Source organism: Halocatena salina, assembly GCF_023115355.1.
Taxonomy (GTDB): domain Archaea; phylum Halobacteriota; class Halobacteria; order Halobacteriales; family Haloarculaceae; genus Halocatena; species Halocatena salina.
Genome location: NZ_CP096019.1, coordinates 633962 through 690471, shown reverse-complemented (window position 1 = coordinate 690471; position 56510 = coordinate 633962). Strand labels below are relative to the sequence as shown.

The 56510-nt window shown below is 59.0% G+C and carries 58 protein-coding genes and 1 pseudogene (2 of these 59 running past the window's edge); 18 read left to right on the top strand and 41 right to left on the bottom strand.

The genetic code is table 11. The features are described from left to right. Together MW046_RS03465 and MW046_RS03460 are read right to left on the bottom strand one after the other, a co-directional pair. Window positions 1-52, bottom strand: partial view of a 50S ribosomal protein L40e gene (locus MW046_RS03465; protein WP_124955733.1) — the start only. It extends 98 nt beyond the left edge of the window; 52 of the gene's 150 nt are visible here — the first part of the coding sequence; the start codon lies at window positions 50-52; its stop codon lies beyond the left edge, outside the window. A 125-nt stretch (window positions 53-177) separates the two neighbouring features. After that, entirely contained in the window at window positions 178-1302 is a 1125-nt protein-coding gene (locus MW046_RS03460; RefSeq protein ID WP_247994178.1) for a pre-peptidase C-terminal domain-containing protein, read from the bottom strand. A 275-nt stretch (window positions 1303-1577) separates the two neighbouring features. On the opposite strand from MW046_RS03460, the gene uvrB reads away from it, so the two are divergent. Next, a complete protein-coding gene (gene uvrB, locus MW046_RS03455) occupies window positions 1578-3665 on the top strand; it encodes an excinuclease ABC subunit UvrB (RefSeq protein WP_247994177.1) in 2088 nt (695 codons plus the stop codon). A 15-nt stretch (window positions 3666-3680) separates the two neighbouring features. Here the strand turns inward: uvrB and MW046_RS03450 are convergent, their stop codons facing one another. Continuing rightward, window positions 3681-4514: a class I SAM-dependent methyltransferase gene (locus MW046_RS03450; RefSeq protein WP_247994176.1), complete on the bottom strand. Its 834-nt coding sequence runs from the start codon at window positions 4512-4514 to the stop codon at window positions 3681-3683. 156 nt (window positions 4515-4670) lie between these two features. Here MW046_RS03450 and MW046_RS03445 point away from each other — a divergent pair, with 156 nt between their 5' ends. Both MW046_RS03445 and MW046_RS03440 read left to right on the top strand, forming a co-directional pair. Continuing rightward, the gene (locus MW046_RS03445) at window positions 4671-5072 is read left to right on the top strand and encodes a FaeA/PapI family transcriptional regulator (RefSeq protein WP_247994175.1); all 402 of its coding nucleotides are present in this window, start codon (window positions 4671-4673) and stop codon (window positions 5070-5072) included. Beyond that, entirely contained in the window at window positions 5069-5509 is a 441-nt protein-coding gene (locus MW046_RS03440) for a type II toxin-antitoxin system VapC family toxin (protein WP_247994174.1), read from the top strand. The genes MW046_RS03445 and MW046_RS03440 overlap by 4 nt, the downstream gene beginning before the upstream one ends. A gap of 55 nt (window positions 5510-5564) precedes the next feature. Here the strand turns inward: MW046_RS03440 and MW046_RS03435 are convergent, their stop codons facing one another. Together MW046_RS03435 and MW046_RS03430 are read right to left on the bottom strand one after the other, a co-directional pair. Then, window positions 5565-6650 carry an SPFH domain-containing protein gene (locus MW046_RS03435; protein ID WP_247994173.1) on the bottom strand — a complete coding sequence of 362 codons (1086 nt, stop codon included), beginning with the start codon at window positions 6648-6650 and terminating at the stop codon, window positions 5565-5567. 58 nt (window positions 6651-6708) lie between these two features. Beyond that, window positions 6709-8463, bottom strand: coding sequence for an excinuclease ABC subunit C (locus MW046_RS03430; RefSeq protein WP_247994172.1), 1755 nt, complete (start codon window positions 8461-8463; stop codon window positions 6709-6711). 94 nt (window positions 8464-8557) lie between these two features. Between MW046_RS03430 and MW046_RS03425 the strand changes: the two genes are divergently transcribed. Beyond that, window positions 8558-8821 carry a DUF7967 family protein gene (locus MW046_RS03425; RefSeq protein ID WP_247994171.1) on the top strand — a complete coding sequence of 88 codons (264 nt, stop codon included), beginning with the start codon at window positions 8558-8560 and terminating at the stop codon, window positions 8819-8821. Between the two features lie 39 nt (window positions 8822-8860). Continuing rightward, entirely contained in the window at window positions 8861-9868 is a 1008-nt protein-coding gene (locus MW046_RS03420) for an AIR synthase family protein (RefSeq protein ID WP_247994170.1), read from the top strand. A gap of 240 nt (window positions 9869-10108) precedes the next feature. On the opposite strand, the gene MW046_RS03415 is transcribed toward MW046_RS03420, so the two are convergent. The 3 genes from MW046_RS03415 to ligA all read right to left on the bottom strand — a co-directional run bounded on the left by MW046_RS03415 (window position 10109) and on the right by ligA (window position 14629). Then, window positions 10109-10345 (bottom strand): hypothetical protein, encoded by a 237-nt coding sequence (locus tag MW046_RS03415; RefSeq protein WP_247994169.1) that lies wholly within the window; start codon window positions 10343-10345, stop codon window positions 10109-10111. 303 nt (window positions 10346-10648) lie between these two features. Next, entirely contained in the window at window positions 10649-12382 is a 1734-nt protein-coding gene (locus tag MW046_RS03410; protein ID WP_247994168.1) for an MBL fold metallo-hydrolase, read from the bottom strand. Between the two features lie 126 nt (window positions 12383-12508). Continuing rightward, window positions 12509-14629, bottom strand: coding sequence for an NAD-dependent DNA ligase LigA (gene ligA, locus MW046_RS03405; RefSeq protein ID WP_247994167.1), 2121 nt, complete (start codon window positions 14627-14629; stop codon window positions 12509-12511). 133 nt (window positions 14630-14762) lie between these two features. On the opposite strand from ligA, the gene MW046_RS03400 reads away from it, so the two are divergent. From MW046_RS03400 to MW046_RS03390, 3 genes are all read left to right on the top strand, one after another. Continuing rightward, entirely contained in the window at window positions 14763-14999 is a 237-nt protein-coding gene (locus tag MW046_RS03400) for a transcriptional regulator (RefSeq protein WP_247994166.1), read from the top strand. A gap of 244 nt (window positions 15000-15243) precedes the next feature. Continuing rightward, window positions 15244-16200, top strand: a complete 957-nt coding sequence (locus tag MW046_RS03395) for a FlaD/FlaE family flagellar protein (protein ID WP_247994165.1) — start codon at window positions 15244-15246, stop codon at window positions 16198-16200. A gap of 648 nt (window positions 16201-16848) precedes the next feature. Beyond that, on the top strand, window positions 16849-17919 hold the full coding sequence (locus MW046_RS03390) for an actin-like salactin (protein ID WP_247994164.1): 1071 nt from the start codon (window positions 16849-16851) through the stop codon (window positions 17917-17919). Between the two features lie 32 nt (window positions 17920-17951). Here the strand turns inward: MW046_RS03390 and MW046_RS03385 are convergent, their stop codons facing one another. The 7 genes from MW046_RS03385 to MW046_RS03355 all read right to left on the bottom strand — a co-directional run bounded on the left by MW046_RS03385 (window position 17952) and on the right by MW046_RS03355 (window position 22861). Beyond that, window positions 17952-18965, bottom strand: a complete 1014-nt coding sequence (locus tag MW046_RS03385; protein ID WP_247994800.1) for a deoxyhypusine synthase — start codon at window positions 18963-18965, stop codon at window positions 17952-17954. Window positions 18966-19043: 78 nt separating this feature from the next. After that, entirely contained in the window at window positions 19044-19802 is a 759-nt protein-coding gene (locus MW046_RS03380) for a Nif3-like dinuclear metal center hexameric protein (protein WP_247994163.1), read from the bottom strand. 59 nt (window positions 19803-19861) lie between these two features. Continuing rightward, the gene (locus MW046_RS03375) at window positions 19862-20011 is read right to left on the bottom strand and encodes a PIN domain-containing protein (RefSeq protein WP_247994162.1); all 150 of its coding nucleotides are present in this window, start codon (window positions 20009-20011) and stop codon (window positions 19862-19864) included. 9 nt (window positions 20012-20020) lie between these two features. Continuing rightward, window positions 20021-20257, bottom strand: coding sequence for a PIN domain-containing protein (locus MW046_RS03370; RefSeq protein ID WP_247994161.1), 237 nt, complete (start codon window positions 20255-20257; stop codon window positions 20021-20023). A 255-nt stretch (window positions 20258-20512) separates the two neighbouring features. After that, complete coding sequence (gene speB / locus MW046_RS03365; protein ID WP_247994160.1) at window positions 20513-21334, bottom strand: agmatinase; 822 nt, start codon at window positions 21332-21334, stop codon at window positions 20513-20515. A gap of 25 nt (window positions 21335-21359) precedes the next feature. Next, complete coding sequence (locus MW046_RS03360; RefSeq protein ID WP_247994159.1) at window positions 21360-21734, bottom strand: translation initiation factor IF-5A; 375 nt, start codon at window positions 21732-21734, stop codon at window positions 21360-21362. Between the two features lie 59 nt (window positions 21735-21793). Next, entirely contained in the window at window positions 21794-22861 is a 1068-nt protein-coding gene (locus MW046_RS03355) for an aminotransferase class I/II-fold pyridoxal phosphate-dependent enzyme (protein ID WP_247994158.1), read from the bottom strand. Window positions 22862-22979: 118 nt separating this feature from the next. On the opposite strand from MW046_RS03355, the gene MW046_RS03350 reads away from it, so the two are divergent. Continuing rightward, window positions 22980-24155 carry an endonuclease/exonuclease/phosphatase family protein gene (locus tag MW046_RS03350; RefSeq protein ID WP_247994157.1) on the top strand — a complete coding sequence of 392 codons (1176 nt, stop codon included), beginning with the start codon at window positions 22980-22982 and terminating at the stop codon, window positions 24153-24155. Between the two features lie 82 nt (window positions 24156-24237). Here the strand turns inward: MW046_RS03350 and MW046_RS03345 are convergent, their stop codons facing one another. After that, complete coding sequence (locus MW046_RS03345) at window positions 24238-25905, bottom strand: ABC1 kinase family protein (RefSeq protein WP_247994156.1); 1668 nt, start codon at window positions 25903-25905, stop codon at window positions 24238-24240. A gap of 12 nt (window positions 25906-25917) precedes the next feature. Further along, complete coding sequence (locus MW046_RS03340; RefSeq protein WP_247994155.1) at window positions 25918-26280, bottom strand: Hsp20/alpha crystallin family protein; 363 nt, start codon at window positions 26278-26280, stop codon at window positions 25918-25920. 130 nt (window positions 26281-26410) lie between these two features. Here MW046_RS03340 and MW046_RS03335 point away from each other — a divergent pair, with 130 nt between their 5' ends. Together MW046_RS03335 and MW046_RS03330 are read left to right on the top strand one after the other, a co-directional pair. Continuing rightward, window positions 26411-27619: a molybdopterin molybdotransferase MoeA gene (locus MW046_RS03335; RefSeq protein ID WP_247994154.1), complete on the top strand. Its 1209-nt coding sequence runs from the start codon at window positions 26411-26413 to the stop codon at window positions 27617-27619. Next, window positions 27616-29664: a molybdopterin biosynthesis protein gene (locus tag MW046_RS03330; protein ID WP_247994153.1), complete on the top strand. Its 2049-nt coding sequence runs from the start codon at window positions 27616-27618 to the stop codon at window positions 29662-29664. Before MW046_RS03335 ends, MW046_RS03330 begins: the two co-directional genes overlap by 4 nt. Window positions 29665-29701: 37 nt before the next feature. Here MW046_RS03330 and MW046_RS03325 read toward each other — a convergent pair whose 3' ends face one another. The 4 genes from MW046_RS03325 to paaK all read right to left on the bottom strand — a co-directional run bounded on the left by MW046_RS03325 (window position 29702) and on the right by paaK (window position 32486). After that, window positions 29702-30406, bottom strand: a complete 705-nt coding sequence (locus MW046_RS03325; RefSeq protein ID WP_247994152.1) for an HAD family hydrolase — start codon at window positions 30404-30406, stop codon at window positions 29702-29704. Between the two features lie 16 nt (window positions 30407-30422). Further along, on the bottom strand, window positions 30423-30824 hold the full coding sequence (gene lwrS / locus MW046_RS03320; RefSeq protein ID WP_247994151.1) for an LWR-salt protein: 402 nt from the start codon (window positions 30822-30824) through the stop codon (window positions 30423-30425). Further along, window positions 30821-31102 carry a 4a-hydroxytetrahydrobiopterin dehydratase gene (locus MW046_RS03315; RefSeq protein WP_247994150.1) on the bottom strand — a complete coding sequence of 94 codons (282 nt, stop codon included), beginning with the start codon at window positions 31100-31102 and terminating at the stop codon, window positions 30821-30823. Before MW046_RS03315 ends, lwrS begins: the two co-directional genes overlap by 4 nt. A 94-nt stretch (window positions 31103-31196) precedes the next feature. After that, window positions 31197-32486 (bottom strand): phenylacetate--CoA ligase PaaK, encoded by a 1290-nt coding sequence (paaK, locus tag MW046_RS03310; protein WP_247994149.1) that lies wholly within the window; start codon window positions 32484-32486, stop codon window positions 31197-31199. A gap of 226 nt (window positions 32487-32712) precedes the next feature. On the opposite strand from paaK, the gene MW046_RS03305 reads away from it, so the two are divergent. Then, the gene (locus MW046_RS03305; RefSeq protein ID WP_247994148.1) at window positions 32713-33960 is read left to right on the top strand and encodes a hypothetical protein; all 1248 of its coding nucleotides are present in this window, start codon (window positions 32713-32715) and stop codon (window positions 33958-33960) included. Between the two features lie 86 nt (window positions 33961-34046). Here MW046_RS03305 and MW046_RS03300 read toward each other — a convergent pair whose 3' ends face one another. Beyond that, window positions 34047-34226: a DUF7331 family protein gene (locus MW046_RS03300; protein WP_247994147.1), complete on the bottom strand. Its 180-nt coding sequence runs from the start codon at window positions 34224-34226 to the stop codon at window positions 34047-34049. Window positions 34227-34390: 164 nt separating this feature from the next. Beyond that, window positions 34391-34570, bottom strand: coding sequence for a hypothetical protein (locus MW046_RS03295; protein ID WP_247994146.1), 180 nt, complete (start codon window positions 34568-34570; stop codon window positions 34391-34393). 162 nt (window positions 34571-34732) lie between these two features. On the opposite strand from MW046_RS03295, the gene MW046_RS03290 reads away from it, so the two are divergent. Both MW046_RS03290 and MW046_RS03285 read left to right on the top strand, forming a co-directional pair. Then, the gene (locus MW046_RS03290) at window positions 34733-35863 is read left to right on the top strand and encodes a pyridoxal-phosphate-dependent aminotransferase family protein (RefSeq protein ID WP_247994145.1); all 1131 of its coding nucleotides are present in this window, start codon (window positions 34733-34735) and stop codon (window positions 35861-35863) included. A gap of 359 nt (window positions 35864-36222) precedes the next feature. Continuing rightward, window positions 36223-36483 (top strand): IclR family transcriptional regulator, encoded by a 261-nt coding sequence (locus tag MW046_RS03285; RefSeq protein ID WP_247994144.1) that lies wholly within the window; start codon window positions 36223-36225, stop codon window positions 36481-36483. Window positions 36484-36519: 36 nt separating this feature from the next. Here MW046_RS03285 and MW046_RS03280 read toward each other — a convergent pair whose 3' ends face one another. The 8 genes from MW046_RS03280 to MW046_RS03245 form a co-directional block, all read right to left on the bottom strand. After that, a complete protein-coding gene (locus tag MW046_RS03280) occupies window positions 36520-36795 on the bottom strand; it encodes a hypothetical protein (protein WP_247994143.1) in 276 nt (91 codons plus the stop codon). A gap of 76 nt (window positions 36796-36871) precedes the next feature. Next, window positions 36872-40039, bottom strand: a complete 3168-nt coding sequence (carB, locus tag MW046_RS03275) for a carbamoyl-phosphate synthase large subunit (protein WP_247994142.1) — start codon at window positions 40037-40039, stop codon at window positions 36872-36874. Between the two features lie 171 nt (window positions 40040-40210). Next, entirely contained in the window at window positions 40211-40432 is a 222-nt protein-coding gene (locus MW046_RS03270) for a hypothetical protein (protein ID WP_247994141.1), read from the bottom strand. Between the two features lie 81 nt (window positions 40433-40513). Next, window positions 40514-41044 carry a DUF5815 family protein gene (locus MW046_RS03265; RefSeq protein WP_247994140.1) on the bottom strand — a complete coding sequence of 177 codons (531 nt, stop codon included), beginning with the start codon at window positions 41042-41044 and terminating at the stop codon, window positions 40514-40516. 38 nt (window positions 41045-41082) lie between these two features. Next, window positions 41083-41286, bottom strand: coding sequence for a hypothetical protein (locus MW046_RS03260; RefSeq protein WP_247994139.1), 204 nt, complete (start codon window positions 41284-41286; stop codon window positions 41083-41085). Window positions 41287-41329: 43 nt separating this feature from the next. Continuing rightward, window positions 41330-42196 carry a DUF7847 domain-containing protein gene (locus MW046_RS03255; RefSeq protein WP_247994138.1) on the bottom strand — a complete coding sequence of 289 codons (867 nt, stop codon included), beginning with the start codon at window positions 42194-42196 and terminating at the stop codon, window positions 41330-41332. Window positions 42197-42240: 44 nt separating this feature from the next. Next, window positions 42241-42654, bottom strand: coding sequence for a DUF7124 domain-containing protein (locus MW046_RS03250; protein WP_247994137.1), 414 nt, complete (start codon window positions 42652-42654; stop codon window positions 42241-42243). Window positions 42655-42724: 70 nt separating this feature from the next. Beyond that, a complete protein-coding gene (locus MW046_RS03245; protein WP_247994136.1) occupies window positions 42725-43987 on the bottom strand; it encodes an NAD(P)/FAD-dependent oxidoreductase in 1263 nt (420 codons plus the stop codon). 220 nt (window positions 43988-44207) lie between these two features. Between MW046_RS03245 and MW046_RS03240 the strand changes: the two genes are divergently transcribed. Beyond that, a complete protein-coding gene (locus MW046_RS03240) occupies window positions 44208-44822 on the top strand; it encodes a DUF6149 family protein (RefSeq protein WP_247994135.1) in 615 nt (204 codons plus the stop codon). Window positions 44823-44937: 115 nt separating this feature from the next. Beyond that, complete coding sequence (locus MW046_RS03235; RefSeq protein ID WP_247994134.1) at window positions 44938-45471, top strand: GrpB family protein; 534 nt, start codon at window positions 44938-44940, stop codon at window positions 45469-45471. A 72-nt stretch (window positions 45472-45543) separates the two neighbouring features. On the opposite strand, the gene MW046_RS03230 is transcribed toward MW046_RS03235, so the two are convergent. Then, on the bottom strand, window positions 45544-46890 hold the full coding sequence (locus tag MW046_RS03230; RefSeq protein WP_247994133.1) for an NAD(P)/FAD-dependent oxidoreductase: 1347 nt from the start codon (window positions 46888-46890) through the stop codon (window positions 45544-45546). Next, a complete protein-coding gene (locus MW046_RS19400; protein ID WP_282190224.1) occupies window positions 46887-47009 on the bottom strand; it encodes a hypothetical protein in 123 nt (40 codons plus the stop codon). Before MW046_RS19400 ends, MW046_RS03230 begins: the two co-directional genes overlap by 4 nt. A gap of 216 nt (window positions 47010-47225) precedes the next feature. Between MW046_RS19400 and MW046_RS03225 the strand changes: the two genes are divergently transcribed. Beyond that, the gene (locus MW046_RS03225) at window positions 47226-48107 is read left to right on the top strand and encodes a homoserine kinase (protein WP_247994132.1); all 882 of its coding nucleotides are present in this window, start codon (window positions 47226-47228) and stop codon (window positions 48105-48107) included. Here MW046_RS03225 and MW046_RS03220 read toward each other — a convergent pair whose 3' ends face one another. Continuing rightward, entirely contained in the window at window positions 48108-49073 is a 966-nt protein-coding gene (locus MW046_RS03220; protein WP_247994131.1) for a hypothetical protein, read from the bottom strand. A gap of 118 nt (window positions 49074-49191) precedes the next feature. After that, window positions 49192-50100 carry a pyridoxal 5'-phosphate synthase lyase subunit PdxS gene (gene pdxS / locus MW046_RS03215; protein ID WP_247994130.1) on the bottom strand — a complete coding sequence of 303 codons (909 nt, stop codon included), beginning with the start codon at window positions 50098-50100 and terminating at the stop codon, window positions 49192-49194. A 158-nt stretch (window positions 50101-50258) separates the two neighbouring features. On the opposite strand from pdxS, the gene MW046_RS03210 reads away from it, so the two are divergent. Beyond that, window positions 50259-50966: a DUF1405 domain-containing protein gene (locus tag MW046_RS03210; RefSeq protein WP_247994129.1), complete on the top strand. Its 708-nt coding sequence runs from the start codon at window positions 50259-50261 to the stop codon at window positions 50964-50966. A 124-nt stretch (window positions 50967-51090) separates the two neighbouring features. Here MW046_RS03210 and MW046_RS03205 read toward each other — a convergent pair. The 6 genes and pseudogenes from MW046_RS03205 to glpA form a co-directional block, all read right to left on the bottom strand. Further along, window positions 51091-51610: pseudogene (locus MW046_RS03205) on the bottom strand (PIN domain-containing protein). Further along, window positions 51607-52194: a winged helix-turn-helix domain-containing protein gene (locus tag MW046_RS03200; RefSeq protein ID WP_247994128.1), complete on the bottom strand. Its 588-nt coding sequence runs from the start codon at window positions 52192-52194 to the stop codon at window positions 51607-51609. The pseudogene MW046_RS03205 and the gene MW046_RS03200 overlap by 4 nt, the downstream one beginning before the upstream one ends. Window positions 52195-52320: 126 nt before the next feature. Beyond that, the gene (locus MW046_RS03195; protein WP_247994127.1) at window positions 52321-53292 is read right to left on the bottom strand and encodes an HFX_2341 family transcriptional regulator; all 972 of its coding nucleotides are present in this window, start codon (window positions 53290-53292) and stop codon (window positions 52321-52323) included. A gap of 155 nt (window positions 53293-53447) precedes the next feature. Further along, on the bottom strand, window positions 53448-54764 hold the full coding sequence (locus MW046_RS03190; protein WP_247994126.1) for an anaerobic glycerol-3-phosphate dehydrogenase subunit C: 1317 nt from the start codon (window positions 54762-54764) through the stop codon (window positions 53448-53450). 2 nt (window positions 54765-54766) lie between these two features. Further along, window positions 54767-56014 (bottom strand): glycerol-3-phosphate dehydrogenase subunit GlpB, encoded by a 1248-nt coding sequence (gene glpB / locus MW046_RS03185; protein ID WP_247994125.1) that lies wholly within the window; start codon window positions 56012-56014, stop codon window positions 54767-54769. Further along, window positions 56004-56510, bottom strand: partial view of an anaerobic glycerol-3-phosphate dehydrogenase subunit GlpA gene (glpA, locus tag MW046_RS03180; protein ID WP_247994124.1) — the 3' portion only. 1188 nt of this gene lie beyond the right edge of the window; only the last 507 of its 1695 coding nucleotides appear in the window; its start codon lies off the right edge, out of view; its stop codon occupies window positions 56004-56006. The genes glpB and glpA overlap by 11 nt, the downstream gene beginning before the upstream one ends.

Sequence of the window (56510 nt, the reverse complement as noted above, 5' to 3'; positions counted from 1 at the left end):
TACAGATCTGCTTGTCGAGGAGTCGATCCTCGGCCTCGGGGAAACTAGCCATGTTCGTTCTGAATCGAGTCGGCTACTTAGGATTTCCGAGACCGACCGCATCCGTATCCTGATCGAAATCAGTTCGTGGGAGGGCCGAACAGTGCCAGCAAGGGATGTCGACGTGTCGTCTACTGCTTAGCACTCCGACCGGTCGGAGGCGTCTTCGGCATCGTCACTGACATTATCTACTGATCCGTCCGAATCGGACTGGTCGGTGTCGTCCGTATCCGTGGGTGATTCAGTAGCGGTATCGTCACCGGTACTATCACTATCGTCTACCGATTCGTCCGAATCGGACTGGTCGGTCTCATCAGGGGTCGATTCGGTCGAGTCGTCCGTGGAGTCGCCTTCATCAGCTGAGTCGTCCGAATCGGACTGTTCAGTCTCATCAGGGGTCGATTCGGTCGAGTCGTCGTCCTCTGGGGTCTCCGTCGGTCCGTCGTCGGTCTCCGAATCGTTTTCGTCGGTCGAGTCGTCTTCTGAGACGCTAACGGACAGATCGTATGGAGCCTCCTCATCGAACGATCCAATGCCTTCCTCCTCAGGGGAGATCCAAACGAAATACGTTCCACTCGTGTTCGCCGTGTGAGTGAACGAATCCGAGTAATCCCATTCCACGACGTGATCATTGACGAAACGGTCTGGAGACTCATCGCTTGCGTTCGGGTGAAGAAGCTGGGCGTTCACCAGAACGGAGTCACTGTGGTTGGCTGTCACGTTGATCGTCTCGCCTTTTTCGAGATCGATCGCGTACGTGTCCAGATCGGGACCACTCATCACCGCCGAGACTGTCTCGCCGGACTCGATCGACGTAGCCGTTGCTGGCCGTTCGTTCGGATCGTGTTCGTCGAGTCGCTGGGTCTCAACCGTGAGATCGTAATCGGTGATGTTCGTCCCCTTTGCCCGAACGTAGTACGTGCCCGACTGTTCGGCAATCGTCCCACCTGCCGCCTGCATGGGGGCACCAGCGGTTGGTCGATACGCTGGACCCATCCCGTCGTGCGGATAGTCGTTCACATTCTCGCCGGACGGTCCGAAGATGTCCAGTCGTGCAGACGTGTTTTGGTCGAGGGTCGTATCGTTTTCGCCGAGATCGAGGTGTACCCAAATCCGCTCACCAGCTTCTACGTCGAACGCATACCAGTCGGTGTCGTTCGATTCGAGTGCGCCGGTTTCGGTGCTGTTGGGAGCCATCTCCGTGGCGGTCTCACGGCTGTCGTCGTTGTCCCCCTCGTCGGCAGCCAACACACCTGTCGCCATCGCACCAGCTCCTACGATGGAGATGATCAACACTGCGATTACTACACCGGTCGTTACTCTTTTCCTAATCATCCTTTCATGATTCATCGAGCGCTACCGCCGACAGAGGGTCGACACTAGCGCTATCGAACCATATAGTAGTGTACGCATATTTATGATAAGTCTTGTGGCCAACAGACATGTCTATACGATAATAATAAGTTTTGTGGCCGTGGGAGCGAACGGGAACCGCCGGGATCGAGCGGCTGAAGTGCTCTCGGCTACAATCGTTCTCGATGAGCGATCCCAGCCCTAGCTCCGACTCCCGTTCGGATTCCGTCGCGGATTCCTCGCCGCTTTCTCCCGATCGACCGGATCTAAACCGGCGGTTTCGGGTCGATGCGCCGTTCGAGCCGGCAGGCGATCAGCCCTCAGCTATCGAACAGCTCGTGGAGGGGTATCAGAACGGTGCGACAGAGCAGACGTTGCTGGGTGTAACCGGATCTGGTAAGACCAACACAGTTGCATGGGCAATCGAGGAGGTCCAGAAGCCGACGCTGGTGATCGCACACAACAAGACGCTTGCGGCCCAGCTGTACGACGAATTTCGAACGCTGTTTCCAGACAACGCCGTCGAGTACTTCGTGTCGTATTATGATTACTACCAACCGGAAGCGTACGTAGAGCAAAGCGATACGTACATCGACAAGGACGCTTCGATCAACGATGAGATCGATCGGCTACGCCATTCTGCGACGCGCTCGTTGCTCACCAGAGACGACGTGATCGTGGTGGCGTCGGTGTCGGCCATCTACGGACTGGGTGATCCGGGGAACTACGAGGAAATGTCGCTCCGGCTCGAAACTGGTCAACGGATCGATCGCGACGAACTGCTGGGTGCGCTCGTAGATCTCAATTACGAGCGCAACGACGTTGAGTTCACACAGGGGACGTTCCGCGTGCGGGGCGACACCGTGGAGGTGTTCCCGATGTACGGCCGGTACGCCGTCAGGATCGAGTTCTGGGGCGAGGAGATCGACCGGATGCAGAAGATCGACGTGGTCGAGGGCCAATCGAAAGGCGAACAGCGGGCGGTGCTCGTTCACCCGGCGGAACACTACTCGATCCCCGAACAACGCGTCGAGCGAGCGATCGGAGAGATCGAGGAGCTCCTCGAGGAACGCATCTCGTATTTCGAACGGGAAGGTGATCTGGTCGCCGCCCAGCGCATCGAAGAACGCACCACGTTCGATCTCGAAATGCTCAGGGAAGCGGGGTACTGCTCGGGAATCGAGAACTACTCCGTGCATCTGAGTGACCGCGGGTCCGGCGATCCTCCGTACACCCTGCTCGATTATTTCCCGGATGACTTTCTCACCGTCGTCGATGAATCCCACCAGACGCTACCCCAGATCCGTGGCCAGTTGGCAGGCGATAAATCCCGGAAAGAGTCGCTCGTCAACAACGGGTTTCGGCTTCCGACGGCCTACGACAACCGCCCGCTGTCGTTCGAGGAGTTCGAAGCGCGCACGAGTGACACGCTGTACGTCAGCGCAACGCCCGGAGAGTACGAGCGCGACCACTCCGATCAGATCGTCGAGCAGATCGTCCGTCCTACCCATCTCGTGGATCCCGGCATCGAAATCGCATCGACAGAGGGCCAGATCGACGATCTCCTCAACCGCATCGACGACCGAATCGAGAACGACGAACGGGTGTTGGTGACGACGCTGACAAAGCGGATGGCTGAGGATCTCACCGAATATCTCGATGAGGCTGGCGTTGCGGTCGAGTACATGCACGACGAGACCGACACGCTCGAACGACACGAACTCGTCCGGGGGCTGCGCCTCGGTGAGTTCGACGTACTCGTCGGGATCAATCTGTTGCGGGAGGGACTCGACATTCCGGAGGTGTCGCTCGTGGCGATCCTCGACGCCGATCAGGAGGGCTTTCTGCGGTCGACGACCACGCTCGTCCAAACGATGGGCCGGGCGGCCCGCAACGTCAACGGCACCGTCGTGTTGTATGCCGACGAAACGACCGACGCGATGGAAGCGGCAATCGAGGAGACCAAGCGTCGGCGCGAGATCCAACAACAGTACAACGCAGACCACGGCTACACGCCCGAAACGATCCAAAAGGAGGTCGGGGAAACGACGCTGCCCGGCAGCGAAACCGACACGAGCAGCGTGGCGGGCGTCGAACCCGACTCGCCCGCCGAAGCCGAACAGTACATCGAGGATCTCGAACGACGGATGGACGAAGCCGCGAGTAACCTTGAGTTCGAACTGGCCGCGGACATTCGGGATCGAATTCGGGAGATCCAGGACGCCTACGAACTGGACGAAGAGGGAATCGCGCCAGAAACCGAGGAGTTCTGAGACGATCGGTGTTCTCTATATCGGCCGCCACCGCACTGCCGTCAAGGGGTGAAGCGGGTTCGCTCCGATCACATCGTATTCGACAGCCGTCACCGAAAGGTCTGGATGCTCGGACAACACAGACACGAGATCCGTGTTATAGTCGTTGGCCGTCGCGTACCGCTGACGGAGCAGTCCGAGGAGCGTATCGGGGTGGGGGCCGGTTTCTTCGAGGTGAACGCCGCCGATGATGTCGTCGGCCGCTGCGCGTGCTGCGAGTCGATCGATCACCGGTTCAACGTCGTCGATCGTCGTGAGTGCGCCTCGCGTAAACACGACAGTGGGACCCTCTTCCGGAAGAAGGTCCCACTCGCCGTAAAAATCGAACGGTTCTGTCGAGATCCGGTCCGTGTCGCTGTACAGTTCACGTGCCAGGGTAACGCCGTGCTGGCTCACCTCACCGCCGACCACGGTCACACCGGGGAATTCCTCGGCAATCACGCCGAACGTCGCCCCCCAGCCACAACCGAGATCAACGACGGTTTCACCACCGGTAAGTATCGGATAGAGAGCGTCTCGGACGGCGTCCCGTTCTCGTCCGAGCAGTTCTGTTGTGGTGGCGAGATAGAGACGTTCCTCGACCGAGATGACATCCGGATTCCCACGCCCTCGTGATTTGATTTCGTTCGAAAACGTTTTTCGTGAAACTGGCTGTTCGCGGTATTGTTCGAGCAGATAGGCGTAGATGTCGTCATACGTCGCAATCTCTGTGTACGCCCCGGGTGTGCTCGGTGGATCACGAGATGGATCCAGGAGGGAGATAGCCCACGCAGAGTGTCGCGGAAGGTCATCGAGCGCTACCGGCTCCATGGTCGGCCCTCTGTCGCTGCGTCGTTATCAGTCGGTTCAACACGCACTAGTGGTAGTTGCATCGCTCCCACCTTCCGCTAAGAAAACGACAGCATTCGGTATGGATCGAGCCCATAAGACAGTTTCAGTATAGCACTCCTCGGTGGAACGCCCTTCGTGGCTCACGGTATCGGGGATCCACATCCCCATCCCTATACTTCCAATAGGGTATTCCAATATGGCTACACCGAAACGGTCACGTCAGAGCGTGTCCTCGGCGTTTTCGAGCGGGTCGATGGACCAGCGATCACGTCGAGCGATGTCGCTACGATTCTGGGCTGCTCGACGGAGGCCGCGCGCCGAAAACTCAAACGTCTCCACGAAAACGGGATGATCCGCCGTCGGAAGACGGGACGAACGGTACTCTGGTGGCGGGTCGATGAGTCTGCGAACGATCTCGAAATCACTACTGTCAATCCAAACGATCCGTTTTTCAGCCGCGAGACGTATTCAAGCGACACACCGGCAGACATCTCCGAACGGATCGATGATGTGCTCTACGGAGATCCCCACGAATGAATGATATTTCTGCGGAGTCAGTCATCGTCGATACGGGTGGCTTTTACGCTGCGTTCGTCGAGACGGATTCCCACCATGAGGAGGCGAACGCTCTCTTTGAGGAAATCCGGTCGGATAGAACCTTCCACCGTGTGTTCACGAGTCGGTACATACTCTCAGAATTTGCGACTACCATGCTCTATTCGGTCGGTCACAGGAAAGTGGTCGACGCACTGACGATGATTCTCGAATCCGAGACGTTCAACCTGCTACCAGTGGGTCACACAGAGTTTATGACTGCGTGGGAATGGTTTCAGCGGTACGACGATCAGGACATCTCCTTTGTGGATCATTCAACCGCCGTTCTTGCCCGCAAATACGACGTGGAACACGTCTTCGGGTTCGACAACGACTTTGAGACGCTGGGGTTCACGCTCGTTCCCTTTGATCGGTACTGAGTGGGCTTTGAGCGTCAGTACGACGTCCGTTCAAAATGATGAACACCACGCGACATTACACCGGGTCTTCCTCACCTGAACCGATCGCTTCGATCGAATCGAGATCGAGCAGCTCGCGCGTTTCCGGATCGAGCAGCTGGCTTTCCAACCTTTGAACGTCAGTTCGAACGTCGCTGCCCGAGAGCTGCGTTCCGTAGCGACCGAGCAGCGACGTGAGTTCCTGAGGGAGGACGAACGCGTTCGAACCGTTCTGGCCGATCTCCCCAAGCGTTTCCAATCCTGTATCGATAATCGCGCGTTCGCCCATCGACTCGGCTGCTCTCGCACCGAGCACTGTCGACACGGCGTTGCCTTGGGCTTGGAGTATCCGGGCCAGTTTGTCACCCTCTGCGTGGATGACGTTCGCTCGTTTGTCTCCCTCTGCGCGCTCGATGGCGCTCACGCGCTCACCCTGTGCTTCGAGGATCATCGCCCGGCGGCGTCGTTCCGCAGATGATTGTTGTTCCATCGCGCTCACGACGTCCGGTGTGGGTTCCACCACCCGTACCTCGACGGCCTCGATCCGCACGCCCCACTCGTCGGTCGGCTCGTGGAGTTCGGACCCGATGCGTTCGTTGATATCCTCGCGCCGTGAGAGCGTCTCGTCGAGCTCCATATCCCCGAGCACCGCCCGAAGCGTCGTCTGTGCCAGCAGCGACGTGGCCCGGCGGTAATCGTCTACTTCGAGAAACGCCTTCTTCGCGTCCATCACCCGAATGTACACGACGGCGTCGGCCGTGACCGGCGAATTATCCCGCGTGATCGCCTCCTGTGGGGGAACGTCAAGCGTCTGTGTCCGGAGATCGAACCGATACGTTCGGGAAACGAACGGCGCGACGAAATGCAGCCCGGGACCGAGCAGCCCCCGATATTCGCCGAACACCGAAAGCGCTCGCTTCTCGTAGGCCCTGACGATCTCTACGGCACTCGCTACCCCCGCGATGACGACCCCAAGCACCACCAGCCCAACGGTAAACACGGGATCGATGGCCGACAGCGCGAACACGCCCGCGAGCACGAAGAGCGCGATGAAATACGCCGTAAACTGACGAAGCGTCCATCGTGCCGTCAGCTGCTCCAATCTGTACAACGGGCTGTCCATATGATAACATACCTCGAGAAAGGATTAAGCGTTTCGTGGATCGACTGATAGCAGTATCTTACAGCCGTTGATCGATCGTTTCCGCCGTTCGTTTTCCGACGCCGGGGACGCTTTCGAGTTCCGTGAGCGAGGCGGTCCGGACGCTGTCGATCGATCCGAACCGGCGAAGCAGGTTCGTTCGGGTTTTCGGTCCGACGCCGGGAACGTCGTCCAGAACGGTTTGGATATCGTCGCGCAGCGTTTGGTGGTACTGGACGGCAAAGCGATGGGCCTCATCACGAACGCGCTGGAGTAAGTGGAGCTGTGGCGCGTCACTGGCCCAGTCGAACGTCCGGTCGGGGGTGATGACCGTTTCCTCCGCTTTTGCGAGCGCGACACACGGGATCTCCAACTCCCATTCCGAGAGTGCGTGCTGGGCGGCATCAAGCTGTCCCGAGCCGCCGTCGATGAGCAACAGATCCGGATCGGGACGGTCATCTCGTTTTGTCCGGGCGCGCTCAGCCCGCCAGTCGATCAGTTCGCGCATGTTCGCGTAATCGTCGTTTCGGTCGGTGAGTTTTTTCCGGCGGTAAGCGGACGTTTCGGGTTGGCCATCGACGAACGTGACGTTGCTGCCGACGACGGCCCGTCCGTGGGCGTGGCTCACGTCGAATCCCTCGATACGATCGATCGAATCCAGATCGAGCGCCTGGGAGAGCAACGCCCCCTCGTCGGTGTGGTCGTCCCCTCGCCGGGCGTTTTTCAGTGCGAGCTCGACCAGCCTCGCTTCCCGGCCGGCTCCGGGGACCGTCACCGTGACACCTTCGGTCTCCAACCAGCTGGTAACGTCGTCGTCAGTCGGTCGCTCGGGCAGCAACAGCGTATCGGGTAGACGGCGCTCGGCGTAGTATTGGGGAATGAACGCGCTCAACACGGCTGCACTCTCGCTGGTGTGCTCGGTAGCAGATGAATCGACGCCAGCCCCGGAGAGACTGTGGCGCTCGCGGTCGACGAGCTTGCCGTTCTCGCTGTGGAGGCGAGCGACGGTCGCCATCGATCCCTGGATTGCGACGCCGAGTACGTCGATGGTCCGATCCTCGCGTGTGGTGACGGCCTCGCCGCCCTCGCCGTGAAACGCCTCGACAGCGTGGAGTCGGTCCCGGAGATTCGCGGCGCGCTCGAACTGCTGGGCGTTACTCGCGGTGTCCATGGCGCGTTCGAGCGGATCGGCGAGCACGCCCGTTTCTCCCTCAAAAAAGCGTTTGACTGACTCGACATCTTCTAAATACGCCGCTTGAGAGATCTCACCCGTACACGGGGCGGTACAGAGACCGATGTCGTGGTCGAGACAGGGCCGATCTCGATTTGCGTACTTGTGATCCGAACAGCCACGGACACCGTACAGCTCCCGAACAGCCTTCACCACAGTTTCGACCCGGCCTTTGTCGGTGTACGGTCCGTACACAGTCGCCGCCTCGTCCGGATCTCGGGTGATCTCGACGCGGGGAACGGAGTGATCGGTCAGCTGCACCAGCGGATACGACTTGTCGTCTTTCAACCGGACGTTGTACGCGGGTTGGTGGCGCTTGATGAGGTTCGCCTCCAGCAACAGCGCTTGGGTTTCGGTGTCCGTCACTGCAACAGACACGGTGTCGGCGCGCTCGATCATCCGACGGATCCGTGCGGATCGCGGATCGGCGTAGGATCGAACGCGGTCGCGCAACGCTACCGCTTTCCCCACGTACAACACTACCCTCTCTTCATCGAGGAACTGGTACACGCCCGGCTCGCAGGGTAGTTCACGAGCACGATCACGAACGGCCGTGCTATCCATCACTATCCCATACCGGTCGTGGAACTTTGAAGGTGACGAGTGGTAAATCGCGTCAGTTCGGTGGCTACAAATCATAGCGTCCGGAACAGCGTGTATGGCTGACGACGTTCGCCTGTGGATGGTCGAGCGATCGTACGACACGCGAAACCTCATCACTGTCGTGTACGCGACCACCGACGGCGACCGCTATCACCGAAAGGAACTCTCCGCGACCATGCTTTCTCGCACGGACGTGACGGCGGCGGTCGAACTTCCGCGTGAAAACCTCGAATCAGTCGACGACGAACAGCGTCGCCAGCGGTATGCCACGGAGGCAACGCGGATGGCCGAAACCCATGCACCCGATGAAGCGGTCTGAGATCGAACCGTACAGGACGAAGCCGAACCTACCGACCACATGCCCGATTACGGTAAGATCGACAGGGGGTTTTTCGAGACGTACATCCACCCGAATCTCGGTGCCGACCGTGAAGATGTCCGGCTCGGTCCGACCCCGGGCGTGGATTTCGGCGTCATCGACGTGAACGACACCGCGCTCGTCGTGGCAACTGATCCGATATCGATCCTCCCCGCTCTTGGTTTCGAGCGTGCGGCCCGGTTCGCCCTTGACATCGTGCTGGCCGACGTGGCCGTCAGTGGCTTTGCCCCCCGATTCCTTTCGATCTCGTTCACGCTCCCGCCCTCGATGACTGATGAGGAGTTCGGGATGCTCTGGAATGCTATCGACGACACCGCGACGAAGCTCGGTGTAAGCATCGTCACAGGTCACACCGCCCGGTATGATGGCTGTGGGTATCCATGGATCGGCAGTGCAACCGCCTTCGCGGTCGGGGATCACGATGACCTCATCAGACCGGACGGCACACAACCGGGCGATCGGGTGATCGTCACGACCGGACCAGCGGTCGAAGCCGTCGGACTGCTCACGACGCTGTTCGGAGATCGCATGTCGCTTCCCGAGGACACCATCACCACTGCCAAACGCCGGCTCTCCGAAACGAATACGGTCCGGGATGCGCTCACTGCTAGCGAGCTACCGGTGACGGCGATACACGACGTGACTGAAGGTGGACTTCAAGGAGCGTTGACCGAACTTGCGGCCAGCGCCGGGTTGCGATTGGAGATCGACAGCGCGACGGTGCCGACGAAACCTGCCGTCGATGACGTGTGTTCGTATCTGGATATCGAACCGTGGCACGCAACCAGCTCCGGAACACTCCTCATCACGGCACCGAAACAGCACGCCGACAGCGTCGTTACCGCGCTCCATGACCGGGGTACAGACGCCGCTGTCGTCGGAACAGCCCACACTGGCAGGGGTGTGTACGTCGATGGAACACGAGTCGAACACCCAGAGACAGATCCGTCGTGGGCGGTGTACGCCGAATACGCAACCAATACGTGATTATTATTCACTGTATAAATAATGTATATTATAATTATTGCAGTTAAATCTGTTATTTCGACACGATAAAATCGCCGTTTGAGGCTACTGGGAGTATTATACATCCACAGGACGAACGAAGAGTGTGGTTGGCATGGCACCACAGACCGGAACGAACGATGGCCGTGGTAGCCTTGTGACGTCGGTCGTGCGGAGAAACATCGGGACACACGAGTCGAACCAACCGACACGCGACACGTGTCACTGTCGGAGCCGGGCCTCCGGATTCCTGTTGCACGTCGGTCTCGCATACCCATCCGATTCGTGTGTCGGCGAGTGGGTCAGGATGAGGACGACGGCATCGAATCGTGGGTCGGTCAAATCGCCTGTCGGAACGCTCCGGCCATCACACCGGAGCGGGATACCACTAGCGTAGCTGTCATAAGTGTCAGAGGAAAGATAATACGAATACAATCGGCGGTAGCTTGGGTACGTCATCACGGAAGTCGCGGAGGTTTTTCCTCCGCACTTTTACGCTTTCTACGAATTCATACAGCGGGTGTTCTATATGGCAATATATTGTTACGAACTGGGTTTTCACGATCGGAAGCTCCGAAACCGCCGAAGATCCTATTGTAATAAGGAAAGAAACTCGTCGGATTCTCTACCGACATAGTTGTTCGACCGAGGGAGCGGGACGTTCAAAACGAGAGAACAAGTTGCGTTGTAGACAAGCAAATGTCCTACCTTGTGGTAGAAAGTCAAGGGAATCTCGCCGTAAACGGCGAGGGGGGATGTCACTCACGCCGCTTCAGTCGGGGCATCGGAGGGTTCGGAATCCGTTTCAGTGTCACTCCCATCGTCGGTGGGTTCGGTTCCGGCTTGCCGTTGGGATTCTTGGGGTGGGTTCAGCCCGTGGTCGTCATCGGCAGTGACGAGGAGGGATACTTCTTGACCGTGTTCGAACGACGCAGGAGGATTTCGGATACGGAACAGATACACGTCGTCGCCAGCATTTACCACACTCGCGCGGTGCGTTCGGCCGTCGATCATCGATTGGACCGTAGTGAGCCGTTCGTTGAGTGCAGCCAGAGAGGCACCGATCGAAGTGGTTCCGCCGTCAGTCGCGCTCGATTCGGCTGTCGTGTCGGAGGGTGCGGGTGGTGGCATCGGCGTAGCGGGTTGTTCCGTCGGTTCGGACTGTGGCACCGGATCCTGAATCTGTTCATGGACCGTCTCAGCGTTGATACCTTCCGCGGCGAGATCGGGTTCACTGTACTGGGGGAGCGGTATCGTCGGGCCGTGCTCGCTCAACAGGGGTTCCTCGTACCGATCACTCACCCGGTTTCGGATCCGGTGTTCGGTGTCGGGATCGACCTCCGCAGGAGCGACCCATCGAGCGCCGTCGAAGAGCGTGTACACCAGATCATCCTCGATGCACCAGACGAAACTGTCACAGGAAGGACCCCCACGGTCGGCCGCCGCGTTACGATCCGCAACCACCACCTGTACCGGGGTGAAGGCGTCGATGACTGTACTCAGTGTGTCGTGCGTGGGAAGGTTACGCCATGGAAGCGACTGTACCATACACCGTGACGCCGACATCGGCGTGGCTTCCCCGTGTGTGAGCCGAACCACTACTGCATCGGGATCGTCGGACAGTTCCTCGAACAGCCGCCCGGATAAGCCCTGAACGGGCGTGGTAGGCGTCGCAACCGCGATCGATCCAGACCCGAGCGCCTCCACCCGATCTTCGGGATGAATCGTGACGTTCGGTGCCGAATAGCCGAACTCCTCCCACAAAGTCGCGATCCGACCGAGGATGGTGACCGAACGCGACTGTTCGAGTCGGCCCAATAACCCGGCGACGTGAAGCCCCGTCGGCTCGTCGGCGGTGACGAGCACCGTCGAACCGGTGTTGGCGCGCTCACAGATGATCGAACACGCCTCAGTAAGTGCGGGTTGTACCGGCTGGTCTACGGCGTCCGTGACGATCATCGCGTCGATCTCCACGTCGAGATCGAGTGACACACCGGGATAGCCACCGGCCTGTCGAACGGTGTACTCATCAGCAACGAACAACGTCCGGTAGCGCTTCCCATCGACGATCTCGAACAGGAATCCCGCAGCACCGGGGGCGTGACCCACCGGGACCGGGTGCAGTTGTACCCCGTTTACGAACTGGTGCCACCCATCGACGACGACCATCTGTTCGAGGATGGTCTCGGGTTGATCGACAGTACGTGCGTGTGGTCCCGTGAGTGCTGTCGCTATGATCTGGGCCGTCTGATGAGTCGCATAGATCGGCACGTCATCACGCGCATTCTCACCGAGTGTACAGTAACACTCCGGATGGGCGTTGTTGATGATGATACCGGCGAGATGCTCTCCCCGCGACTCGTCGAGGAGATCGTCGATATCGACGCCACGTCCGGAGTTTACGAGCAAACACGCGATTCGATCTGAACAAACCCCTTCGAATCGTAATAAAAACGATTCACCCCCTGTATCGGGATTTGCACGCTGGTAGTGCATCCTCATATATGGGTGATACCGGCTAAAAATATATAACTATGATTCATGGATATTTTGAAAATCAGGATGTATTTGTGGAATGTATAGCAAATAAATTGAGATAGATGGTTATAATACTAATTTCATTCACTCGTATGGAATATCGTGGTCTGAGAGAAACGAGACGAACTCCGATTCGTCGAGCACGGTGGTGTCATGTTCCTCGGCGCTTTCGAGTTTGTTCGTTCCGGGATTGTCCCCGGCGACGAGGTAATCGGTCGTTCCGGAGACGCTCGTCGTGGCGTTGGCCCCATAGCGTTCGACGAGGTCCTGAGCCTCACTTCTCGTGAACTGATCCAGCGATCCGGTGAACACGATCGTCAGTCCGTCGAGCACCGTGTCGGTCGGCGCTTTGATCGGTCGTGGATCGACCCCGCGATCGCGGAGTTTTTCGAGGACGGCTACGTTCCGATCGTTGTCAAAGAATCCCCGGATCTCGGCGGCGACGGTCGGGCCAACGTCTGGCACTGACTGTAGTTCGGTCTCCGTTGCGTCTACGAGTTCGTCTAAGGAATCGAACTCCTGTGCGAGCGCGCGTGCCGTCGTCGCGCCGACCTCGGGGATCCCGAGTGCGGTGAGAAACTCGTCTAGGGGGGGTTCCTTGGAGGCTTCGAGTTCCTCGATGACGTTCTGGGCGCTTTTTTCGCCCCAGCCGTCGAGTCGAGCGAGATCCGACTGTCTGAGATCGTATAGATCCGGGATCGATTCGACGAGCCCCGTGTCGATGAGTTGATCGAGACGCTGCTCACCCACACCTTCGATGTCCAACCCGCCCCGACTCGCGTAATGTTCCACCGACCGTTTGCGCTGCATCGGACAGGTCAATCCGCCCGTACAAAAGGCGAGCGGTCCCTCCTGCTCGACGGGACTGTCACAGACGGGACAGGAGGTCGGAAACGTGAACGAGGTGTCGGTGTCGTGGTCGGTGACTTCGCTCACGTACGGAATGACGTCGCCCGCCCGCTCGATGCGAACCCGATCACCCACGTCGACGCCGAGTTCCTCGATCTGGTCGGGGTTGTGAAGGCTCGCTCGGGAAACCGTCACGCCTGCGACTTCGACAGGATCGAGAAGCGTAACAGGGGTGAGTCGACCGGTGCGGCCCACTTGGACGACGATGTCTCGAACTGTCGTTTCCTCGGTACGGACAGGAAGCTTGTAGGCGAAAGCCCACCGCGGTGCGCGTGCGGTCCGTCCGAGCCGATCACAGCGCTGTCGGTCGTTCACCGAGATCACGACGCCGTCGACTTCGTAGTCGAGAGCTTCCCGAACCGACACCAGTTCCTCACGGTAGTCGATAGCGGTCTCGATGTCATCGACTACCGCCGTCCTATCGTTCACTTTCAGCCCCCAGTCGGGCAGCGTTTCGTGGATCTCCCAGTTGGTATCGAACGAGCGTGAACTATCGAGCACGTCGAAGAAAAAGCAATCGAGCGGGCGCTCTGCGGTCACACTAGGATCGAGTTGGCGAAGCGTTCCTGCTGCGGCGTTTCGAGGGTTTGCAAACGGTTCATCGCCTCGTTCGATGCGCTCGCGATTGTGTGCTTGAAACGCGTCTCGGGGCATGAATACCTCGCCGCGGACGGCCAACTGCTCGGGAACGTCGCCTCGCAAGACGAGCGGTACTGAAGCGATGGTACGGACGTTTTCGGTCACGTCTTCACCGGTTTCGCCGTCGCCACGGGTCGCTGCTCGCGTGTACTGGCCGTCTTCGTACACGATCTCGATCGACAGTCCATCAAACTTCGGTTCACACACGTACTCGACGGGATCGTCGGCGTACGCGTCCAGAGATGCCTGCTCGGTCTCGGATGACAGTCCAAGATCGGCGTGAACCCGACGGTCGAACTCCCGAACGTCGTCGATATCGCCGCTCGAATCGATGGATAGCATCGGCTCTACGTGGTCGACCGTCCCCAGTTCGTCGAGCGGCGATCCACCGACGCGCTGAGTGGGGCTGTTCGTCGTATCCAGATCGAACGCTTCTTCTAAGGTCTGTAGCCGCGAGAACAACGCATCATAGGTCCGATCGGGGATCTCCGGGTCTGCGTCGACGTAGTACTGTCGGTCGTGGTACCTGATCGCCTCCCGGAGCTGTTCGGCTTGAGTGGTCGCTGTCGCTTCCGTGAGCGAATCGACCGGCTCAAACTCCGTCTCCGGATCACCGATGTAAGGGTTGTCCGGACGTTCGTGGTGCGTGTGGCTCATTGCTCGCTGTAGTAGGAGCCACGGCATAAAAGCAGGCAAAGGAGTGGTCCGTATCTCTCGGTGAGGCGGTCATCTCAATACACTATGGGTTCGTGTCGGTAACATTATAGTCGTTGGCGGCCGAAACGGGAGTATGGTTCACAGTTGCAGAAACTGTAAACGGACGTTCGCCACGAAACTCGAACTTGAACTCCACCGGGATACGTGTACTGACGCACAACTGTTCTGTGAGTGCTGTGGCGAACGCTTTCCGGAACGACGGGCAACGAAAGATGGATGGCACTACGAATGTCCAACTGAAGACTGTTCAGGTGCGGGAATCGACGACGATCTCCACCGTGTACGGGACGCGATCTCCGTTATGCAATAATCCATTCTCCTAACAAGTACACCCTCGGAACTCATAGGGTTCATCACCGCCGGGTGCCGAGTCCGGCTCAGTTCGTGGTCATCGTCATCGGGCATCTTGTCCGGGCAACCGCTCGTTCGTGCCACGCTCAGATATCCACTGGCCACCGATAAGTTGTTTGGACGTTGGTTCGCCTGTCGGATTCTATATCTCAACCGATGAGGAAAGATTGTTGTGCTGTTGTTACGCACATCAGTGAAAGGCGATGGTGGTGGATTCGAGCGATTTCGACGCGTCTGAAACCCACGATGGGAGCGTAGATGACGCGTTGGACGCTGAATCCCGAGAATACGGGTTCGTTTGGGCGACTGATGATCCCGAAACGTCCGATCGGAACACGGCCCCAGCCGACGACGCGGCGTCGGCTGATCCACTCGCCGAGGCAACCCCAGGTGACCAGTTCGAATGGGCTAGCCCCACCGAACGACGAACGGAGGGATCGCTCTACGACGATCATGACGCGTCTCGTAATTCGGAGTCGGAAAACTCTATGATCGGTGACAACGCTACCAAGGAAACTGTCCACGCCCAGTCTGTTGCTAGATTTACAGGAGATGAAGATTCCACATCAGAGCCGGAGAACGACGGCGGTACCACCGTCGTTTCGGAATCATCTAGACGCAGTGACGACACCGACTCTCCCGAAAACGTCGTTATCGACCCGATCGATTATCCAGTGGACGAGCTTCGCACGATCGCGGACTGTGTGGATACGAGTGTCGTCTCATCACGATCGGAGTCGGAAATATACGGGTTCGTGTGGTCCGAACCACCGGAACAACACCGAACCCACGTCGAGGATCCAACCGCAGAACAGCGTGATCGGTTGCTCACGATCGCAGGCATCGATCCCGAACAGATCGGAGAGAAACCGTATCTCACGACACTATCAACCGATGACGCCGAAACGTTCCTCACCGACTGGCTGGAGTTTCTCACGTGCGAAGCAGGTACGCAAGGAGCGATCGACGCGCTCGACCGCTACCGAGAGATCGGCTGGATGACTGAACCAGTAGCTGAACAGCTCAAAGAACGGCTTCGGTGGATCGATCACCGGGACGGAAACGGTTTCGAAACGCTTGATCGAGGCGATCATCTCCTCAACTTCGCCTACGTCGCCAAAATTGCCTCGCTCAGTACCGAAGGAATGGTTTTCTACTGAGATGCTCCGTAAAGTACCCCGGGGATACGCCCCGCGGCTTCCGTTTTGACCGCACGTCTAAAACGGAGCGTGCGGTCGCAGGCGAATGTAATTCCTCCCGTGCTTCCCGTGATGGGTTGCATGGAATTAACACTCGAACACCCGCGTTATGTCCGTGGAAGTCGGCGGCTTCGCCAGAACGAAGTTCTGGCTGATCAGCCGAGCGAATCTCGGCCACTCCACCACCGCCCGACAGTACCTGTCTCACCACGCCGAAGGCGTGGGTGTTGAGAGGCACCGCATTCCTCCGCAACTGCCGGCAGCTGTCGGATTAAGGCCTTTAACCCACGCAACGGTACCGAGTGACGGTGGCTCGTGTAATAGATGTGTCGGCATTCACCCTCGGGAGCAAGTCACGGGAAAGCAGAGATTTCCCGTATCCAGTACATCGCGGAGCGATGTGCGAGAGCCTGAGGCACTCTGTCTTGACTTCTGTAGAACGCCCACCGGAGGACGGCGTTTCAGTACAGTGAAAATTGACGCCAATACACCTCTCGCAAGACGTGTCCATCCCATATTCCTATATTATAGGTTATATTTACATACCAATGAAAAATTCAGGACCATACGGATGATGCTAAGTACCAGGAGCTAAAACAGGGTGGCAACATGCTCGATGAGGAAATGGATGACGAGGAAGAATTAGACGAAGAGAATCCGGCCCCTGTCGGAGTGAAATTGGGAAGTACCCGAACAGTCGTGGTACAGCCCCAAGGCAACGTCGTTCGTACCCACGAGACGCTCACGTGTTTGGCGACGTATCAGGACGTGCTGACGGGCAAGCGCCGTGCGGTTTACGGCGAGGAAGCGGCGAACGAATATCCCGAGCGGGTGCAGTTCATGCTTCGGTCGGGGCTGCCCGAGGACGACGAGCGGGCCGAAACGGCGGCGACGTTTTTCAATAAGTTTGCACGAGCCAACAACGTGCCTGAAGACAGCGTCGTGGTGTACGCCATTCCGACGATCGACAACGAGCGGGGTCTGTCGAACCTGGCGGAAGTGATCGAACAGAGCGGTATCGGGAGCCAACTCATCCGGAGCTATCCGGAGTCGCTGTGTGGATCAGTTCCAGCGCTTGGCGGGGGATTGGACGCGATCAACCGGATCTTCATCGCGATCAACATGGGGTCGACGAACCTCGAAGCGTGTGCGTACCGGCGGGGTGAGCAGCTGTCCGGGTTTTCGACGGGCTCGGTCACCGGCAACGAGGTCGACCGGTGGATCGCCAACAACGTCGAGGAAGAAACCCAAGGCCGGGTGAACATCGATCAGACCACGGCGAGGGAGTACAAAGAGGAATACGGCGATTTCAACGATTTCCAGCCGTTTACCGACATCATCCAGCAGCCCGGCGGGGGAACCCACGAGTTCACCATCGAGCGCAGCGTGGTTGACGCGCTCGATCGGTACGTCGACGAAGCCGTCGACGAGATCGCAAACGAGTTCCTCCCACAGCTGGCGAACAGATACATCAAAATCTACAAGCAGACGTTGGAGGAGCCGATCGTTCTCACCGGAGGCATGGCTTGTATCCCCGGTCTCGTTGAAGAGTTCGAGGATCGACTCAGCAAAGAACTCCAGCACGAAGTCGAGGTAACCGCGCCCGAGGAGCCGGTGACTGCTGCTGCACGCGGTGCCCAACGCATCGCTCAGCGGTTCGTGGAGGACGACGCCTACTGATCGCTACAGAAAGAGAGGTCGAGGCCCGGTAGTCATGCGATCCGATCAAGTGCACCGGCTACGACGAGAGGTAGCGTCACGGTAGCATCGGCATAGACGGAAACGTTTCGAGCGTTCTTTTCGAGTTTCCCCCATGAACGGGCCTCATCGAGCGATGCTCCGGATAGTCCCCCGGTTTGGGGTGGATCCATCGTCAGTTGGACCGCATAGTCGTACGCTTTCGGAGTAACGAGCATGGTCTGTAACACGAAGTTCTTCGGAACACCGCCTCCGACGACGAAGGCCCCAGTGCTGTCCGCCTCGTACGCGATGTCGTTTAGATCGGACATATCCGACAGCGCGTCGAGCGAGAACGGGTTAACCTGCGATCGCAGCCATGCTTGGAGTCCGAGTACGGAGTCTTGGATCGCGGGAACGTAGACGGGGACGTCGTTTTCGAAGGCGGTAGCGGCAATCCCCGGAGCTTCATCGACGTTCTCGCGTTCGTTGACGGCGGCGTTTGCCCGTCCGAGTTCTTCCGTGAACGCTCGAATGCTTACCGGCTCTTCGAACGTCGGAAACACTTCCTCGCGGAGGTGTGATTCGAACAGCGCGAAGTGTTCTTGGGGGAGATACACGTTGTAAATGCGGTCGACCTCCTCATCACGGAGCTGTTCGTCGTGTTCGCGTTCGGTGTGCTCCCCGTTGACCCGGCCGTGGTGGTGTTTGCCGCCGATAGCTTCGATCGCGTCGTGTGTGAGGTTCGCTCCGGTCGTGACGAGCACGTCGATGTATCCGTTTCGAATGAGATCCGCGACGATCGCGCGCATCCCGGTCGGAACCATCGCCCCCGCGAGTCCGAAGAACACGGTGGTGTCGCTCGCAAACATCTCCGCGACGGTGTCGGTCGCCTCGTGGATGTTGGCCGCGCCGACGCCTGCGTTGCCGTACTCTTCGATGAGTTCTCCGACTGTCATTCCTGCACTGACATCCGTGTGGCCGATCGGATCGTGTTGGAACTCCGTTCGGGGTTGCTCACCGTTGGCATCGGAATCAGCGTCGTCCATGTAACCACTGCGTGTGGCACGTGTTTCAACGACCCGATCCGCGCTGCTCATCGGAGATCGTCGTCCATCGTCAGCCGATTATAGTCCGGTCGGATGGTCGATAAACGACGTTTCGATCCTCCAGCGATCGAGCAGCGATCCGAGCGCGCGAACGCCGAACGTCTCGGTGGCGTAATGCCCGGCGAGGAAGACGGTGAGTGCACTCTCTTTGGCCTCGTGGTAGGCCTGTTGTTTGCCTTCGCCAGTGATGAGCGCATCCACGCCGACGTCGCTGGCTTCGTCGATCCAATCGACGCCGCTGCCGGTGACGATCGCCACGCGTTCGATCGGCTCCGGGCCGAAGGGAAGCGTCTGTACGCGCTCGTTTTCGAGCGTCGTGAGCCGATCGGTCACCTCCTCGGTGGTCATCGGTTCCGGAAGCCGACCGCGCTGGCCGATCCGTTCTGGACCCACCGATCCGAACGGCGCTCGGTCTCGAAGATCCAGCCGGTCGGCCACTCCAGCCGCGTTCCCCAGCTGTTGGTGGCCGTCGAGCGGAAGGTGGGCGGCGTACAGCGCAATGTCGTTTTCGATGAGAGGGGCGATCCGTTCGTACTTTCGGTCGGTCACTCGTTCGAAGCCACCCCACGACACCCCGTGATGAACGAGGAGGAGATCCGCGTCCAGCGCAGCGGCTTCCTCGACCGTTGCTACGGCGGCGTCGACCGCGAGCGCAACGTGGTCGATCTCGGCTCGTTGCGGTCCGACCTGCAGTCCGTTCGCACTCGCGTCGATATCGGCGAACGCGTCGATACGAAGATGCTCGTCGAGTCGATCGCACAACTCTCGCAGTTCCATACCCCAGATTGAGGAGAGCCTGCCAAAAACGTGGGGCAATGGGGACAACGGTGTCAAGCTCAGTACGACTCGACGCGCAACCCGTCGACGGTCTCGAAGTCGCTCTCGTCTGTCACGACTGGTTCATCGTACTTCAGCCCCGTTGCCGCGACAATGGCGTTCTCTGAATTAAGGTTCGGTTTCGTATTGCTCGCCCGGTGGGTCCCCATCAAGATTCCCTATCGCCGGGCAAGGGTCCCATCGAGTGGTGCGATCGGTTTGTTGGCAGTGAGTTTCTCATAAGCCCGCTGGTTGGGTATCGTATCCGTGCCTGCTCCAACTCCGAAATAGAGCTCCCAAATGACGATGGATGGGAGGCGGAGCGGCAGTCCCGTCGCTTCGAGTTCGGCTGGTTTGGCTTTCGCGCCGTCGTCGTTGTCCCGGAGAGCAATAAGATAATTCGTATCAAGTATCATTCGAGACCATCGTCTGCTCCAGTTCCTCTCGCCCGGCGGCATCGTCAACCCACTCCGTTTCAGTTGCGAAGTCGAGAAGCGTGTACCCGCCGATAAGACGGTCAACCGCCTCTCCCCTCCTTTCAGCGCCTTGATTCGGTCGTGAATCCGAGTAGGCACCCGAATATGCTTATCTGACGTCTCTGAACTCATTGTTAACGAGTGTAAACGCTGCAAAAGCTCACTACGAGCACAAAAGAAGACGTCAAAGGAAAGTCATGTGTCAGCGGCGTGTTGATAGACGAACGACCGGAGCAATTTCCCAGCGAGCGTTGCTGCCTGTCCGTCGTCGCGGTCGTTCACCTCTACCACGTCGAACCCCACACAAGCTGGTGCGAGCGTACGGACCACCGCCTGCATCTCCCGCGCACCGAGTCCGAACGGCTCCATCGTTCCGGTACCGGGCGCAACGCTCGGATCAGCGGCGTCGATGTCGACACTCAGATACACCGAGCCGTCGATCGCCAGTGATTGGTCCCGAACGGACGCCAGCCAGTCCGATAGCTCGTTGGGCTCGACTACGGTTACATCCTCGGCGCTTGCCCGCTCCCACTCGGTTTCGTCGCCGGTTCGCGCACCGAGGATGATCGCCTCATCGGCCGTTTCGAGCGCGTGGTGGGTGACGGTGGCGTGGCTCGACGGATTCCCGTCGTACTCCGCCCGGAGATCAAGATGTGCATCGAGCGCGACGAACACGTCCGGCTCACACGCCCGGACACCGGCGCGGCTGACGGTGTGTTCTCCCCCGATGAGGATCGGTAGCGCCCCTTCATTGCGGATGTCTGAAAGCTTCCCGCCGAGGAACGTGAGATACTCCTCGGCGTCGTCCCACGCGTGGAGGTCACCGTCGTCGTGAACACCGAGCTCGGAAAAGTGACCTCCGGTGTGGTGGTCGTAATCCTCGAACGACCGGGCGAACAGCCGCACTCGATCCGGCCCGAATCGAGTGCCGGGCTGGAACGTCGTCGACACGTCGAGCGGCGCACCGACGATCACGTACGCAGCTGCCTCTCGATCGGTTACTGCTCCGGGAAACATAGGTGGTGGATCAGAACGAGCGTGATCAGACGACTTTCCGTTGGCTCTCGTGTTCGAGATACTCGATCTCGTCGTCAGGAGATGGGTCCAGTCCGTCCGGGACTCGCATCGTAAACGTCTCGTAGCTTTCCAGATCCATTACCTGCATGTCGTCGCCGTCGAGGCTGATGACTTGGCCCTGTTTGCGGTCGATGATCGGCACCCACACCTTCGCGTCGACGGGCTGGGTGAAGTTGCGCTTCCGTTCGTCGAACACGCCTTTCCCCTCGACACGAGCTTTCGCGCTCCCGTGTTTGCCGGGTTTTGCCGTGCTGTAGGAGTTGATCACACAGGGTGTCTCGTCGATCATCACGTAGCTACCCTCTTGGAGATCACGAACTTCCGTCTGTTGTTTCGCCATACCGCGTGTATCAGGTGTGCTGGTATAAACGGTTTGGAAGCATTAGCACCGGTGGAGAGCTACTCGTGGCGTGAGAGGAACGAATCGAGCCGGGAAAGTCCTTCGTTCAACTCCTCGCGCGCCAGTCCGAACCCGATCCGAAAGCGGTCGGACACGCCGAACGCATCTCCCGGCGCGAGAACCACGCTCTCCTCTCGAAGGAACCGTTCACAGAACGATCGTCCGGTCGCAAAGCCGTCCGGAACGGTCACGAAGCCGTTGACACCGACGGGATCGTACCAGTCGAGACCGTGCGTTTCTAACACGCTGTGGGTCTCCGCTTTGTGTTCCCGAGCCAGCCCACGGTTCTCAGCAAGGATCTCGTTTTCCGCGTCGATCGCTTGTTTGGCGACGTGTTGGCCGAACGGTGACGGCGAGATCGTGGTGTAATCCTTCCAGTGATTGATCGTCGAGACGACCTCTGGCGGTCCCGCTAGCCACCCGAATCGAAGCCCAGCCAATCCGTACGCCTTCGTCAGACTGGTTGTCGAAATTCCGTACGGTCCCATGCTGGCCACGGGCGGGATCGGATCGTCGGCCAGCATCCGATACACCTCATCGCACAGCAGATACACGCCGCGGTCGGCGGCCAGTTCGTACACGGCGTTCATCGTCTCCTCGGAGTGGTATTTTCCAGTCGGGTTGTTGGGATTGTTCACGACGACGAGCGTCGTCTCCGGGCGCATGGCCTCCGCGATCGCGTCGGGATCGAGCGACCACTCGGGAGGAGTCAACTCCACGCGCGTGACGGTCCCAAGAGAATCGGGTACCGCGTGCAGGGACTGATAGGTCGGCGTGACGACGACCGCGTGGTCGCCCTCGTTCAACAGCGACAGAAACGCGAGGAAGTTCGCTTCCTGTGTGCCACAGGTGAACACCACTTCGTCCTGATCACGACCGTACCGGGCAGCGATCTCGGCCCGGAACGATGGATCGCCGTTGGTTGGGATCACGTATCCGAGTTTCCCGACATCGAGATCGAATCGGGACGCTGAAAGGCTCCGAATCCCGCTTTCGGCGAGCATGATGTCGGCCTCGTGCTCATGGGCTGCAAACCAGCGCTCCAACGTGAACGGCTCGATATCCATACCACCCGTTCACACCGAAGGCAAAAAATACCATTACTGTGCACTCCGTTCGTCTACCAAACACGATGGATATTCGAATCAAAAAGATAACTATTCGTGTTCTATGATCTGTTCGTGCATGGAACACACGTCACGACGCGGATTTCTGGCAGTGAGTGGGACAGCGGTCGCAGCGGTGTCCCTCGGTGGGATTGTAGGGGGGAGATCGGTTCCTCGGTCGGTCACGTTTGCGACGTACAACATCGAGGATCTCACGACTGAACAGGTACAGTCTCGGGGGGATCCCCAAGCAGCTGCTGCCGCGCGGGTGATTCAGGAGGTTCGTCCGGACGTGCTCGCGCTCAACGAACTCGTCAACAACCGACAGGCGAGTGTGGTCAAAGACGTGCCAGCCACGCCAACGAACGCCCGGGCGTTCGTCGAGAACTACCTGCGCGTTCCGCAGCGCGAGGACCTCACCGGCATCGAGTATCCGTTCGTTCACACGCCACCGAGCAACACGGGCGTCCACAGCGGGATGGATCTCGATAACGACGGGACGATCGACGACACCCCCGGCGATCAGGGATACGCCGACGATGCTTACGGCTTCGGCCAGTACCCCGGCCAGTACGCGCTGGCGATCGTAAGTCGGTACCCGATCGAGACCGACGCAGTCCGGTCGTTTCGACGGTTTCGATGGCAGGATATGCCCGACAGTGAAATCGTGCGCGATCCCGTCTCCGACATGTATCTTACCGATGAGGAGACGGATCGGTTTCGGCTCTCCTCGAAAACCCACGTTGACGTACCCGTTGCCTGTCTTGGCACCACCGTCCACGCGCTGTTGGCCCACCCGACGCCGCCCGTGTTCGATGGGCCGGAGAACTTCAACGGAAAGCGTTGTCACGATGAGATCCGGCTGTTGGCCGACTACGCCGCCGGTGTGAGTTACGTGTGCGATGACGACGGACGACGCGGCGGTCTCTACGACGACGCGTCGTACGTCCTGCTGGGCGATATGAACGCCAGCCCCGGAGACGACGAGACGCTCCGGGCTGTGGATACGTATTTCCTCGGTGGGGAATTCAACACCCGACGGTTCCCCACGAGTCCCGGTGGCGCACAGGCTAGTTCACCGTATTTAACGGCCGAGTTCGGACAGCAGGTCGATTACGTGCTCCCCTCACCGGATCTCTCGGTCCGTAACTCCGCGGTGGTGTGGCCCAGCGAGAACGCGAACCGGCGAGGGCTGAGACGGGACGTGGAGACGGCATCCGATCACAGGCTGGTTTGGGCCGATGTGGTGCCGTAAATTCAACACCAGATCCTCCATCGAATTCAGCAATTGCCTTGGGATCGGGTCATCCAGACGCCGACAGCGCAGTGGCATGTGCTCAGTCCTCGATTCGCTCGTCCTCTCGTTGACGCATGCTCTGGCGCGTGAACTGCGGTCGCGCGCGGATTCCCCGTCGTTTCCGGAACGAGTGATACAGCACCGCGGCAATGCCGAGCGAGAGCACTATCATGAAAAGCGCCCCGAGCAGTTCCGCAGCGATGTACAACGCTACGGTCGAAAGCACGCTGACCGATAGCCCCATCCCGAGCACGAGCCGTTTGGCAAGGGTGTCGAGCACGCCGTTAGGGTCGTTCAGTTCGGATTGGACGACGAGGTTATCGCGTTCGACGCGGTCCAACGCGCTTTCGAGTTTCGGTGGCACGCGCAGCGTCGATCGCGTCGCTCGTTCGAATTCGTCGAGCTGTTCGCGGACGAACTCGCGCGCAGTGGCTTCGAGGTAACCCTCTTCGCGTAGGAACTCCGTTGCGACCGCGATGAAATCGAACTCCGGATCGAGCGTGACACAGACGCCTTCGACGACGGTTGCCACCCGGAGCACGAGCGCGAGATCCGGCGGCAGGCGGAGCGGGAACTCGTAAACCGTGTCTTCGATCTGGTTGATTATCTGTTGGACGCGGTACTGTTCGATTTCCTCTCCCCGGGCATCGGCGATGGCGAGTTCCATTACGTCCGCCATCACCTCTCGATCAGCTTCGGGACTGAGCGTTCCCATCTCGATGAGCGCATCGAGTATGGCGTCCGTATCCCGGTTTGCGATGGCAATGTAGAAATCGACGATCCGATCTTGGACGAACGGATCGACTCGACCACTCATCCCGAAATCGTACAGTACAAGAGTTCCATCGGGTTTGACTGCCAGATTTCCAGGGTGGGGATCGGCGTGAAACACGCCGTGGACGATGATCATCTCGAAGTACGCTCGTTCGAGCGTTTCGGCGAGCTGGGTACGATCGACGTCGAGCGCGTCGACGTCATCGATTTCGGTTATCTTCGTTCCACTGACGTACTCCATCGTGAGCACCCGGCCGGTCGAGCGTTCATCAACGACGACTGGTACCTGGACATTCTCGTTGTCGAGATCACCTCGGATCTCACGGAGCATAGCCGCCTCCCGTTCGTAGTCCATCTCCTGTCGGATAACTCGGGCGAACTCATCAGCAAGCGTCTCAAGCGAGAACGCTTGTGCTTCATCGACGAACGGCACCAACAGGGGCACCGAGAATTTGATGACGCGCAAGTCGGTTCGGACGAGCGGCCCGATTCCCGGACGACGGACTTTCACCGCCACAGTCTCATCGTCGAATTCGGCAACATACACCTGTCCGAGGCTCGCACCGCTGATACTCTCGGTGTCGAAGTTGTCGTAGGCTTCCTCGATGGGACCGAGTTCGGATTCGATCACATCTCGCGCCTCGGGCCACGGCGCGGGCGGAACCCGGTCTTGGAGTTGAGTCAGCTCGTCGATGTACTCCGGTGGAAGGATATCGGGCCGCGTCGAAAGCAGTTGTCCCAGTTTGATGAACGTCGGCCCGAGCGTGAGAAAGGAGCTTCGAAGGGTGCGCGCGCGTTCGCGATGCTGTTCGCTCGACACCCGCCGCCCCTCTCCGAACAGGAGAAACCGGTGACGATCACGGGCGAACGCGAAGAAAAGCGGAAGGAACTGCCACGCGACGACGAAAAACCGCCGGTACGCGCGGAACATCACCGATCTGCCACCTCAGCCCTCCGTGATCGGGATCCGACGCCCGGTCGACTTGGGTAACCGGAGCTTGAGAACGCCCCGGTGGATGGTCGCCCCATCATCTACGTCCGCGTCGGTATCGACGTCCGGTGGGAGGGGTAACGTGACGTCGATAAACATCGACCGATCTTCTTTGAGATATCGGAACTCGGTCGGAGACTCCTTTTCACGGCGGGCTTCGATCCGGAGCTGGTGGTCGTTCACCCACACGTCTACTGTCTCCGGGGTTGCCCCCGGAAGATCGACGACGAGTACGTACTCGTCGTCGGACTCCCCCACATCGACGAACACCGAATCGGGCAACCCCAGCTCCCGAACCGCATTACGTAGGGCAGACATACCTGTATGTACGCTCGCATGGGCGAAAAAACCCCCGGAACACGTTCTATCGGGCAACGTCTCGTTCGGTGCTCTGGCGTTTCGGACCGTCCCCCGGGACGTTTTTGTTGCATCGCACGGACGGTCAGATATGACTGACGTGTGCGGGGGGTTCAGTTCGGTAGCTCGGGTGGACGCTGCACGATCGAAACTGCTCGAGGCCTCGAAGCCACTCACCGACACCGAGCGAGTATCCCTCTTGGAGGCGGGCGGACGGGTGCTCTCTGCGCCTGTTCGATCCAACCGTGACGTTCCCGCCTACCAACGGGTGGCGATGGATGGGTGGGCCGTTCGTGCTCGGGACACGTTCGGGGCAAGCGATCGCTCGCCGGTGACGCTCGGAGCAAGCGAGACGGTGGGTCCGGATAGCGTCGTTCCGGTCGATACCGGTCAGAAACTCCCATCGGGTGCCGACGCAGTGGTACAGGTCGAACAAACGGAACCCCACGATGACGAGGTGGAGATCTTCGAAGCTGTCGCAGGCGGTGAGAACGTCGCTCCGATCGGTGAAGATGTCGAGATGGGACAGCAACTGTTCGATTCCAGCCACCAGCTTCGGCCGTCGGATCTCGGGCTGCTCAAATCAACTGGCGTCTCGGACGTCCCGGTGTACGAACGCCCGACTGTCAGCGTGATTCCGACCGGAGAAGAACTGGTCCAATCCACACCAGAGCCGGGAGAAACCATCGAGACCAACGGCCAGACCGTCGCCCAGTACGTCGATCGGTGGGGTGGTACACCCATCTATCGGGACGTCGTTCCCGACGAGTTCGAGGCGTTGGGTGTCGCCATCGAACGTGATCTCACCGCTGACGTCGTCGTCACTACCGGTGGCACGAGCGTTGGCGAGCGTGATCTCGTTCCCTCAGTGGTCTCGGAACTCGGACGGGTGCTCGTTCACGGGGTGGCGCTTTCACCGGGACATCCGGTTGCTCTCGGCATCGTCGACGATACGCCGGTCGTCATGTTACCGGGTTATCCGGTTTCCTGTATCGTCACTGCCGTGCAGTTTCTCCGACCGTTGATCAAGCACGTGGGCCACTGTCAGTGTGACCCCCACCCCGCCACGGAGGCGCGGCTCTCGCGGAAGATCCACAGCGAGCCGGGCGTACGGACGTACGCCCGAGTGACGGTCGATCGATCCGGAGAACAACCCATCGCCACGACGGCCTACGTGAGCGGTGCAGGGGTCCTTTCAAGTGTCGCTTTCACCGATGGGTGGGTCGTCGTTCCCGAATCACGCGAAGGGATACCGGAAGACGAACTGGTTACGGTCGAAAACTGGGAGGCACACCGATGAGAAAGGAGTTCCGAAATCTGGCATCGCCCGAATCAGTTCACGAGGCCATCGAATCGCTCGATCTCACCGGCGATCCAGAGCGGGTACCGCTGCGGGCAGCCAGGGGTCGTGTACTGGCCGAACGACTCGACGCACCGATCGACGTTCCGGGGTTCGACCGGGCGAGCGTCGACGGCTATGCTGTGTGGGCACGGGATACGTTCGGTGCTACCGAGACTGATCCCGTCGAACTCGACCGGATCGGAACCGTCCACGCGGGAACGGAGCCGGACACGGAGGTCGAATCGGGTGCGTGCGTGGCGATCTCGACGGGAGCAGTTCTTCCAGCGGGTGCAGACGCCGTCGTGATGGTCGAGCGAACTGACGAACGCGACGGTCGGATCGAAATCCGAACGAGCGTCGCTCCCGGCGAGCGTGTGATGGCTGCCGGTGCAGACATCGCGGCTGGCGAACGGGCGCTCGGACCGGGGACGCGACTGACACCCCGAGAGATCGGTCTTCTTTCGGCGTTGGGTGTCAGTGAGGTGGCGGTCGTCGGTGCGCCTTGCGTGGGTATCATCTCCACTGGCGACGAACTCGTTCCACCGGGCGAGCAACTGAACAGCACCGCCGGACAGATCTACGACGTCAACAGCTACACGATCGCGGCTGGCGTCGAAGCCGCCGGTGGTACCGTCGAACGGTATCCCCACGTTGGTGACGACTACGGGGAGATGGAACGGGTGCTCCGGAAGGCTGCAAGCGAGTGTGATCTCGTGGTGTCGTCGGGATCAACGAGCGCTGGTGCTGTCGACGTCGTCTACCGCGTTCTCGAACAGCAAGGCGAACTTCTCGTTCACGGCGTGGCGGTCAAACCCGGAAAGCCGATGCTGGTCGGTGAACTCGAAGACGCCGCCTACGTCGGGCTGCCCGGCTATCCCGTCTCGGCGCTCACGATCTTCAACACGTTTCTCGCGCCAGCGATCCGGCGTGCAGCCGCCCAGCCGACTCCTCGAACCACGACAGTTACCGGCCGAATGGCACAGCGAGAACGGTACCGTGAGGGTCGGTTGCGTTTGCTTCCCGTCGGGCTGGTCGAAAGCGGCTCGAATGAAACGCTCGCTGTCGATACCACTGCAAGCAGCGACACCACTTGCTCGATCGATATCGACGGCGAGACACTGGTGTATCCCGTCGATAAAGGAAGTGGGGCGACGACGAGTCTCGTAGAAGCCGATGGTGTCGTGAAGATGCATCCAGACACCCACGAGATCGCCACGGGAGAGCGCGTCGAAGTGTCGCTGTTCTCTCCCGCCGTTCGTCCGCCGTCGGTGTTCGGTGTCGGTGAGGACGATCCTGCGTTTTCGGAACTGCTCGACCGTGTCGATCGTCCACGCTATCTCGGAATGGGAAGCCGAGCGGGTTGCAGACGGCTACGAAACGGGGTCGTCGACGTCGCACTCGTCACTTCTGGAACCGTTTCGACGACCCTCACGACCGACACCGCAGCCGAACTCGAAGACAGCCTCACCACCGCGCTCGGGTTCGAAACGACGGTACTGGGAGGTTGGACGCGCGAATGGGGACTGATCGTTCCAGCAGACAATCCCGAAGACGTGACCGGACTAGCTGATCTCGTCGATTTAGATCTCCGTTTTGTCAACCGAACCACTGATTCGGGACTGCGAGCGACACTTACCGACGCGATCGACAGGCTGGCAGCCGAGCGGTCGGAATCACCCCAAGCGTGCATCGACTCGATCGATGGATTCGAGTTCGCGGTTCGTGCCCACGAAAGTCCGATACGGTCGGTGCTTGATGGGACGGCCGACGCCGGACTCGGGCTTCGGTCGACCGCCAACCGACTCGATGTCGAGTTCGTTCCGGTGGGTACCGAACGCGTGTTCGTGCTGGCAAACCCGGATCGAACGGACAAAGACGGCGTGATCGCGCTCGATACCGCTCTGTCGGCGGCCGGTGTGGGTATCGACGCGGATTCGACGCCTGCATCGGCTGTCACTGACGTAGATAGCTTCACCGGTCGTCCGGGTTACGACCGATTGTAGTCCCTGCTATCCCCGCGACCGGGAACGGACGACACCATCAATCCGTCGCGGGACTACGGGAGGGTGTGATGATCTCGTCTAGCTGTGCCACCCGTTGGTCACCGAGGACACAGATACCGCGTCTGTCGTGACCGTGTCGTTCGACGTGAATACCGTCGAGACCGACGTTCCACGCTGCTCCGATGTCTTGTGGGCTGTCACCAGCGAGTACCCCCCGAGCGATGTCACCGTCGTTGCGGATGCCCATCCTTGCGAGCGTCTCGTACACCGGCGTCGGGTCCGGTTTCCAACCGGTATCGTCGGTACAACAGAACACGGCGTCGAACCAGTCCCGGATGTGGAGCTGATCGAGCACCGGATCGGTGAGATACCGCTGACAGTGTGTCACCACTCCGATCGGACAGTCGAGCGTCGAGAGGAGTCGTTCGGCGTCGTCGTACAGAAACGTAGCCGCCGCGCGAGCCTCGGCGTCCTCGACGTCGTGGAACACCGACCAGAAGCGGGCTGGGTCGATCCCTTTCTCTGCAAGGAGTGTGTTGCGGTGATCTCCGAACCCATACCAGAGCGCCGTCGTCTCCCACTCGGAAAACTCGTGGCCGAGTCGGTCTCCAACGGCCATTATTACCTCTCTCGTGTAGCTCGGTTCGACATCGACGAGGGTCCCGTCGAGATCGAACACCCAAAAATCATACGACTCAAGCGTCGAATCCATCGGAACACCGAATACGGTCCGAGAACGCATAATTTTTGTCCTGGCTTCAGCGTGGCTCTCGGACATGAATCGCGCTTCCGAGGTGGTTTTTCACCACTTCGTCAGCGCTCGTGGCGTTTCCAAACGGCGATGGCTGGCGTTCGAGCGCTTCCTCGATGGCGTCTTTCAGCGCATCGAGGTACGTCTCATTCGTTCGCAACTCGACGAACGCGACGTGTTCGACGGCGACCGGTCCCAATACGTTCTCTGCCAACTCCCGGAGCGGTAGCTGGTCGTTTACCGCACCACGCCAGAGATGATCCCGGAAAAACAACCATCCGTCCGCTTCCGGTCGAGCGGCGGGCCACGACACCAACGTCTCGAACGTCTCTGGGTCGACTCGCACGTCCGTGTCGGGTTGCAGCCGAAAGCGAACCCGAAGGATGTACGCCGCTGCTGGATCAGTCACGATTCACGAAGGGCTTCGAACTGCTCGGCGAGATCGATGTCCTGCTCGGTGATGCCGCCCGCGTCGTGGGTCGTCAGGCGCACCTCAACCTCCCGCCACCCGATCGTGATCTCGGGGTGGTGAAACGCCGACTGAGCGATCCCACCGATCCCTGCGGCAAAGCCCACCCCATCGAGGTAGCCATCGAACTCGTAGGTGCGAACGATTTCCTCGCCGTCGCGCTCCCAGTTGTCGGGCAACGATACCTCGATCTCCTCATCGGATAACGTCTCCGTCATACCTGATCGAACGGCCGGATCGCACATAACAGTCGGGGTAATGTTGAAAACCAAGGCTAGTACCCGCGCCGGCGTTCGGCCGTCACCGAAGGGATCAGCTCCGGTGGTCGAACACCCGTTGTACCTTTCCGGTTTCTGTGCGTTCGATCGTGTCGGGTTCGACGACGGTGATCGCATCGGGCGTCAGATCGAGGATTGCGTTCAACCGTTCGAGGATCCGCGTTTCGAGCGCCGTGAGATCATCTTCGTAGCGCTCGTGATGTTCAGCCGTAATTTCTATCCGATCGAGTGCACCCTCTCGACTGAGATCGATTCGGTAGTGGGGAGCGACCTCGGGGATGTCGAGCATCGTCGCCTCGATTTGGCTGGCGTACACGTTCACGCCGCGAACGATGAGCAGATCGTCGGTTCGTCCCGTGACGTTGTCCATCCGGGCGTGCGTGCGTCCACACGCACACGGTTCGCGGGTGAGTGACGTGATGTCACCCGTCCGATAGCGCAAGAGGGGAAGAGCTTCTTTGGTGAGCGTCGTGAGAACGAGTTCGCCCTGCTCACCGTCCGGAAGCACCTCGCCCGTCTCGGGATCGATGATCTCCGGATAGAAATGATCCTCCCAGACGTGGAGTCCATCTTGTGCCGCCGCGCACTCGATCGAAACGCCGGGACCAATGATCTCCGACAGCCCATACACGTCGATAGCGGTGACGCCCAGCGCCGCCTCGATCTCCTCGCGCATCGGATCGGTGAACGGTTCGGCACCGATCAACACCGTCGACAGGGGTAACCCATGGGGATCGATCGATCGCCGTTCCATCTCCTCGGCGAGGTACAGACAGTACGACGGCGTACAGGCGAGCACGTCACAGCCGAGATCCACCAACAGCTCGATCTGTCTCGCCGTGTTTCCTCCACCGACGGGGACCACCGTCGCCCCGAGCTCCTCACAGCCGTCGTGAAACCCCAGTCCGCCCGTGAACAACCCATACCCATACGCGTTCTGAACGACATCGTTCTCCGTAACGCCCGCCGAAGCCAATGACCGGGCCATCACCGACCGCCAGATACCGAGATCCGCGTCGGTGTACGAAACGATCTTTGGCGTACCAGTCGTCCCCGACGACGCATGAACTCGTTGGACAGCATCCCAATCGACCGCAAACAACCCGTCGGGAAACTCCACTCGAAAATCCTCCTTCGTGGTGAACGGGAGCCGGGCGCAGTCCTCGATTCCATCAATGTCCCCCGGTGAAAGCCCTGCCTCCTTCAACACCTCCCGATAAAACGGCACGTTCTCGTGAGCGTACGTCACGATATCGCGCAATCGCTCGGATTGTAGTTCATGCAGCCGCTCTCGGTCGGACGTTTCGATCGTACTATACGTCATTAATGTTAGTTTGCAATGCCATACCAAATGTGTTTGGGTCAGTTTGACACGACTCGAGGAACGAGATAGATGGGTGTCACCACATCAGTCGGAACCTCCGGAAGAGAGCAACCCTACTCGCCGAGAGGACCGCCGATCCAACGTGTACATGAATGGCTCGTTTATTGTGTTGAATGGTAAATTTCAAAAGTTCTATGAAGGTGGGAAGGCAATATAACAATAAATCATGAATATTTCACTGTCGAGGCTCGAACGAACGTCAGTACCGGAGATTACAACGACCATACGCAACGCCGGTATCGGGGGAGCTGGTGGGGCTGGATTCCCCTCATACGCGAAGTGGGAGCGTGTAGAAGAGGTCGATTCGTTGCTCATAAATCATCAGGAGAGCGAACCGAACTTCTTCGTCGACAAATGGCTGGGGCAAACGCATACAGCGGCGTTAGCGACGCTGTTCGACGCATTACTCGACCGGTTGTTTGACGTGATCGTCGTGGCTGCAAAGGAGGTCGATCGGAACGAGTACACGAGTGAGTTGGAAGCAGCGACCGACGCCACTGTGTATCTTCCTGAGGAGTTGCCAGTCGACGACGCCGAGACTGGGGTCGTCTTCGCCTACACGGACGACCGGTATGAGTACGGAATGGAAAGCGTTCTCCTCCGACTCGTCGATGGCACCATCATCCGCGACGATCTCCCGATGGATCACGGATGGATCGTCCAAAACACCGAATCCATCTACAACATGTATCGAACCTTCACGGAAGGCACACCAGTAACCCACAAGTACCTCCACGTGGACGGGGAGGTTCCCCGGCACCGGTTCCTGCGAGCACCGATCGGCACTCCCGCGACCGAACTTCTTCGGGCAGCTGGCCGTCCAGTTACGGAGCTGCCGGCCGATGCGGTGCTCGCCGACGGTGGTCCAGGATGGTGTTTCTTGATCGATGAACCGCCCGATCGGTTCGGAATCCGCAAACGAACGAACTGTCTCCTCGTGATTGACGAGGAGACTGCGACGGAACAGACGCTTGGCGAGGACCGGATCAACATCCTCACGGAATACGACCACAGCAAGCAGGAGATGGAAACCGAACCGACGGCGACGATCGATCCGGATTACGTGCGGATCCCGCTGATCACGAACACCGCGTTTCAGGGTATCGTCGAACCGAGCCACCCCATCGTTGAACCGGGTGATCACGTCGAGACGGGGCAGATGATCGCCACACCCAACTCAATGGGTATCAGTATCCCACAACACGCGTCCATCGACGGGACGGTGACGGACGTTTCCGAACGGTGTATCGAGATCGAGACGGATGATCGCGTGCGATCTACTCGCGCAAGAGCCAAGACTGGTACCGGGATCGGATACTGGACATGGTGTGTGACGTGTGGTTCACACGCCATTCCCCCAATGGATGAACCAATGCTCGATCCTACTCGGTACGTCTGTCCAGAGTGTCGGTAGCGACCTTCCGCTACCGACGGCACGGACGCCAAAACGGTCGGTGATCTCTATACATTGCTTCCCGCCACCGGAAGCTCATCATCCGATCAGCGTGACAGCGTCGTTGTGACGTCCGATCTGATCCACGCGTTAGCGTTCGATCGGTCACAAATGACGTATCTATCCCCATCCTCGTAGGATGCATACTCATCGAGATCGGGAACGGGAAGAGAGCTACCCGCATCTACTCGGAGCGAATCATCGATGGTGTCCGGTCGTTCTCCCATCAAATTTTGCTATTTCTCAGTACGATATATACTCTGTGTTTAAATAATAATATCGTATTATGATGTCACGGTGTGTGGTACCATCCGGTGACAGATAAAACGAGCCAGTCGAGAAACGACGATCGGTGGTACCACGTTGGAGATTCCATCGTCACCGACGATCCTCAGCCGGTGATGTGCGCTTCGACCAGCAGTTCAGCCACCGAAATCACGGCCAGAATCACCATTCCCTCGACGATCGACAGTACACCAGCGTCGATGGTGTAGATAACTGCGGCCATCGCACCCAGCAGAATGAATAGTTCAACTGTGTATAATTTCTGAAGATCACGACGGTGTGCCATGTATTCACCTAGTTCTCTAAGTTCACTGGTAGCCGCGCTCAAAATACTCCTTTCCACCATGCAATAATATAATTCAGCATATTATATAAATATTTTCTATTTTTCAAACCATAGATAGATATACCGGTGTGTTTTTCCCGCCGTTGGCAGTAGCTACGGCGTATGACCGACGCACCAGTTGTTGATGAACTGACACCGCCGGTACGAACGCTCATGGGTCCCGGTCCAAGTGATGTTCATCCCCGGGTGTTACGCGCGATGGGGACGCCGCTGGTGGGCCACCTCGATCCCGTTTTTCTCGACGTGATGAACGAGGTCCAAGAGCTGCTCCGGTACACGTTTCGGACGGACAATCAGTGGACGCTCCCGATCAGCGGGACAGGATCGGCGGCGATGGAAGCGGCGTTTGGCAACTTGGTCGAGCCCGGGGATACGGTGCTCGTGCCATCGAACGGTTATTTCGGCCACCGGATGGCGAGCATGGCGAACCGGGCCGGGGGCGAGGTGGTTTCGGTCGACGCACCGTGGGGAGAGCCGCTCGATCCGAATGACGTACGCGATGCGTTCGAGACTCACCAGCCCGAGGTGTTCGGGTTCGTTCACGCCGAAACGAGCACCGGCGTCCGCCAGCCTGCGGTGTCCGAACTGACCGAGATCGCTCACGCTCACGACGCGTTCGTGATCGCAGACACCGTCACGTCGCTCGGTGGTGTCGAGCTGCGCGTCGACGCGTGGGACATCGACATCGCGTATTCGAGCGCGCAAAAATGTCTCTCCTGTCCCCCGGGTGCGAGCCCGATCACGCTGTCGGATCGGGCGATAGATCGGATCCTCACCCGGGAGACGCCCGTTCGGTCGTGGTATCTCGATCTGTCGTTGCTAGAAGGATACTGGGGGGAAGATCGCTCGTACCATCACACGGCCCCGATCACGAACGTGTACGCGCTGCGGGAGGCACTCCGATTGGTGGCCGAGGAAGGTATTGAACGCCGTTGGGAGCGCCACCGACGGGTCGCGCGAACGCTCGTTTCGGGGATGGAGGATCTCGGGTTGGACAGGTACGCCGCCGAAGAGTACTGGCTTCCCAGCTTGAACACCGTACGTATTCCCGACGAGGTCGACGAGACGGCGCTCATCGACCATCTATTGAGCAAATACGGCATCGAGATCGCCGCAGGACTCGGCGACCTTGCCGGTGAAGTGCTCCGCATCGGCTGTATGGGCCATTCTGCTCGCCCTGCAAACGTTCAGTATCTCCTCTCAGCACTCGAAGAGTCGCTCAACCGTTCCTAGTGGGGCCACCTCGCGGTTCGAAAGCGCGATGGACGAGACTCCCACCGTGTAGCTCGCTCCATCTCAGCCACCCCGAGTTACGTGTCATCTTCTGGACCGGAACAAACGGTGACCTGCGTTCGTCCAGTCGTCAGTCCCGGCCGAGCTAAGAGAGTCGGAACACGACTCGAAAAACTAAACGATCTTCTATCATGGACCTCGATTAAACATTATTTGCGTTTTATTGATGAGGATTTAACGATGGTAATGGATAATCGTGGGAATTCTAGTTCTCGGGTCGCAATATTTATCACGAATGGTGTCTAATGATATGGTAGTTAGTACCAAACGACTATCAGCCACGTAGTACGGTGACACATGTGAGTGCGAACTCGAAACGATCGGAATCGAACAGTGTGGAATCGCTCGATTGGATGCTATCGGTCGACGATCGGTTGCTCGCCTACTTCGGCAAGCACGGTCCGGGGCTGTGTCCCGAGGCGGCCGGGATGCTCGGACTTCACGTCTCGTTTGCCGAACAGCGGTGCGAAACGCTGTGTGAACACGGGTTCTTACGCAAACGCGACACCCGTTATCACCTGACGGATCGCGGACAGCAGTATCTCGACACCTACGAGTAGACTATCGGTGAACTCGTTGGATGGGGATCGTGAAAGTCATTCATCCGCTCCGTTCGCGCGTTCGATGCCCCGTTTGACGCCGTCGGCGATGATCTTATAACAGAGACCTGCCACTCCCGTGAGTATCACTATCGTTCCCAGAAGTAAAGCGATCACTCCGATCAGGAGGACGCTCGTCGATCCCATCGTTCCGAGGGAGATCCATAGCGATCCGAGGGCGATCATGCTCCCCCCGCCAAGAACGGTGAACAACAGCGAACGGATCAGTCTGAAACCGTATGCGTTGGCTTCCGAGAGGGTCACAGCAGCCATATCTTTCCATGAGATTAGCGAGTAATGTCTCTATCGTTGTGACGACCGTTTCGACGAGCCTCGCTGCTCGGGTTCCTTACTCGTCGTCTTTGGGTTGGCCCCAGTACTCCGCTCTAGTGGGGCGTTCCTCGACAGCCATCACGTCAAGGTCATCCTCCGTAGCGTGGATGGCTTCAAGGGCGGCCTCCGCGCTCGGGACGGTCGAGAAGTACGTCACCGACTCCTCGACGGCGACTTCGAGAGGATCGCGGTTGCGCGAAACGATGAGATCGATCTCTCCGTCTCGGATGGCCTCCTCGAACGTCTCGGTGTCCTCGAACGCCACGATGTCGAAGTACTCCTCGAACCCCTCGACAGGGAGGTCCACGACGGCCGTTCCCTCCGTCGGGATCGGTTTGTCAGTGGCGTCTTGGGCCTTGTCGTAGGCTTTTCCGAACGACTGGGCGGTACCCATAATCTCGCCAGTGGATTTCATCTCCGGACCGAGACGTGGATCGCTGCCCGGGAGCCGGTCGAACGGAAGCACGACTTCCTTGACGCTGGTGTGTACTGGCACCTGTTCGGTCACGTCGAGATCGGACAACGATCGGTCGGCCATCACTTTCGCGGCAAGCTTTGCGATCGGTACGCCGGTCGCTTTCGAGACGAAGGGCACCGTCCGCGAAGCACGGGGATTGGCTTCGAGGACGTACACCTCGCCGTCTTGGACGGCAAGCTGGACGTTCAACAGTCCGACTGTCGAGAGTTCACGAGCGATGTCCTCAACGACCTCACGTACGCGACGGTTGACGTCCCGCCCGAGCGATCGTGGCGGGATCATACACGCCGAATCACCGGAGTGAACGCCTGCGCTTTCGACGTGCTCCATGATGCCCCCGATGAGCACGTTCTCACCGTCGGACACCGCATCGACGTCCAGCTCTACGGCGTCTTCGAGGAAGCGATCGATGAGGATCGGCTTTTCCGGACTGACACGAACGGCCTCCTCGATGTACGTTTGCAACTCTTCGTCGTCGTACACGACCCGCATCGCCCGACCACCGAGCACGTACGACGGACGCACGAGCACCGGGTAGCCGATGTCGTGGGCAAGCGTGAGCGCCTCGTCTTCGCTTCGCGCCGCGCCGCCTTCGGGCTGGGAGATGTCGAGTGACTCCATCAGCGCGTTGAACCGATCCCGGTCTTCGGCGAGATCCATCGCATCGACGGACGTACCGAGGATCGTACAGTCCAGTTCCCGGCGGTCGAGTTCGTCTTCGAGTGGATTGCCGATATTGACCGACGTCTGGCCACCGAACTGCACCATCACCCCGTCAGCACCGGTCTCTTCGACGACATCAGCGACCTCCTCGGCGGTGATCGGCTCGAAAAATAGCCCGTCAGACGTATCGTAATCCGTACTCACCGTCTCGGGATTGTTGTTCACCACGTGGACGTCGATTCCGAGTTCCTCCAACGCTTGAACTGCGTGCACCGAACAGTAGTCGAACTCCACGCCTTGCCCGATGCGGATCGGCCCGCCGCCGACGACCACGACGCTGTCGACGTCCCGGTCGACCTGCACTTCGGTGTGGTCGCTCTCGACGTAATTCACGGGGTCGCGTGCGGAGTAGTAGTATGGTGTGGAGGCGGCGAACTCGCCTGCACAGGTGTCGACCTGCTTGAACTGCCGGTCGACAGTTGCCTGTTCGACTGCGTCGACCCGCTCCGGCGTTGCCGCCGTGCCGGATCCGTATTCGGATACGTCGGCCGTGGTTGCCGACGTCTCGGTGAGTGCTGCGACCTGTCGGTTCGTAAAGCCGGCTTCGGCAGCCGGCTCGAACTCACCGTTCTGTGCCGCGCTGGCGGCCTCTGCGATCCGACCGAAGCGCTCGACGTACCAGCGTTCGATCCCTGTCAGTGCCACTATTTCCTCGACGCTGTACCCCCGATCGAACGCCTCGAACATCGCGTACGGACGGTCAGGGGTAGGCGTTTCGAGATACGCCGATTCGAGTGTGTCGTCGTCGACCGTCGCCCAGTCGACGCTTGGTTCGTATTCGCTCGATCGAAGCGCCTTGAGTAGGCTCTCCTCGAAGGTCCGTCCGATCGCCATCGCTTCGCCCGTCGATTTCATCGCTGTCGTGAGCGTGAAATCGACGTCCTCGAACTTGTCTTTGGGCCACCGGGGAACTTTCGTCACCACATAATCGATCGCTGGCTCGAACGCCGCAGTCGTCTCGCCCGTGATCTCGTTTTCGATCTCGTGCAAGCGCTTTCCGAGCGCGACTTTCGCGGTGACCCGGGCGATCGGGTAGCCGGTCGCCTTAGAGGCCAGCGCCGAAGACCGTGAGACGCGCGGATTGACTTCCACCACGCGGTACTCCCCGCCCGGGGTGCCGTCGTCGCGCCACGCGAACTGAATGTTACAGCCGCCTTGAATCCCGAGATCGCGGATCACGTCGAGCGCTGCCGTCCGCATCACTTGGTGACCGTCGTCAGGAATCACCTGACTCGGCGTGACGACGGTCGACTCGCCGGTGTGGATCCCCATTGGATCGATGTTCTCCATGTTACAGATGATGATGCACGAATCCGACTCGTCGCGCATCACCTCATACTCCAACTCGACCCAGCCAGCGATCGATTCGGTGATCTGTACCTCGTGGTTGCGCGACAGCTGGAACCCCTTTCGGACGCGCTCTTTCAGTTCGTCCATCTCCTCGACGACGCCGCTCCCGCTGCCACCGAGCGTGTACGCCGTCCGCATGATTACCGGCAGCCCACCGACGGCCTCGACGGCGTCTTCGACTTCATCCATCGCCGTGACCGTCTCCGACCGACACACCGGCTGGTCGATCGATTTCATCCGCTCGCGGAACAGATCCCGGTCCTCGGTCGCGTAAATGGTGTCTAGCGGCGTTCCCATGATCTCCACGTCGTACTCTTCGAGAACACCCTGCTCTGCGAGTTCGGCCGTGACGTTCAACCCCGTCTGTCCACCTAGCCCGGCGATGACGCCGTCGGGGGTCTCCTTGCGGATGACCTCGGCGATCGCTTCGGTCGTGATCGGTTCGATGTACACCTTGTCAGCCATCTCCGGATCGGTCATGATCGTCGCGGGATTGGAGTTGACGAGCACGACCCGCGCCCCTTCCTCTTGGAGCGCGCGACACGCCTGTGCACCGGAGTAATCGAATTCAGCTGCCTGTCCGATCTGAATCGGACCGCTTCCGATAAGCAGAATCGTCCGCTGGTCACTCATTACCTGATACCATTCGCACATCGTAATAAGTTCGGCGAAATTCTACGAATGACGGAAATCGGTTACGAATTTCGGAAACGGCACCGCAGCATCATCCCAGAGACATCGAATCCGAGAAGCAAGGTGAGAAACAGCGGCGGTGATGACCCCGTAGAACGCACTGTAGTGTGCTCAGGTGGAATGAATCCGATATCGGTAGGGATGCTCGTGGATGACTTCGACCTCCGAATCGGCGTATCGTCCGAGGATCGTGGCGATCTGGTGGGTGCTGTCAAACGCCTCACCGTGTTCTTCGAGCAGATCGAGGATTTCCCGCGCAGTTAGCGGCTCGTCAGGCTCGACCGACCCAATCACATCTCGAATCCGTTCGAACTCACCCCGGTGGACGGACATACGGATACACACTGTTGCGAGTACTATAAAGACAGTACCCCCTCGTTTGACGTGTCGTATCGTCGAATACGCTCCCGGGTATCAAGCGGGAGTGTCGTGTTCGTCCTCGAACTCCCGGTGGGTTCGGTACTCATCAACGAAAGCGGTAACGTCGAATTCGAGCATCTGGGATTCGAACTCGGCGGTCGCGGCGTCGTCGTCAGTGTGACTGATGGCGTGCTCCATGAGTTCGACGACGAGTTCGACGACGACCTCATGGAGCCGCCGGGCGTCGTCGTCGGTCAGCCACACCCGTGTGAACCCGACGGTGCCGTCGTCGCTCGCGTCTGCGCTGGTCACCCGATCGGGGAACTCCTCCATGACCATCCCCATAACGTGCATCGTTCCAAACGGAGTTCCGTCGGTCGTTTCGATGGCATCATCCAGAACCGCGACGAGATCTTCGGGAACGAACCGACTCAGGGGATGGATATCCAACACGACCGCGTGGGTCTCACCACACCCACAAGCGATCTCTCGGAGACCCATATCGAGATCGTGGTAATCGATCGACTCACCACACGGTAACGAGAGTTCGGACGCTTCTCCCCCAGGGACGCGGGGCTCTGCCATACGAACGGTACCGTCGGCGAACGGTTAAGAACCGCGCCTCAGTCCTCGGACTCGTCGTCCTCTTTCTCATCCACCGCTTCGTCCCGTTCGATCTCGACCTCAACCTCGATTTCGAGACCGTCGACCTCTAGCTCAGCTTCTGCGGTGTGTGTATCGCCCACTTCGATTTCGAGCTCGTTCTCTTCGACTTCGACCTCTACCTCTACCTCGACGTTCAGGTCACCGTCGGGCTGGTGTGCCATATCGATTCCATACGAAAGGTGAGGTGAAAACGGTTGTCATGCACTACAGCGGTGGATCGTTCCACTCGTCGTTCGGATCCAAAGGCCACTCTGTTGTCTCAGATTTGTCGCGTCTCGCTTCCGAACGGAGTTGGCGGTACGCTTGTGCGACGACGGCACTGAAAAATACCAACACTGCGGCACTGAGGAGAGGCGAAACAACGATCATGAGGCGTTGGCTGACCGAACCGATCGAGAACGATACGATCTGATGAGCGATGTCGATGAGAGTCAGTATCACACCCAGTCCGAACAGTTCGATCTCGTTGGTGCGCACCAGGGACCAACTTCCGGTCATCGCCTCGATGGGTCCGACGTCTCTCGTTGCGATCTCCTGACGGGTGAAGAACAGAAGGAGGCTAACGACGATCATCACGATGCCACCGACCAGCGTCCAGAACAGACCGAGCACTGGAGCGAGCACTCCGAGAAAGCTGATCGAAAATACATACAATAATAGCAGAAAATTGAAGATAACGACGTATGCGAAGCTCGACAGCGTCGCCCATCCGATCCACCGGGTCGGTTCGTAGAGTTGTTCCGTCTCTTCGCTGATAAACGTTCGATCGGAGATCACTCGGGCTGTCTCGCCAGCGATCCACAGTATCCCCACGAGAACGAGCGTGAGTTCGAGTGACATTGGGATCGCGATCGGTGGTGAGGGGGCAACCATCGCCTCGGACGGAAGCGGCTCTGCGGACATCTCCCGAAACAGCTCACGCAGTCGGTTGGACACCATGGTCACCGCCGAGTTCGTGACGATCGTCGACATCAGTGTGACGAAGAAAAACACCACGAACAGGTGTCCAGCGTTGCGGTTTGTAGCTCGATCGAAGCCGTTACGCAACGAATCTCTAATGCGTAGTGACATCTCTTGGGCTATTCGATCAGGGGGACTGTTACAGTATCGGTGGGTTAGGGCCAATCATCGCGTTCAGGTTCGTTTCGGGTCGATTGGGTGTCCGAGGAGCCGAGCGTCCAGTCGGCAGCCGCCGCCGCGTCCTCGATGTCGATATACTCCCAGTCCGTCTCTTGGGCCAGAGTTTCGTCCTCGCCGCTCGCTCCGATGAACACGTGGCGGTCCGTGTCGAACTGCTCTTTGACGTTTTCGAGGCTTTCCCGCTCACCCCGAGGCCCGGAGAAAAAGTCCTGTCGAATGCGTTTTTTTCGTGTGAAGTTCGTCACCACGTACGTCGGTTTCTCGGAGACGACACCGATGTACGACGTCCACTGACGGGCGTCCGTAAACACCACATCCGGCTCCGATAGCCGTTTGAGCGCTTCGAGTTCGAACGCCAGCGTCATGTCGTTACTCCCACCGCTTTGCATACTGCTGGGTACGCCGTCTGGATCAAAACACCTTCGGAACTTCCACTACGATCGGGCGAACTGTTCAGGATTACTGCTCGGCTTCCGGCGGGGTGAATTTCTCGACATCGATCGTCTGTTCGAGGAGGGCGTCCGTCCGGTCGCTCACGTCGACCCCCTCGCGGGCGAGACGTTTGAGGGAGGTTTGTGGCGCGAGATCACCAATGAGTACGCCTCCGATGACTTGCCCGTCTTTGAGCACGACGCGTCGCCACTCCGTCTCCGAATATTTACGCTCTACGAAGTCATCCCCGATAGTCGGGTGGCCAAAGGAGAGAAACGGGAAGTCAAAGTGAGTGATCGAGTACGACGAAACCCAGTGGAACGTGGCTTCCTCGACGTCTTCTCCCGTATCACGTACCATGTTCGTGGCGGCGATCGATCCCTGCTCTTTCGCGCTGCCCCACGCTCCGTTTTGGGCTTGTTCGCCGAGGATGGTATCGTAAAAGTACGTCACATCGCCCGCCGCGTACACGTTCTCGACGTTCGTCCGCATCTGTTCGTCGGTGACGATCGCACCGTTGTCGGTGAGCTCGATGCCGCTTCCTCGAAGGAACTCCGTGTTGAAGTCGAGTCCGATCGCGACGCCGACGAAATCGGCATCGTAGCGCTCGCCGTTGGGATCGACGACGCCTGTCACGTGCCCGTCCGCATCGACCTCGAAACGATCGACGCCGCTCTCGAACACCGGCGTGACGTCCTGTTCGCGCATCGCATTGTGCATGATTTCGGCACCGTCCTCGCTCAGCGCGTAGCGCCACCACGTGTTGCCCCGCATCAGGTAGTGGGCGGAAACGTCCTGTGCGCCACAGATGGCTGCGAGATCGATACCGAGCAGCCCTGCCCCCACGATCACACCTGTGTCGGCATTGTCGGCGTGTTCCTCGATCGCCCGTGCGTCCTCGAACGTCCAGAAGTGGTGGATGCCGTCGGCGTCGCTGTTCTCGACGGGGAGCTGTGCGGGCGTCCCTCCTGTCGCCACCAACAGGGTGTCGTATTCGATCGCCTCCTCTTCGTGGGTGTGAATCACCTGCTCGTCGGTGTCGACCCGCGTCACCATCGTATTCAATCGAAGTTCGATGTCCCGCTCTCGGTACCAGTCTGGCTGGTGGATCGAGATGGGTCCCTCGGGCATCTTTCCCTTTGCGAACTCTTTGATGAGAATCCTGTTGTAAAGCGCCTCACCTTCCTCGGTGAGTACGGTGATGTCGGCAGCGGGATCAGCCTCTCGGATCGTTTCCGCGGCTGAACTTCCCGCGATGCCGTCGCCAATAATTACGTGCGACGTGCCCATGAGAAGCCGATACGGAGCCGCGCTTAATGTGAATTGCTATCTCGCTTATCCACCATGTATTATCAGCCCGAACCGATGATCGTCCGGTATGCGGTCCGCTCTTGACTTTTGAGCGGTATAAATCTACATTCCGTATGGATAAGTTTATTTTTATTTTTCGTGTAGGTCCTGAAAGCGGTCTCGGTCACATTGATGTGTGCGTATCTCCTACCACCGATTAATGAAAATCAGGCAAAACGCCCGTCATTGGGCCACGAAACAGGCACTGACGCTTCCGGGGGTTCGATCGCTCGTCCACGCTGGGTTGGTTCGTCTCCACACCAACATCTTCCTCAAGAAGGCCGACGAGGAGCACCGCACCGAGCGGAAAGCGCATTTGAACGGACTGTTTGACGGGACGATCGACGCGTACACGGCAGCGCTCAAAGCCGGCTATTCGGAGGCGGAGGCGCGGGAGATCACTCATATCCAAGGCAACTTCGATTTCTACAACCACGGCTGGGTAGAGATGATGGAGATCCCCGTCACGGAGATCGACGAGCATTACCGCCGGTACGAGGCGTTTTTCGAGTCTCACGACATCACCGTCGAGGAACCGCTCGGAGAGTTCCGTCCCGACGATCTCCCGGACGCACCGACAACCCCCGAACGGCTCGCGGAACTCGATGGCAACCTCGATCAGCCCAACGCCGTCGGGGGATACGCCGACGACGTGTACGTCGAAACCGAGGACGGCGAGGTAACTGCCGGTGGCTCTGATGAACCCGACGACGTCGAACTCGGCAACGCGGTTGGGATGTCGGATGGTTCGTCCTCGGATGCGTCCAAGGAATGACTCGTCCGATCGAAACGCATAACTCTCTGGTCTACGAAATAGTAAGTAAGAAGTTAATTAAAACAAATTGGTAATTGTTTTATCCGCGTAGCTGTTTTTCTCTGCCGCCGTATTCATGGATCCACGAAACGAGATTACGTTCGAGTCCGATCCACTCTATGGCGATTGCTACGAAGTAGAGCGCGAACGGATAGTGAAAGCGTCGGACGAACGACTGCTGGGGACGTTCCACGTTGGGAGCACTGCCATCCCGGACGTACCGGGGAAACCCGTGCTGGACATCATCGTGGTGTTCGCCGATCGGGACGCCATGTGTAACGCTGCGAACGCACTTACTGAGGGCCGGTACGAACTCGAAAGCGACAGCTCTGACTGTATCGTCGTCGTTCGTTGCGATGACGATCGTGCGACGTTCCTGAAACTGCACACCCGGGACGACAAACGGGTTCGTAATCAGTTGCTGTTCCGGGAGTATCTACGTGCGGATCCCACGGCACGCCGGGAATACGAGCGCATCAAACGGAAGGCCGTCGAACGGCATCCCGATGATCTCGAGGCGTACACACGAGCGAAGACGGACGTTGTACGATCGTTAGTGGAACAGGCACGCGCCAAGGGATACACTAACCGACTTCCGGAGTTCGTTTGATCGACATCAAGCCGGGAGCGGTGGCTGCTTTCTTCTAGCAGTCAGTGATCGATCATCCACAGCTCGGTTCGATCAGGCTTCGATCGGATCGACGTGTTCGTCATCGGTTTCCTCAGCCTCGATGATGCGGTCAGCACACGCGTAGCCGGCCAAAATCCCCCCATTCAGGCTGCGCTCGGGGTACTGTGCCTGACTCGCCATTCCTGCGTAGTAGACGCCATTGCCCACCTCCGAACCGAGATCGTAGGGCACCACCATGTCCAGATAGCCCCGCTCGTAGACCGGGGCCGTTCTGGGATTGCGCGCAACGCGGACGTTGGTGACGACGTCCCGATCGAACTGCGGAAACAGCTCCTCGATCCCCGACAGCCAGTGCTCCGTGACCTGTTCGTCGCTCATCTGCCAGAGGTCTTCCTCTCGATCTTGGATGTAGCTGGCGATGTACAGCAGATGCTCGCCGCCGTATCGGTCGGAGGGAATGAAGTTCGTGTGTTCGATCAGCGCGCCGAAAGGCGCGTCGTCGGCGACGTTGAGCCAGTAAGTGTCAAGCAACGATTCGTCCATCTCGACGACTGCACACACCGATCCCTGAAAATCGATCTCACACGGATAGCCGGTGAGCGATTCCAACACGTTCGGCATCGTGGCGACGATCACGTCCTCGACCTCGTGTGTCGTCGTTTCCTCCTCCGTCTCGACGGTCAGCGACTGTACCTCCTTCTCAATCGCAAGGTCGGTCACCCGAGCGTCGGTTGTGATGTTTTCCTTGCCAACAGCCTCGATGAGCGCGTCGAGTAACACGCCAAACCCGCCCTCGATGTAGCCCAGCACCTCCCCGCGGAGGAGATCGCGTTCGCCGCGGAACTTGATCCGTCCGAGCAGCCATGCTGCGCTCACGTCGTCTTTCCGGCTACCGAACTTCGCGTCGAGCAACGACTCGAAAAACGTCTCGTACACGTTCTGAGTGGTGTGTTCGACGGCGAATTCCTTTACCGGCGTGTGCTCGAAATCCTCCAGCCGCTCGTAGGTGTCGAACGACGGCACACCGCCGCGCACGTCGACGTCGAGCGTCAACATCCCCAGCCGGAACTTATCGTACACGCTCCAGTGAGGAAATGAGAGGATCTCCCACGGCGTATCCATCGGATAGACACTACCATCGACGTAGTAGGCGTTCTTGCCGACGTGCCACTCGACGCGGTCTCCGATACCCAACTCCTCGGCGAGGTCCACGATCGTCTGCTCGGACTTCGAGAGGTGGTGATAGAACGCCTCGACTCGGTCTCCGGACGTCTCGTAGGTCGCTGCCAATCCGCCGATGTCGCTACCTGCCTCGAACAGTTGTACGTCGTATCCCGCACGCTGTAGTCGGTATGCCGCCGCCAGCCCGGCGATGCCGCCACCGACGATGCCAATCATACGGAACGGTCCGTGTCCATTCCGTAAGTCGATTCCCATCCACAGTCATCTCGTCCCCACTCATCGATCCGGAACGTGTTCGTCCCGTTCGTGATACCGGAGATCGTGAGCCGTTTCAAACACCTCCCCACAAGCGTAACACTCGTACATCCCCGTTAGCATTCGTCATCACTATCTCTATAGTGAGATTACACTCTATTAAAACATATTTCTTGATTTATACGATATGCTGTCGATTGTCGTCTCGGTATGTGTCGTGTAAGGGCGAGGATACCGTCGTGAACCGACGGACACATTCGGGTACATTTATCCGCCCGCTCGGTTAACTCGATGACATGGTTACCGTCCGGGCCCCTGCGACGAGTGCGAACCTTGGGAGCGGTTTTGACGTGTTCGGTGTTGCCCTCAACCGCCCGGCGGATGTCGTACACGTCGAGAAAGCCGATGAGACGACGATCGATGTGCGAGGCGTCGGTAATCAGTACATCCCGGAGGATCCAGAGAAGAACACGGTCGGAGCCGTCGCCCGCGCGCTGGATGCACCGGCTCACATCGAGATCGACAAGGGAGTCCGTCCGGCGTCGGGGCTCGGTTCGTCGGCAGCGAGTGCGGCCGCAGCCGCGGTTGCGCTCAACGAGCTGTACGATCGGGAACGTTCCAACGAAGGGTTGGTACCGATCGCCGCAAAGGGAGAGGCAGTCGTCTCCGGAACCGCCCACACCGACAACGTCGCTCCCGCCATTCTCGGAGGATTCACCATCGCAACGGACCAAGAGATCACACAGATCGAAACAGACATCTCGGTAGTGGTGTGTCTCCCCGAAGTCGTCGTTTCAACGCGGGAAGCCCGAGGAGTACTCCCAGAACGAACGACGATCGATAAGGTCGTCGACACCGTTGGGAAGGCAGCGACCCTCACAGCTGGGATGGGTCGTGGCGACCCAGAACTCGTTGGCCAAGGAATGCACGACACTATCATCACGCCCGTACGATCCGATCTCATCCCAGGTTACGAGTCCGTTCGTGAGACCGCGCTCGAACACGGTGCAACCGGCGTCACGATCAGCGGGGCTGGACCAGCGATCATCGCGGTCTGTCACGAACAGAACCAACGAGCAGTCGCAAACGTCATGATCGATTCGTTCGCCGATCACGGCGTCGAATCGCGGGCGTACCAGACCGAGATCGGTGGGGGGGCACAGCTATGTTCTCACTGATCACATTACTGTGATCGGTTCGCGTTCATCGGCGTTGAGGAATCGACTGGGGCCGACGACGGTCGACTCCTCGGTTTCGAGCACCTCCTCGGCGTGGATAAGGAATCGATCGAGTGAGGCTTCCACTAGAGGAACTTTCCACTGTGCCGTCTCTCCAGTTTGAACCGTCCGACGCGTCGCAAGCTGTAACATCCGGTCGACCAAATCGTGGTCCAATACGAGGGCAAGCGCGACATCCGGGGTTTCGGTGAGCGACACCGATCCGACCAGTGCACCCCGTTCGTTGTCAGCGATCGCATCCAAGAGCGTAAGCAACTGCTCGTTTCTCGATTTATTCAATTCAAACATCATCTTGAACCGTCCTAAGTCGTACGCCTGCTGGTGGTATTCTCGAGCGCGCGCGAGTTGTGCTTTGAACTGTTCGTTTGCCAGCAACAGCCGGATAACGCCGACCACTGTCTTCCCCGTGTCGACACTGAGATGTATCTCCGGAACATGGGGAGTGTATTCGCCCCCGATCAGGGGATGAACCGTCATCTGATGCTCGATCGCCTGACTCGTCGAGGGGATGGATTCGAGGCGGGCCGTGGTCTCGTCGTCGACTGCCGTGATATCGACGCTGTGGAACGAGCCGTGTTCGAGATGAGTTTCGAGCCGGGACCGTGCCTGCGAGTGCGTCTCAGCGACGACACACCCGACGTATTTGATGACGTATTCGTACCGTCCGTCGTGCTCTCGTACCGATGTTTCGCGTTGAAACAGATCCACGAGGAACCCTGCTGCGCGTGGGGTCCAATCGTCCCAATGTGGGGTGTATCGCGTCACCCGGGAGCGGGCACGCATCGCCCATGGATTCAGTTTTGGCGGTACACCGTACAACTGACGGTATGATTCCTGACGCGCAACGACCCGCGCATGGAACCAGTATCGTTCGTCTCGGTCCGAACCGATAACGTTCGTTTGCACGTTCGCTGATTACAGAGAAAGATACGTTAACTTTCGTTGGTATGTTATATCATAACACAATATGTATGAATATATTATTGACAGCATTACGCGAGACGGTACACTGGTGATCAGTGGATCAGTTACCGCGGGCCTGTAGTTTTTCTTCGTCGCTCATTTGGACGTTCGACTGACCTTTCATCCCCCGACCGATGCCGGTCGCGATCTCTGCGAGTCGCTCGGGATCGTCCCAATTGTTGACGGCCTCGACGATCGAGCGTCCCATCGCTTCGGGGTCTTCCGCGCCGAAGATGCCCGAACCGACGAAGATGCCGTCACAGCCGTGGTGCATCATGAGCGCTGCGTCGGCTGGCGTCGCTATTCCACCAGCAGCGAAGTTCACGACGGGGAGACGGCCCCGTTTTGCGGTTTCGTGAACGAGGTCGGCAGGAGCTTCGTGTTCTCTGGCCCACATTTCACGTTCTTCAGCTGTTTTGCCTTCGATCTCCCGGATCGAGCTTTTGATGGCGCGTTGGTGCGTCACCGCTTGGTTGACATCGCCGGTGCCTGCTTCCCCTTTGGTGCGGATCATCGCAGCACCCTCGTCGATCCGCCGAAGTGCTTCAGGGAGGTTGCGCGCGCCACAGACGAACGGAGCGGTGAACGACTCTTTTTCGATGTGGTAGTCGTTGTCGGCCGGGGTGAGAACCTCACTTTCGTCGATCATATCCGCTCCGGTCGCTTGGAGGATCTGGGCCTCTTTGGTGTGACCAATCCGGCATTTCCCCATTACGGGGATCGAGACTTCGTCAATGATCTCATCGAGCGTACCGGGATCGGCCATTCGTGCGACACCGCCACGCTTTCTGATGTCTGCGGGAACGGCTTCGAGCGACATGACCGCGACCGCACCGGTGTCTTCCGCGATGCGCGCCTGTTCCCGGGTGACAACATCCATGATAACGCCGCCTTTCTGCATTTTCGCAAATCCGCGTTTGACCAGATCAGTGCCGCGCTTTAGTTCCTCGATATCTGTTGTGCCGCTCATATGTTGAGCACAGTTCCGGACCCACTTAACCGGTCTGTCTATGTCTGATGGCGGTCCCCGTGCCACAGGAGTGTAGCCGATAGGCAACGCGTGTGGGGTACTGATAGCGATCACACGACGGAAGACACAGGTGTGGGCACGGAAAGGTGTCTACTAATATGGCAATCATCGACGCGGTGGTGGGCTGGTACGACCGTTTGCGGTCTTCCGAGGGACTCCCGCCACGAGAGGATCTTCCGTGGTACGTTGCCCCCGTTCCCAAGACGATCGAGGATCTCGGGTTACGGCTCGCGTGGCTCGTGGTCGGAATCAATCTTCTTGGTACGGCCTTCGGATTCTGGTACTACTGGCCCCAGTTTACCACGACGCCGGTCGTGATGTGGCCGTTCGTTCCCGATAGCCCCGCTGGGACGCTGTTCATCGCCTGTAGCATCGCACTCTGGAAACTCGGACGGGAGAGCGAGATCGTCAACGCGCTCGCGTTTTTCGGCTGCATCAAACTCGGTCTGTGGACGCCGTACGTGCTGTTGGCGTTCTTCCCCGCGTGGGGGTATCTCCATCCGGCGATGTACAACTTCCTTTTTTGGAGTCACCTGTTGATGGTCGTCGAAGCGTTCGTCCTCCACCGGTATGCAGACTTCCCCGTCCGCGCGGTCGCGGTCGCAGTGGCGTGGTACACGGTGGATCTCACCGTGGATTATTTCTATCCGATCGTCGGCGACCCACACCATACTGTGTTGCCCGTTCCGGACGCGACGCCGTGGCTCGGCGTCACCGCGTTACAGGTGGCTGCTGCCGGAGCAGTGGTGTTGACGATCCTTCCGACGTTTCTCGCGCTATCGACTCGCACAAAAAAGCCCACATGACGGTCGATATCATCAAGACCGTACATCGAACGAGCAGCGTCACGGTCCGTGAGCTTGCGGTGTTCAACACCGAGCGTCAGTAGGAGAGCACCGACCGGCTCACAGAGGACTGAAAACGGGCGGTTCAATCTATATCCAACAGATCTTCGATGAATCGAAATCCATCGACAACTGTCACAGAATCCCCATATCCTGCGCTCTCAAGAACCGCGTTGACGCCCTCACCAGCAGCGGTGTCCGTCGTATACAGATAAACGTGCGTTGCAGTTCCGCTGGCGAGCAGTTGCGCGGTGAGTCCTCCAAGAGCAGAATCAGCCCGTTCGATCGTATCCTCTGGCCGATCGTCAGCATTCGCAATGTAGCGCTGAACCCCATTCCATCGCCTTCGAAATCAGCGGATCCGTATACTCCAGTGGCTCAGCAACGCATCCCCATCCCTCATCAATGACGATATCGATCGGGATCGGCTCCGTTTCGAACTGCTTACTGGAACTAGCCTCAGTCAACTCGTCGTACACGCGTTCTGGGATGACGAACGTGAGTTCGTTGTGCTTGGCAAATGCCCGAACTTGCTGATACCGCTCGTTCGACGGCGCTCCGAGTGCAACGAAAAAGCCTGTATCTCCCACGTGCTTCGAACTCACGCGTCGAGATCCTCGGCGTCAACAACCTCTGCGAGCGATGCCTCCCGATCTTCGAACGAGCAGTACTCACGAACCACCGGGCGGAGTGCCTGCATGATCACCTCGGCTTCCAGCGCCGAGAGATCGAGGTCGTCGGCCACGAGCCGGTGGGTCGTCTCGCCCCGTTCGCGGGCGACGGTGTGGGTCAGGGCAATCGCAAGCCCATGGATGCCGCGCCGATCGATGTAAGAATCGATCGTTTCGTCCTCCGTTCGGCGGGCGACGGCGTCAATGAGGATCGGCGATATCGTGTATTCGCGCTCACTGTCGACAGTGAGTGTCAGTTCAATCTCGACGGCTCCGTACTGGTGGGGTTGGGCGTCGGTGGTGATGGTGAGTACCCCTGCATCAGTGAGCCGATTGACGTAGGTGTACGCAGATCCCTGGGGGAGATCAAGCGCATCCATCAGTTCCTGAACCGGGGCGTCACCTTCGCGGTAGAGGTAAGCGTAGATACGAGCAAGCTGGGGCTGTTCGAGGAGCCCGGCGACCGAGAGGAAATCGTGAACGATCTCTCCGTCGTTTCGTGACGCTGTCTGTGCCATGGATGGTGTGCCTGTTTACAGATAATGGATAATCAGTAATAAGGTTGCGGATGCAACACCGAGCGTCAGTAGGAGAGCACCGACCGGCTCGCAGAGGACTGAGAGAACGACGCAGGCGATCGACCCTCACATCGCAGAATCACTCGGATCGTTTTCGTCGGCGTGCGATCTGACCCACAGCGCGCCGATGCGGGACAAGCGCGTGCGGTAGGATTTGCCCTGTTCTTCCTGCTCGATGTAGCCTTTCCCACCGGGACCGAGTCGGTCGACGTTGTAGATCACTTTCGACCGGAAGCTGTTGGTGTACTCCTCGTTCAGATCGCGCGCGAGCGTCTGGGCCAGTTCAGAGACGCTTTCGAACTCGCCGTGTTCCCCGAGCGTGAAGAGAATGAGTTCTTCGAACGGTTTGACGTTCGAAAACGACGCCACGGGGAGTTCGAGGATGTGGCTGTTACCGACGCGTTTCGCGCCGATCGTCGTCCCCCGTTCGTCGAACTCATCAAGCATCGTGCGAGCGTCGGACATCCACTCATCGATTCGCTCGTCAGCCACTTCTGATGTCTTGATCTCTGAAAGCAGATCGATACCGTTGCGGAGTTCTTCGGCGAGTTCGGTTTCAAGATACTTCTCCGGTACGGTGTAGTAGGTGTGGATGCGCTCGCGGTCGCTCTGGCGTTCGACCATGATGGAATGGGCAGCTGTTGCAAACGCGAAACTGACCGTTCGAGGCATCGAGGAGACGTTTACCCACACCTCCCGTTGGGTGGACGTTCGTTGTTCCGGTGATCGTTCCGCTCCGACATCGGGAGCTCCATCCACATCGCTGTCGAGTTCCTCATTGATGAGATCGTACGCCTGTTCGAAGGCAGTGTCGTAATCGTACACGTCCTCGATGACGAACCGCTCCGTCTGTGCTCCGAGGAGGTTTCTGAAATCCGTTTCGAGCTTTTCGGCGAGGTGTTTAGAGTATTCTACATTGGCCTCGCTTCCTACAGCGCCTTCGAGGAGGATGACTCGGCTCACGTCGAGTTGATCCCGGACGAGCGGCGCGATGAGCCGATCGTAATCGAACCCGACCGGAACGATGTGTGTCTGCATGTCCAGTCTTTCTTTCGATTGCGGGTTAAACGTTCAGTTGTGGTCCGATTGTCGGACGAGTAACGCCTTTCGGACGGATCTACAGATAAGCAAGGCGAGTGCCTCGGTGACAGGCACCGAGGTAGTTTGCCGGTACGTTCCGAGGATGAGACGTTTCACACCACCGCTTTCTCGATCAGTTCGAGCGGATGATCGATCTCGTAGCCGGTTCCGTGTTCCATCTGCATCGCACACGTGGGACACTCCGTCAGTCCAGTGGTTCCGTCGGCGTCTCGCATGTGATCGAACATCTCTTCGCCGATCTCCATCGAATAGTCGTATTTCTCTTCTTTCCAACCGTACGTTCCGGAAATACCCGAACACGAATCACCGACATCTTCGATCGTGACGCCGTCGAGTTCTCGGAACAGCTCAAGGGCCTGTCGATGAAGCCCTTGATTGCGGGCGTGACACGGCGCGTGATAGGCCAGCGCGGATTCGTCTTCGAGTTCGGTCTCGCCGATCGCCTCGTCGAGATCCTCGTGGAGGCGGAGATACTCGATCGCTTCGTAGGTGTGGGTGGCGACCTGTTCAGTGTCCTCGAAATCGAACAGCTCCGGATACTCCTGTCGGAGCGCCATCGAACAGGAGGTACACGAGCAGATGATGTCGTAGCCCTCATCGACCAGTTCCGAGAAGGTCTCGACGTTGAACTTCGCAGCCCGGCGAGCGTCCTCAAGCATCCCGTTTGCGAACATCGGCGTCCCAGAACACCGCTGTTCGGGAACGGCGACCTCGTACCCGAACGACTCGAACACGCGTACTAACGCCTTTGCGACTTCCGGCGTGTTGAAGTTCGAGTAATCACCGTGGAAATACGCGACCCGTCGGTCCTCGCTTTCGATCTTCGAACCGCCGCGGTCATCGTACCACTCCCGAAACGTTTGCGTGGCGAACGCGGGAAACTCTCGTTCGCTCGTGATACCGAGCAGTCGCTCGTTGAGCCACTTCGTCACGCGGTTTCCCATCACGAAGTTCGTCAAGCGCGGCACCCGACTCCCGATGCGCGCGAGTCGCCCGTAGTTGGCGAGGATCCGATTGCGCACGTACTCTCGTGACAGTTTGCTCATTCCCTCGACGTATTCACCTCGGGCCGTGTTGTGCATCTGACTCAACGGGACGCCTGACGGACAAGCACTATCACACCGCATACAGTTCGAACAGGACATGATCGACTCGTCGATATCCGTGTCCTCCGACCGTTTCAGTCGCCACTGCTCCGGGCCCTGAAACTTCGGACCGGGAAACTCGTCGTCTACCGCGGCGACTGGACACGACGTGTCGCACGCCGTGCATTTATAACAGTTGTCCGCACCTGGGCGGAGATCCGTGGTCCGTTCGTCGCTCGGTGGCACGGTCGCTTCGGCGGTGGCCACCTCTGACGTTCGTTCGTTCGATAGTCGATCGCGGTCAGTGTTTTGGTCGTTGCTCATAGTCAGATCGCCTCGGCTGCGAGTCGTCCTGCGAGTGCCCCGGTTGCGAGTGAAATTCCGCTGCCGGATTTTTCGGCCGCGATGTTCGCGCCACCGAGGACGCTTCCCGCGGCTCTGAGATTTTCGTATTCGAGGTTGCCCTGTGTGTCGACTGGCCGGAGTTTGCCGTCCGGAACGACACCGAAGCGGGCAAACGGGTGATCCCCGAAAGCCTCCCCCAGGAACCACTCGTATCGATCCTCGGGATGGGGGACGTGGCAATCGAAGATCGGTTCGTGAACACCGTTTCTGTCGGAGTCGATCCCTTTCCCGACGAGTCCCCCAGTGGCGAGCACGAACTCCGACGCGTGGTAGGGTTGGGGGGTGTGGCTCCCTCGATCGACGAGCACCGAACTGATGCGATCTCCCTCAGTTTCGTGGCCGACGACCGGAACGCCGGTAGAAAGGTGCACGCCAGCCGAGTCTAACGCCTCAAACAGCCGATCCGCCAGTCGAAGCCCGGGGAGGCTCGGAGGGCCTCCCGGCAGTTCGAAGACGGGGATCCCGAGATGGGATTCGAGGGTGGATCGGACCGAGCCACAGTCATCTCTGCCCAGCAGCGCCGGGAACCCCACGCGCTCGGCATCGTCGATGTGGTGTTCGATCGTCTCGGCGAGTGCCGTCGTCGTTTCCTCTCGTTCGAGGGCAGTTGCAAACCGGGTAAGCTTCGCGTCAGCCCTGAGATCCGCAGGGAACCGAACCGTCACCCCACGGGACGCGAACGGAACGCCCACAGCTTCGAGATGGTCGGCGGCCAACGGTGCGTCGAAGTCGGGCAGCGATTCGAATCCCACGAGCAACATTGCTCGATCGTTCCCGATCCCGGTAGCCATCGACCGGGGATACCGCGCCGTCGGTTTGACTGTTCCTTGCTGTGTCGGCACTAGCGCGTTTCGGTCGGTGTGATCACCGGCGTACAGATCGCCCGTGATTTCGTCGAACAGCGCTAGACCCTCCCGGATCTCCGCCTCTCCGACGACACTGTACGGATGACTGTCGGGGAGGGCATCCAGCGCGTCGAACGGATTCACGACCGGTGGGTCGTCCTCGGTGGGGTAGCCGAGTACGTCGATGAGACCGCTCGCGTGGCGAAGCGTGCTCTCTTTGTGGGAGATCAGCCGGACGGACACACCAGCCTTAGCAGCCGACAGGGCACTGATGGCTCCGGCAAGCCCCCCGCCGACGATGACTACGTCTTCGCTAATCGCCATTCGAATCCCTCGTTCGATCGGTGCCCGTGTCGAAGGCGTCGAAATCCAGTGTCTCCTGTCGAGCAGGGTCGTGATCACGGTTCATCGTCGTGCCGTGGAGGACGTGGTTTAACATCGCTTGGGAGAGTTGTTCGCCCCACAGGGCGTGTCGTTGTCCCTTCCAACGCTCTTGATACAGTTCGTCGAGTGCCGTCCGAACCGTCGGCTCCTCGTGTTCGGGGTGGAGTTCGTTCGCCATTCGATGACAACACAGCCCACCTTGACAGTTGCCCATCGAGGCACGGGTCCGGATTCGGACGGCGTTGAGATCCGTCCCGGATTGATCGATCGCATCCTGTATCTCCGCGCGCGTTACCGCCTCACACTCACACAACACGGGATTGGGACCGTCGGTCGTCAGCACTTTCTCGGCGCGACTGCCGAGTCTCTGAGTGCTCCGGCGGCCGATCGGAGAGCGGAGTCCGAACGCCTCCATGTGGTCTCGGAGTACCTCGAA

Excerpts from the sequence above, each read along its gene's own strand:
- MW046_RS03355 (WP_247994158.1), bottom strand. The coding sequence starts at position 22,861 with ATGGATATCGAGCCGTTCACGTTGGAGCGCTGGTTTGCAGCCCATGAG.
- MW046_RS03395 (WP_247994165.1), top strand. The coding sequence starts at position 15,244 with ATGGTGGTGGATTCGAGCGATTTCGACGCGTCTGAAACCCACGATGGG.
- MW046_RS03435 (WP_247994173.1), bottom strand. The coding sequence starts at position 6,650 with ATGGACAGCCCGTTGTACAGATTGGAGCAGCTGACGGCACGATGGACG.
- MW046_RS03390 (WP_247994164.1), top strand. The coding sequence starts at position 16,849 with ATGCTCGATGAGGAAATGGATGACGAGGAAGAATTAGACGAAGAGAAT.
- MW046_RS03255 (WP_247994138.1), bottom strand. The coding sequence starts at position 42,196 with ATGTCACTACGCATTAGAGATTCGTTGCGTAACGGCTTCGATCGAGCT.
- MW046_RS03325 (WP_247994152.1), bottom strand. The coding sequence starts at position 30,406 with ATGCGTTCTCGGACCGTATTCGGTGTTCCGATGGATTCGACGCTTGAG.
- MW046_RS03385 (WP_247994800.1), bottom strand. The coding sequence starts at position 18,965 with ATGGACGACGCTGATTCCGATGCCAACGGTGAGCAACCCCGAACGGAG.
- MW046_RS03195 (WP_247994127.1), bottom strand. The coding sequence starts at position 53,292 with ATGCAGACACACATCGTTCCGGTCGGGTTCGATTACGATCGGCTCATC.
- MW046_RS03250 (WP_247994137.1), bottom strand. The coding sequence starts at position 42,654 with ATGCAAAGCGGTGGGAGTAACGACATGACGCTGGCGTTCGAACTCGAA.
- speB (WP_247994160.1), bottom strand. The coding sequence starts at position 21,334 with ATGTTTCCCGGAGCAGTAACCGATCGAGAGGCAGCTGCGTACGTGATC.
- MW046_RS03410 (WP_247994168.1), bottom strand. The coding sequence starts at position 12,382 with ATGCACTACCAGCGTGCAAATCCCGATACAGGGGGTGAATCGTTTTTA.
- MW046_RS03350 (WP_247994157.1), top strand. The coding sequence starts at position 22,980 with ATGGAACACACGTCACGACGCGGATTTCTGGCAGTGAGTGGGACAGCG.
- MW046_RS03230 (WP_247994133.1), bottom strand. The coding sequence starts at position 46,890 with ATGATTGGCATCGTCGGTGGCGGCATCGCCGGGCTGGCGGCGGCATAC.
- MW046_RS03260 (WP_247994139.1), bottom strand. The coding sequence starts at position 41,286 with ATGGCACACCAGCCCGACGGTGACCTGAACGTCGAGGTAGAGGTAGAG.
- MW046_RS03305 (WP_247994148.1), top strand. The coding sequence starts at position 32,713 with ATGAATATTTCACTGTCGAGGCTCGAACGAACGTCAGTACCGGAGATT.
- MW046_RS03335 (WP_247994154.1), top strand. The coding sequence starts at position 26,411 with ATGACTGACGTGTGCGGGGGGTTCAGTTCGGTAGCTCGGGTGGACGCT.
- glpB (WP_247994125.1), bottom strand. The coding sequence starts at position 56,014 with ATGGCGATTAGCGAAGACGTAGTCATCGTCGGCGGGGGGCTTGCCGGA.
- MW046_RS03235 (WP_247994134.1), top strand. The coding sequence starts at position 44,938 with ATGGATCCACGAAACGAGATTACGTTCGAGTCCGATCCACTCTATGGC.
- MW046_RS03330 (WP_247994153.1), top strand. The coding sequence starts at position 27,616 with ATGAGAAAGGAGTTCCGAAATCTGGCATCGCCCGAATCAGTTCACGAG.
- MW046_RS03210 (WP_247994129.1), top strand. The coding sequence starts at position 50,259 with ATGGCAATCATCGACGCGGTGGTGGGCTGGTACGACCGTTTGCGGTCT.
- MW046_RS03360 (WP_247994159.1), bottom strand. The coding sequence starts at position 21,734 with ATGGCGAAACAACAGACGGAAGTTCGTGATCTCCAAGAGGGTAGCTAC.
- paaK (WP_247994149.1), bottom strand. The coding sequence starts at position 32,486 with ATGACGTATAGTACGATCGAAACGTCCGACCGAGAGCGGCTGCATGAA.
- MW046_RS03415 (WP_247994169.1), bottom strand. The coding sequence starts at position 10,345 with ATGACGTACCCAAGCTACCGCCGATTGTATTCGTATTATCTTTCCTCT.
- MW046_RS03315 (WP_247994150.1), bottom strand. The coding sequence starts at position 31,102 with ATGACGGAGACGTTATCCGATGAGGAGATCGAGGTATCGTTGCCCGAC.
- pdxS (WP_247994130.1), bottom strand. The coding sequence starts at position 50,100 with ATGAGCGGCACAACAGATATCGAGGAACTAAAGCGCGGCACTGATCTG.
- uvrB (WP_247994177.1), top strand. The coding sequence starts at position 1,578 with ATGAGCGATCCCAGCCCTAGCTCCGACTCCCGTTCGGATTCCGTCGCG.
- MW046_RS03290 (WP_247994145.1), top strand. The coding sequence starts at position 34,733 with ATGACCGACGCACCAGTTGTTGATGAACTGACACCGCCGGTACGAACG.
- MW046_RS03225 (WP_247994132.1), top strand. The coding sequence starts at position 47,226 with ATGGTTACCGTCCGGGCCCCTGCGACGAGTGCGAACCTTGGGAGCGGT.
- MW046_RS03190 (WP_247994126.1), bottom strand. The coding sequence starts at position 54,764 with ATGAGCAACGACCAAAACACTGACCGCGATCGACTATCGAACGAACGA.
- MW046_RS03380 (WP_247994163.1), bottom strand. The coding sequence starts at position 19,802 with ATGGAACTGCGAGAGTTGTGCGATCGACTCGACGAGCATCTTCGTATC.
- MW046_RS03295 (WP_247994146.1), bottom strand. The coding sequence starts at position 34,570 with ATGGCACACCGTCGTGATCTTCAGAAATTATACACAGTTGAACTATTC.
- MW046_RS03370 (WP_247994161.1), bottom strand. The coding sequence starts at position 20,257 with ATGATACTTGATACGAATTATCTTATTGCTCTCCGGGACAACGACGAC.
- MW046_RS03450 (WP_247994176.1), bottom strand. The coding sequence starts at position 4,514 with ATGGAGCCGGTAGCGCTCGATGACCTTCCGCGACACTCTGCGTGGGCT.
- MW046_RS03265 (WP_247994140.1), bottom strand. The coding sequence starts at position 41,044 with ATGGCAGAGCCCCGCGTCCCTGGGGGAGAAGCGTCCGAACTCTCGTTA.
- carB (WP_247994142.1), bottom strand. The coding sequence starts at position 40,039 with ATGAGTGACCAGCGGACGATTCTGCTTATCGGAAGCGGTCCGATTCAG.
- MW046_RS03460 (WP_247994178.1), bottom strand. The coding sequence starts at position 1,302 with ATGGCGACAGGTGTGTTGGCTGCCGACGAGGGGGACAACGACGACAGC.
- MW046_RS03430 (WP_247994172.1), bottom strand. The coding sequence starts at position 8,463 with ATGGATAGCACGGCCGTTCGTGATCGTGCTCGTGAACTACCCTGCGAG.
- MW046_RS03375 (WP_247994162.1), bottom strand. The coding sequence starts at position 20,011 with ATGGGGACCCACCGGGCGAGCAATACGAAACCGAACCTTAATTCAGAG.
- MW046_RS03340 (WP_247994155.1), bottom strand. The coding sequence starts at position 26,280 with ATGTCTGCCCTACGTAATGCGGTTCGGGAGCTGGGGTTGCCCGATTCG.
- MW046_RS03400 (WP_247994166.1), top strand. The coding sequence starts at position 14,763 with ATGGTTCACAGTTGCAGAAACTGTAAACGGACGTTCGCCACGAAACTC.
- MW046_RS03270 (WP_247994141.1), bottom strand. The coding sequence starts at position 40,432 with ATGTCCGTCCACCGGGGTGAGTTCGAACGGATTCGAGATGTGATTGGG.
- ligA (WP_247994167.1), bottom strand. The coding sequence starts at position 14,629 with ATGAGCCACACGCACCACGAACGTCCGGACAACCCTTACATCGGTGAT.
- MW046_RS03440 (WP_247994174.1), top strand. The coding sequence starts at position 5,069 with ATGAATGATATTTCTGCGGAGTCAGTCATCGTCGATACGGGTGGCTTT.
- MW046_RS03425 (WP_247994171.1), top strand. The coding sequence starts at position 8,558 with ATGGCTGACGACGTTCGCCTGTGGATGGTCGAGCGATCGTACGACACG.
- MW046_RS03245 (WP_247994136.1), bottom strand. The coding sequence starts at position 43,987 with ATGGGCACGTCGCACGTAATTATTGGCGACGGCATCGCGGGAAGTTCA.
- MW046_RS03200 (WP_247994128.1), bottom strand. The coding sequence starts at position 52,194 with ATGGCACAGACAGCGTCACGAAACGACGGAGAGATCGTTCACGATTTC.
- MW046_RS03240 (WP_247994135.1), top strand. The coding sequence starts at position 44,208 with ATGAAAATCAGGCAAAACGCCCGTCATTGGGCCACGAAACAGGCACTG.
- MW046_RS03300 (WP_247994147.1), bottom strand. The coding sequence starts at position 34,226 with ATGGGAGAACGACCGGACACCATCGATGATTCGCTCCGAGTAGATGCG.
- MW046_RS03280 (WP_247994143.1), bottom strand. The coding sequence starts at position 36,795 with ATGGCTGCTGTGACCCTCTCGGAAGCCAACGCATACGGTTTCAGACTG.
- MW046_RS03420 (WP_247994170.1), top strand. The coding sequence starts at position 8,861 with ATGCCCGATTACGGTAAGATCGACAGGGGGTTTTTCGAGACGTACATC.